Origin of the sequence: uncultured Draconibacterium sp., assembly GCF_913063105.1 — a bacterium.
Taxonomy (GTDB): Bacteria; Bacteroidota; Bacteroidia; order Bacteroidales; family Prolixibacteraceae; genus Draconibacterium.
Window position 1 is genome coordinate 1 of sequence record NZ_CAJXYQ010000017.1, and the last position, 57,671, is coordinate 57,671.

48 protein-coding genes (1 of these 48 running past the window's edge) are annotated in these 57,671 nt (G+C 41.9%); 32 read left to right on the top strand and 16 right to left on the bottom strand.

The window, feature by feature from the left end; all coding sequences use genetic code 11:
* Positions 1-317: 317 nt before the first annotated feature.
* The 3 genes from QZ574_RS15100 to QZ574_RS15110 all read right to left on the bottom strand — a co-directional run bounded on the left by QZ574_RS15100 (position 318) and on the right by QZ574_RS15110 (position 2,545).
* Complete coding sequence (locus QZ574_RS15100) at positions 318-1,298, bottom strand: hypothetical protein (protein WP_297091000.1); 981 nt, start codon at positions 1,296-1,298, stop codon at positions 318-320.
* Positions 1,299-1,441: 143 nt separating this feature from the next.
* Positions 1,442-1,972 carry a transposase gene (locus tag QZ574_RS15105; RefSeq protein ID WP_297091002.1) on the bottom strand — a complete coding sequence of 177 codons (531 nt, stop codon included), beginning with the start codon at positions 1,970-1,972 and terminating at the stop codon, positions 1,442-1,444.
* 402 nt (positions 1,973-2,374) lie between these two features.
* A complete protein-coding gene (locus QZ574_RS15110; protein WP_297091004.1) occupies positions 2,375-2,545 on the bottom strand; it encodes a hypothetical protein in 171 nt (56 codons plus the stop codon).
* Positions 2,546-2,989: 444 nt separating this feature from the next.
* On the opposite strand from QZ574_RS15110, the gene QZ574_RS15115 reads away from it, so the two are divergent.
* Positions 2,990-3,976 (top strand): AraC family transcriptional regulator, encoded by a 987-nt coding sequence (locus tag QZ574_RS15115; RefSeq protein WP_297091006.1) that lies wholly within the window; start codon positions 2,990-2,992, stop codon positions 3,974-3,976.
* A 32-nt stretch (positions 3,977-4,008) separates the two neighbouring features.
* On the opposite strand, the gene QZ574_RS15120 is transcribed toward QZ574_RS15115, so the two are convergent.
* Together QZ574_RS15120 and QZ574_RS15125 are read right to left on the bottom strand one after the other, a co-directional pair.
* Positions 4,009-4,518, bottom strand: coding sequence for a DUF3124 domain-containing protein (locus QZ574_RS15120; protein WP_297091009.1), 510 nt, complete (start codon positions 4,516-4,518; stop codon positions 4,009-4,011).
* A gap of 75 nt (positions 4,519-4,593) precedes the next feature.
* On the bottom strand, positions 4,594-6,954 hold the full coding sequence (locus QZ574_RS15125; RefSeq protein ID WP_297091011.1) for an ammonia-forming cytochrome c nitrite reductase subunit c552: 2,361 nt from the start codon (positions 6,952-6,954) through the stop codon (positions 4,594-4,596).
* Between the two features lie 282 nt (positions 6,955-7,236).
* Here QZ574_RS15125 and QZ574_RS15130 point away from each other — a divergent pair, with 282 nt between their 5' ends.
* Positions 7,237-8,445 carry an NAD(P)-dependent oxidoreductase gene (locus tag QZ574_RS15130; protein ID WP_297091013.1) on the top strand — a complete coding sequence of 403 codons (1,209 nt, stop codon included), beginning with the start codon at positions 7,237-7,239 and terminating at the stop codon, positions 8,443-8,445.
* A 251-nt stretch (positions 8,446-8,696) separates the two neighbouring features.
* Here the strand turns inward: QZ574_RS15130 and htpG are convergent, their stop codons facing one another.
* Positions 8,697-10,754, bottom strand: coding sequence for a molecular chaperone HtpG (gene htpG, locus QZ574_RS15135; RefSeq protein WP_297091015.1), 2,058 nt, complete (start codon positions 10,752-10,754; stop codon positions 8,697-8,699).
* A 176-nt stretch (positions 10,755-10,930) separates the two neighbouring features.
* Between htpG and QZ574_RS15140 the strand changes: the two genes are divergently transcribed.
* The 3 genes from QZ574_RS15140 (at position 10,931) to QZ574_RS15150 (ending at position 13,723) form a co-directional block, all read left to right on the top strand.
* Positions 10,931-11,299 (top strand): hypothetical protein, encoded by a 369-nt coding sequence (locus QZ574_RS15140; protein WP_297091017.1) that lies wholly within the window; start codon positions 10,931-10,933, stop codon positions 11,297-11,299.
* A 125-nt stretch (positions 11,300-11,424) separates the two neighbouring features.
* Positions 11,425-12,891, top strand: coding sequence for an aminotransferase class V-fold PLP-dependent enzyme (locus tag QZ574_RS15145; RefSeq protein ID WP_297091019.1), 1,467 nt, complete (start codon positions 11,425-11,427; stop codon positions 12,889-12,891).
* 82 nt (positions 12,892-12,973) lie between these two features.
* Positions 12,974-13,723 (top strand): patatin-like phospholipase family protein, encoded by a 750-nt coding sequence (locus QZ574_RS15150; protein WP_297091021.1) that lies wholly within the window; start codon positions 12,974-12,976, stop codon positions 13,721-13,723.
* Positions 13,724-13,778: 55 nt separating this feature from the next.
* On the opposite strand, the gene QZ574_RS15155 is transcribed toward QZ574_RS15150, so the two are convergent.
* A complete protein-coding gene (locus QZ574_RS15155; RefSeq protein ID WP_297091023.1) occupies positions 13,779-14,162 on the bottom strand; it encodes a co-chaperone GroES family protein in 384 nt (127 codons plus the stop codon).
* 453 nt (positions 14,163-14,615) lie between these two features.
* Between QZ574_RS15155 and QZ574_RS15160 the strand changes: the two genes are divergently transcribed.
* Entirely contained in the window at positions 14,616-15,152 is a 537-nt protein-coding gene (locus QZ574_RS15160; protein ID WP_297091025.1) for a hypothetical protein, read from the top strand.
* A gap of 88 nt (positions 15,153-15,240) precedes the next feature.
* Here QZ574_RS15160 and map read toward each other — a convergent pair whose 3' ends face one another.
* On the bottom strand, positions 15,241-16,020 hold the full coding sequence (map, locus tag QZ574_RS15165; protein WP_297091027.1) for a type I methionyl aminopeptidase: 780 nt from the start codon (positions 16,018-16,020) through the stop codon (positions 15,241-15,243).
* A gap of 126 nt (positions 16,021-16,146) precedes the next feature.
* Between map and QZ574_RS15170 the strand changes: the two genes are divergently transcribed.
* From QZ574_RS15170 to QZ574_RS15180, 3 genes are all read left to right on the top strand, one after another.
* The gene (locus tag QZ574_RS15170) at positions 16,147-16,878 is read left to right on the top strand and encodes an acyl-ACP thioesterase domain-containing protein (RefSeq protein ID WP_297091029.1); all 732 of its coding nucleotides are present in this window, start codon (positions 16,147-16,149) and stop codon (positions 16,876-16,878) included.
* Positions 16,879-17,082: 204 nt separating this feature from the next.
* Complete coding sequence (locus QZ574_RS15175; RefSeq protein ID WP_297091031.1) at positions 17,083-19,221, top strand: glycoside hydrolase family 97 protein; 2,139 nt, start codon at positions 17,083-17,085, stop codon at positions 19,219-19,221.
* A 271-nt stretch (positions 19,222-19,492) separates the two neighbouring features.
* Entirely contained in the window at positions 19,493-21,415 is a 1,923-nt protein-coding gene (locus tag QZ574_RS15180; protein WP_297091033.1) for an ATP-binding protein, read from the top strand.
* A 2-nt stretch (positions 21,416-21,417) separates the two neighbouring features.
* Here QZ574_RS15180 and QZ574_RS15185 read toward each other — a convergent pair whose 3' ends face one another.
* Entirely contained in the window at positions 21,418-21,597 is a 180-nt protein-coding gene (locus QZ574_RS15185; RefSeq protein ID WP_297091035.1) for a hypothetical protein, read from the bottom strand.
* Positions 21,598-21,632: 35 nt separating this feature from the next.
* Positions 21,633-22,550, bottom strand: a complete 918-nt coding sequence (gene miaA, locus QZ574_RS15190; RefSeq protein WP_297091037.1) for a tRNA (adenosine(37)-N6)-dimethylallyltransferase MiaA — start codon at positions 22,548-22,550, stop codon at positions 21,633-21,635.
* Between the two features lie 155 nt (positions 22,551-22,705).
* Between miaA and QZ574_RS15195 the strand changes: the two genes are divergently transcribed.
* The 3 genes from QZ574_RS15195 (at position 22,706) to QZ574_RS15205 (ending at position 27,045) form a co-directional block, all read left to right on the top strand.
* The gene (locus QZ574_RS15195; protein WP_297091038.1) at positions 22,706-23,329 is read left to right on the top strand and encodes a copper homeostasis protein CutC; all 624 of its coding nucleotides are present in this window, start codon (positions 22,706-22,708) and stop codon (positions 23,327-23,329) included.
* A gap of 40 nt (positions 23,330-23,369) precedes the next feature.
* On the top strand, positions 23,370-24,848 hold the full coding sequence (locus QZ574_RS15200) for an alpha-L-fucosidase (protein ID WP_297091040.1): 1,479 nt from the start codon (positions 23,370-23,372) through the stop codon (positions 24,846-24,848).
* A 598-nt stretch (positions 24,849-25,446) separates the two neighbouring features.
* Entirely contained in the window at positions 25,447-27,045 is a 1,599-nt protein-coding gene (locus tag QZ574_RS15205; protein ID WP_297091043.1) for a SulP family inorganic anion transporter, read from the top strand.
* 158 nt (positions 27,046-27,203) lie between these two features.
* Here the strand turns inward: QZ574_RS15205 and hydE are convergent, their stop codons facing one another.
* Positions 27,204-28,271 carry a [FeFe] hydrogenase H-cluster radical SAM maturase HydE gene (gene hydE, locus QZ574_RS15210; protein WP_297091045.1) on the bottom strand — a complete coding sequence of 356 codons (1,068 nt, stop codon included), beginning with the start codon at positions 28,269-28,271 and terminating at the stop codon, positions 27,204-27,206.
* 338 nt (positions 28,272-28,609) lie between these two features.
* Here hydE and QZ574_RS15215 point away from each other — a divergent pair, with 338 nt between their 5' ends.
* The 4 genes from QZ574_RS15215 (at position 28,610) to QZ574_RS15230 (ending at position 32,232) form a co-directional block, all read left to right on the top strand.
* Positions 28,610-28,855, top strand: a complete 246-nt coding sequence (locus tag QZ574_RS15215; RefSeq protein WP_297091047.1) for a TM1266 family iron-only hydrogenase system putative regulator — start codon at positions 28,610-28,612, stop codon at positions 28,853-28,855.
* Between the two features lie 30 nt (positions 28,856-28,885).
* Positions 28,886-30,277 (top strand): [FeFe] hydrogenase H-cluster radical SAM maturase HydG, encoded by a 1,392-nt coding sequence (hydG, locus tag QZ574_RS15220; RefSeq protein WP_297091049.1) that lies wholly within the window; start codon positions 28,886-28,888, stop codon positions 30,275-30,277.
* A gap of 69 nt (positions 30,278-30,346) precedes the next feature.
* Complete coding sequence (locus QZ574_RS15225) at positions 30,347-31,741, top strand: aspartate ammonia-lyase (protein ID WP_297091052.1); 1,395 nt, start codon at positions 30,347-30,349, stop codon at positions 31,739-31,741.
* A gap of 188 nt (positions 31,742-31,929) precedes the next feature.
* A complete protein-coding gene (locus tag QZ574_RS15230) occupies positions 31,930-32,232 on the top strand; it encodes a hypothetical protein (protein WP_297091054.1) in 303 nt (100 codons plus the stop codon).
* A gap of 60 nt (positions 32,233-32,292) precedes the next feature.
* Here QZ574_RS15230 and QZ574_RS15235 read toward each other — a convergent pair whose 3' ends face one another.
* Positions 32,293-32,985 (bottom strand): response regulator transcription factor, encoded by a 693-nt coding sequence (locus QZ574_RS15235; RefSeq protein ID WP_297091056.1) that lies wholly within the window; start codon positions 32,983-32,985, stop codon positions 32,293-32,295.
* A 2-nt stretch (positions 32,986-32,987) separates the two neighbouring features.
* The gene (locus QZ574_RS15240; RefSeq protein WP_297091058.1) at positions 32,988-34,253 is read right to left on the bottom strand and encodes a HAMP domain-containing sensor histidine kinase; all 1,266 of its coding nucleotides are present in this window, start codon (positions 34,251-34,253) and stop codon (positions 32,988-32,990) included.
* A gap of 213 nt (positions 34,254-34,466) precedes the next feature.
* Here QZ574_RS15240 and QZ574_RS15245 point away from each other — a divergent pair, with 213 nt between their 5' ends.
* From QZ574_RS15245 to kynU, 4 genes are all read left to right on the top strand, one after another.
* The gene (locus tag QZ574_RS15245; protein WP_297091060.1) at positions 34,467-34,787 is read left to right on the top strand and encodes a hypothetical protein; all 321 of its coding nucleotides are present in this window, start codon (positions 34,467-34,469) and stop codon (positions 34,785-34,787) included.
* 109 nt (positions 34,788-34,896) lie between these two features.
* On the top strand, positions 34,897-36,126 hold the full coding sequence (hydF, locus tag QZ574_RS15250; protein WP_297091061.1) for a [FeFe] hydrogenase H-cluster maturation GTPase HydF: 1,230 nt from the start codon (positions 34,897-34,899) through the stop codon (positions 36,124-36,126).
* Positions 36,127-36,240: 114 nt separating this feature from the next.
* Positions 36,241-36,972 carry an SGNH/GDSL hydrolase family protein gene (locus tag QZ574_RS15255; protein WP_297091063.1) on the top strand — a complete coding sequence of 244 codons (732 nt, stop codon included), beginning with the start codon at positions 36,241-36,243 and terminating at the stop codon, positions 36,970-36,972.
* On the top strand, positions 36,972-38,252 hold the full coding sequence (gene kynU / locus QZ574_RS15260; protein WP_297091064.1) for a kynureninase: 1,281 nt from the start codon (positions 36,972-36,974) through the stop codon (positions 38,250-38,252). The genes QZ574_RS15255 and kynU overlap by 1 nt, the downstream gene beginning before the upstream one ends.
* Here the strand turns inward: kynU and QZ574_RS15265 are convergent, their stop codons facing one another.
* On the bottom strand, positions 38,253-38,678 hold the full coding sequence (locus QZ574_RS15265) for a hypothetical protein (protein ID WP_297091065.1): 426 nt from the start codon (positions 38,676-38,678) through the stop codon (positions 38,253-38,255). It lies immediately after the preceding gene.
* Between the two features lie 503 nt (positions 38,679-39,181).
* Between QZ574_RS15265 and rpsO the strand changes: the two genes are divergently transcribed.
* The 8 genes from rpsO (at position 39,182) to QZ574_RS15305 (ending at position 50,776) form a co-directional block, all read left to right on the top strand.
* A complete protein-coding gene (gene rpsO / locus QZ574_RS15270; RefSeq protein ID WP_297091067.1) occupies positions 39,182-39,451 on the top strand; it encodes a 30S ribosomal protein S15 in 270 nt (89 codons plus the stop codon).
* A gap of 260 nt (positions 39,452-39,711) precedes the next feature.
* Positions 39,712-42,051: a polyribonucleotide nucleotidyltransferase gene (locus QZ574_RS15275; RefSeq protein ID WP_297091068.1), complete on the top strand. Its 2,340-nt coding sequence runs from the start codon at positions 39,712-39,714 to the stop codon at positions 42,049-42,051.
* 429 nt (positions 42,052-42,480) lie between these two features.
* Positions 42,481-42,963 carry a SoxR reducing system RseC family protein gene (locus tag QZ574_RS15280; protein WP_297091070.1) on the top strand — a complete coding sequence of 161 codons (483 nt, stop codon included), beginning with the start codon at positions 42,481-42,483 and terminating at the stop codon, positions 42,961-42,963.
* Positions 42,964-43,074: 111 nt separating this feature from the next.
* Positions 43,075-45,204 carry a prolyl oligopeptidase family serine peptidase gene (locus tag QZ574_RS15285; protein WP_297091072.1) on the top strand — a complete coding sequence of 710 codons (2,130 nt, stop codon included), beginning with the start codon at positions 43,075-43,077 and terminating at the stop codon, positions 45,202-45,204.
* 91 nt (positions 45,205-45,295) lie between these two features.
* Entirely contained in the window at positions 45,296-45,925 is a 630-nt protein-coding gene (locus tag QZ574_RS15290; RefSeq protein ID WP_297091074.1) for a deoxynucleoside kinase, read from the top strand.
* A 94-nt stretch (positions 45,926-46,019) separates the two neighbouring features.
* The gene (locus QZ574_RS15295) at positions 46,020-47,771 is read left to right on the top strand and encodes a hypothetical protein (protein ID WP_297091076.1); all 1,752 of its coding nucleotides are present in this window, start codon (positions 46,020-46,022) and stop codon (positions 47,769-47,771) included.
* A 142-nt stretch (positions 47,772-47,913) separates the two neighbouring features.
* Positions 47,914-49,284, top strand: coding sequence for a dipeptidase (locus tag QZ574_RS15300; protein WP_297091077.1), 1,371 nt, complete (start codon positions 47,914-47,916; stop codon positions 49,282-49,284).
* Between the two features lie 73 nt (positions 49,285-49,357).
* Positions 49,358-50,776, top strand: coding sequence for a sulfatase (locus tag QZ574_RS15305; protein WP_297091079.1), 1,419 nt, complete (start codon positions 49,358-49,360; stop codon positions 50,774-50,776).
* A gap of 70 nt (positions 50,777-50,846) precedes the next feature.
* Here QZ574_RS15305 and QZ574_RS15310 read toward each other — a convergent pair whose 3' ends face one another.
* A complete protein-coding gene (locus QZ574_RS15310; RefSeq protein ID WP_297091081.1) occupies positions 50,847-51,863 on the bottom strand; it encodes a hypothetical protein in 1,017 nt (338 codons plus the stop codon).
* A gap of 158 nt (positions 51,864-52,021) precedes the next feature.
* Complete coding sequence (locus QZ574_RS15315) at positions 52,022-53,776, bottom strand: alpha-L-fucosidase (protein ID WP_297091083.1); 1,755 nt, start codon at positions 53,774-53,776, stop codon at positions 52,022-52,024.
* Positions 53,777-54,030: 254 nt separating this feature from the next.
* Here QZ574_RS15315 and QZ574_RS15320 point away from each other — a divergent pair, with 254 nt between their 5' ends.
* The 4 genes in view from QZ574_RS15320 to QZ574_RS15335 are tightly spaced (each overlapping or abutting the next) and all read left to right on the top strand, a layout consistent with a single transcriptional unit that may run on beyond the window.
* Positions 54,031-54,813: a hypothetical protein gene (locus QZ574_RS15320; protein WP_297091084.1), complete on the top strand. Its 783-nt coding sequence runs from the start codon at positions 54,031-54,033 to the stop codon at positions 54,811-54,813.
* Positions 54,806-55,978 carry a radical SAM protein gene (locus tag QZ574_RS15325; protein ID WP_297091086.1) on the top strand — a complete coding sequence of 391 codons (1,173 nt, stop codon included), beginning with the start codon at positions 54,806-54,808 and terminating at the stop codon, positions 55,976-55,978. The genes QZ574_RS15320 and QZ574_RS15325 overlap by 8 nt, the downstream gene beginning before the upstream one ends.
* The gene (locus tag QZ574_RS15330) at positions 55,956-57,563 is read left to right on the top strand and encodes a polyprenyl synthetase family protein (protein ID WP_297091087.1); all 1,608 of its coding nucleotides are present in this window, start codon (positions 55,956-55,958) and stop codon (positions 57,561-57,563) included. The genes QZ574_RS15325 and QZ574_RS15330 overlap by 23 nt, the downstream gene beginning before the upstream one ends.
* On the top strand, positions 57,556-57,671 hold the 5' portion of the coding sequence (locus tag QZ574_RS15335) for a prenyltransferase/squalene oxidase repeat-containing protein (protein WP_297091089.1). The gene runs 745 nt beyond the window's last position; 116 of the gene's 861 nt are visible here — the first part of the coding sequence; it begins with the start codon at positions 57,556-57,558; its stop codon lies off the right edge, out of view. Before QZ574_RS15330 ends, QZ574_RS15335 begins: the two co-directional genes overlap by 8 nt.

Consider the following 57,671-nt stretch of genomic DNA (forward strand, 5'->3'; position numbering starts at 1 on the left):
TGCTGACAATATTTTAAATTCTCTACAAGCAGATTCTTGTATTCGTTTCGTGTAAAAACATCAACCCAGCCCATTGTGGCGAACGAAACAAAACAAACACCATCCGGATGATGAAACTTGTATTTCCTGCTCATGTTATGCTTGTTTTATTCTCGATTAGTTGCCATAGGGTTATATTCTTAATCATTTATTTCTGGTCTTATCGACCAGGGCACGGATTGCAAATCCGCGCCAGCAGGAGGGCAGTTGGCACACCACCAAACCCCGCCCTGCAATATGTACTTTGTTAACGCCTGATTTTTATTTTATTTTGAGTTTTAGTATGTCTCATACTCAACTGCATATAAGTCGAAACCACCTTTTCCACCTGACCTGTTTGATGAGAAAATCATTAAGTTATGTCCTAATACATCGAACGTTATTGGTCGAAATTCATCTTTACTTGAATTAATTTCACTCCCGAAATTTTCAGGTTCTGTCCATACTCCATTTATATAAAATGAATACCATAAATCATAACCTCCATAACCTCCTTCTCTGTTTGATGCAAATACCATCATATTATCTTCGCCAATAAACGGACATTTATCGTCACCAGTACCTGATAAAGTTTCTATTTTAGTTATTGAATTTATATCTCCACTGACTAATGCTTCACTTGTAATCTCAGAATTGAAGGAAGCATTAAATATATTGAATACTCCGTCATTCTTATTATTGCAAAAAATTAAATTCTTTTTATCTGCCGTTAAAGTTGGATAAAGGTCATCGGCATATTCATTGATTTTAGGGATTGATTTTGGTATTGAATCATAATTTTCCCATTGCTCATAATACCAACCTGTCATATCCATGAATTGGATGTCATAACCAGAGGAATTTTCTGTAGAATACATTAAGATTAAATTCCCTCCAGTGGCGGTAAAATATGGACCAAATTCATTTTTGTCGGAATTGATGTTACGAATGGCGACTTCAAAATCATAAGGAAGGTCAAAATTCAGTACCTCGCAAGTGAGATTACCGCTTGTTGAGTCTTCGATATAGTACAAATTTGCATAAACCAAGTCAAAATTTTCGCCTTGGCTATTTCTGTTTGATGAAAAAATAATCCAGCCACCTCGTTCTCCATCTGGTTCCCAATTTGAATTGTAATCATCATATTTTGTATTAAGAGCACCCAAACTGGTTGGAGTTTGAGTTATAATTGCAGATTTTTCAATAACGTCTTCATCGTCATTCCAAAAACATCCCGTAAGTGAGATGGTCACAATTAGTAGGAAAATAATTTTTTTCATTTTGGTTTTTTTTGGTTAAAACATTAATTTTTAAAATATCATCGTTTTGTATTTTTTAAACTTGGCTGTAACTGCTGTACATCATCATTATTGTTCCCCACGCTGGTGCGGATTTGTAATCCGTGCCATTGCTGAAAGCAATACTATTTTATTACAATTACATCCAGTAAACCGTTTTCTCCGGTGTAATCAACAGCACTGCTATAAACATAGTCCTCGGCTTTAAAAACCAAACCTTCTTCTACCGGGTTTTGGTGGATGTAGTCAATCTTTTGGTCAATCACGTCATTGCTCCATAATTCTATCGGTTGGTTATCTGTTCTCCAGAAACGAAAACCTTCTGGTGTTTCGAACTGTTTTAACAAGCATTCTTTACTACTTTCCCTAATATTCCCGGCTATAACCGTTCTTATCGTTTTACTGGTATGTTTCTTATAATCACGTAAAATTCCGGGCAAGTCGGCACCTTCTTTTGCCCGAACTACCAAATGCAAATGATTCGTCATTATGCACCAGGCAAATAACTCCAATCCTTTGTGCTGCTGACAATATTTTAAATTCTCTACAAGCAGATTCTTGTATTCGTTTCGTGTAAAAACATCAACCCAGCCCATTGTTGCGAACGAAACAAAATAAACACCATCCGGATTATGAAACTTGTATTTCCTGCTCATGTTATGCTTGTTTTATTCACGATTAGTTGCTATAGGGTTATATTCTTAATCATTTATTTCTGGTCTTATCGACCAGGGCACGGATTGCAAATCCGCGCCAGCAGGGATGAACGTATTGTCGTTTGCAACGACTTTAACAAAAGCATTAAAAATGCTTATGCTGCGAACCCCTCGTTCGGAAACGAGGGGCAGATGGGGAATTAGCATTAAAGGCTAAAGCCCTTTTAATACATTACAATTTAAACACCGGGCTGAAGCCTCGGTGCAAAATATAAAACCAATCCACCTTTTTATTCCACCTTTTCCAGGCCCGGCATACCAACATACAAAAAGCCCGGCATTAAATACCGGGCTTTTCATCAATCAATTGTTCAATCTAAATTCAAATGCTTTAATTACCTTTTAATAGCTGTAGGCTTCAGGACCGGGTTTGGTCGGATAATCCGTTTCGGGCAGCATCGGAATTTCCTTTTCCGGATCTTCGTAATATGCGTCGTCCGAACATGATGCCATTGTTACTCCAATACCTGCTACTAATACAAATGCTACTGCTAATCTTTTTAAATTTTTCATCGTTCTAATTTTTAATTGTTATTACTGTTTGTTTTAATGTTCGATACAAAGATGCAGGCTTTTGTCCCGGTATTTTGCTCCTGTACGGCCAGGTGAAATCCCAAAAAGTTCAATACCTAAAAAGTGCTTCCTCTATCCCTCGTTTGCAACGAGGGATGAACGTATTGTCGTTTGCAACGACTTTAATAAAAGCATTAAAAATGCTTATGCTGCGAACCCGTCGTTCGGAAACGAGGGGCAGATGGATTTTAATTTTTAGTGTTATTACTGCTACAAAAGCAGTTTGCTACCGCCTGCTCATTTAGCCCATAAAGTTCAAAGGGTAGTCTAAAAATCCGATACATCTGTAAGTCAAATCTTCGACTTTTTTGCACGCAATAGCCCGGAGATGGTTGTGAACATAAATCATTTACACTATTTTTAGTAGGCTAAATTATTATAAACATGAATAATCAGGAAAAAGTAGTTTTACGCTTAAAAGAAGGAAGAACGATCAATTATTTTGAATCGTTAAAACAAGCTCTTGGCGGCGAATACTCCGATAATTATTACGAGCTGATTCAAGGAAGGACCGATATTCGGTTTTATAACTTTCCGATCATTCCCGGATTTGATATTTTATTGAATTCGGCCAAACACTATCAAGCTGTTGAAATGATCAGGGAAGCCGATGACAATCCTGATTATTTTCATTTCTACCTGTTAAAAGAAGGACAAATCGATCAGCGTTTTGAAAATCAGGAACAGCTAATGGAAGCAGGAACCTCAACAGGCGTTTTTATTAATAACGGATTATTTCCGATGCGGGCCCAATTTCCGGCCAACACACCGCTAAAATCATTGGGTTTTAAAGTAACTAAAGAAGCCTTAAGCAAACTAATTCCAGAAGCTTGCGAAACACTTGAGACACTTTTCGATACTGACGCTCCTATTGCTTACCATACGCATTTACCCGAGGAGTTACGATCGATGATCGACGATATATTTTATTACAAAAAAAGCGAATTCGGACGCATTCCGCTGGTTATGGCAACCGGCCTCGAAATATTTACCGTGTTAATGCGATCGGTGCGCAAACTGGTTGACAAAGACGAGCTGCACGGCCTGCATATTGATGATTACCAGCGTTTGTTAAAGATAAAAGATCAGCTTTTATCGAGCTTCGACCAGCGCATTAGTGTTGAGGGACTGGCCGATGAGTTTGGCATTAGCGTATCGAAACTTAAACGCGATTTTAAAACACTATTTAATACCTCGGTGTACCAATTTTACACCCATGCCCGAATGGACGAAGCTTATCGCAGGTTAAAATCAGGGAACTTCTCGGTTATGGAAGTTGGCTACGATTTGGGCTACCAAAACCTATCGAAGTTCTCGTCGATGTTTAAAAAGGTAAAAGGTATTAACCCTAAAGATGTGATGCCGGTGTAAAACAAATGCGGCATAAAATCAGGAAGTCTGATTTATTTTATTCGCTTGTCCTGTGTTACAAACGACAAGCCCATTTGTCCGTAGGTAGAAATCATTACCGCCTCGAAAACAGGATCGCTGGCTGAGGTTTCTTTATACCATTGAAAAATCAGATTGGCCCCTGTTCCCCCCTCATTATCGGCATGGTCGATAATGATTTCAACCGTTTCCATAGGCCGGATAAAAACCGGGTGGCTGATATACTTACGAATACAATCGCCTTTGGTATTGTAGTAATCAATTTTATCGATATAAAGCGTAGCCCTTACATTCGGATTACGCATACTTACCGTAGTGGTTAAATTTACCAGGCGTTCCTCCGACTTGGTATAAATTTGTGGATAAACCGACAAGTAGCTCGTTCCCATTTCAAGCGTGTCGGGAACCGGCTTTGCTACTTCTCTTTTCTCCCAGTTTTGAACTTTATTTGGTACAACCTTAGCTTCCTGCTTACAGGAAAACAGCATGCTTGCCAGCAGTAATACACCGAACAAATACTTCATTGTTTTAACTTTTATGCTCAAATGTAATAAAAACCGGAACGGAAAAAAATGAGTGTTTCGTATAACCCCGGATTTCTACATACTTTGCTGCAACATGGTAATCGATTGCTGCAGTGCGGCACGGTCCTGGGCCGAAATACCTTCCACTTTCAGCGCATCTTTATATAATTTTAAGGCCATATTTTTGTTGCCCTCGCGCAGGTAAATGTCGGCTAAAAAGCTGGTTGCTGTTAAATAGCCCGGATTGCTTTTAATAATTTGCTGTAATGTTTTTTTGGCGGCGCTGGTTTGGCCGTTCTGCGATTGGTAATAAGCCAGCGTGTAGGCATAATCCGGGTCGTTGGGACGAGCCTTGTACGCCAGTGAAGCATATTTTACTGCCGCTGCCAAATCGCCACGTTGCGCCACAATTACACTCAGGTTTTTAGCTGCTACGGGTTGATTCCCGGGGTTGGCATTTACAGCAGCAGATAAAGCTTTTTCGGCTTCATCTAAACGGCCCTGCTCGGCTAATAGCAAGCCAAGGTTCAGGTTGGCAGCTTCGTTGTCTGCATCGTATTCCAGAACCCTTTTCAGATTTTCCTCGGCTTTTTGGTTGTTCCCTACATACGAATAAAGCACACTGCTGTTAATAAGCGGCATTAACGACTCGGGGTACAAACGTGCTGCTGTTTCGTACGAGTTTAGTGCGGCCTGTGCATCGCCTTTGTTTTGGTGATACAAGCCCAGGTTGTAATGGTTACTCCAGTTATCGGTACGGGCGGTCATCGAGGCCACATATTCCTGCTCAGCTTTATCAATAATCGTTTTTTGTTCGGCAGTAAAAGTATCTTCCGGAAACATTAGTATAGCATTGGCAGCCTGGATACGCACCAGCCTGATTTCATCCTGACAGGCTTGCAGCAAGGCATTTTTTGCATCGTCGGTAAAAATACCACTCAGCCCATAAGCTGCCGATGAACGTATCAGTTCCGATTGGTTATTTAAAGCTTCAATTAATACACCGGCTTTTGATGCATCGGGGTAGTTACCCAACAGGCGGATTAAAGAATTGGCCACTACATAATCCGTTTTCGGATTTCGAATGTAAGCAAACATTTTGTCCACATTTTTCCAGTCGTTGTCGCGGGCTTCTTTAATCAGCTGGGCCCATTTCAGGGTTTCATCCTGGTAATTGCCGTTGGGGCGTGCTTTTACAATTTCGTTGGCCCATTGCGGCGATTTATCAGAGTGGCACTGGTTGCAGGCATTTGGCGAACCAAATTTGATGGTAGCCTCGGGCATAGGTGGCCTAAACGAGTGGTCGCTACGCAGAAAACGGCCCACAAACTCTCGCTTGGGCATATGGCAACTCAGGCAAGTTAATCCTGCCTCGGCCGGATGACCGGTATGGGTTTCCAGGTCTTCGTTGCGGTTATTGTGGCACTGCAGGCACGATTGATCAGGATTATCCTTATTACGGTCGCGTCCGCTTGATGTATGACAAGTAACACAGTGCAGCTGACTTTCGTCCACGCAGGGGTTCATCATCCATTCGGTCATGGTATAATTTTCTCCCAACGATCTACCGTCGGCATAAAAGTCGCGGTCTTCAAGTGTGGTTATGTTGTAATTATCAAAATATTTATCGCCGGGCATGTAGCTGGGTGTAATGGGTGTCATTTTTGCATGGCAAGGGGCGCAGGCATCGTTGTGTTGCTCCTGGGTAAATACCGAGGTACTAATCAAGCCCAGTTCTTTGGCCTCCTCGCCTTCTTTCAGGTCTTTAAAAATGCGCACATGGTCTCCGCCCGGCCCATGGCAGGTTTCGCAGTTAATACCGGCCTCGCGCCAGGTAGTATGATAGGTTTCGCTTGCCAAATCAAAATTGGTACTCAACTGGCTAATGTGGCAGCTGTAACAACCGGTATTAAAAGCAAACATGGCATCCTTCCACGGTAGTGCTTCATCATCAGGGTATTCATCGCCAAAATGCCGGATACCGGCTTCAGGGTAGTTAAACCATTCCTTGCGGTTGGCATCGTAGGCCAACGGAATATTCTGGAGCTTTCCCTTTTCAAAAGGGGTAAGAAAACAATAAACATTATGCCCCCCCATGGCCCATAGAACGTCGTAAGTTTCAATTAAGCGGTCGCCATTGCGTTCGTACATAACCATTGTTGAATCTAAAAATTCAACAGTAAAAAGGTGTCCTTCCACATCAATTGGCTTACTGTTGGGTAATTGGTGTTTGGCAATAAAAGCAGCGTTAATTGGCATCATTGCCTGACCATGATAGGATGGTTCCCAGAGCTGGTAAAAATTTTCGTGACATTCGCGACAACTTTCCGAGCCGGCATAATCATTTTCTCCGTTTGTTTTTGTTCTTGTTTTGCACGAGAAAATCGATATTACCGCTATTGCAAACAAGGCCGGTTTTATAAATTTCCGAATCATGGTTTGTTCTTTTAAGTTGCTACAAATATTGCGATTATTTGAGAAAGAATGAGTCTAAATGCGCGTGTAACAGCTTATTTAGAATGGCATTGAAAGGGTACGACTCACGAAACAGGATGAAAAATTGCTATTCGGAAAATTCGGAAGATAGTTTAACTTTGCAGCGGATCCAAAAGGGCGTAAACGTTTGAGTTTTGAAGAAGAGCAAATCGATAAGCGTCTGCTTCAGTGAAGGTCTGTTAGTAAGATGAAGTTTAATTGAGGTATCTAAAAAATTTATTTATGAAAGTTGGAATACTTAGAGAGGGGAAAACACCTCCCGACAAACGCGTCCCGCTAACCCCGGAACAATGTATTGAAGTGCAGCAAAGTTTTCCTCATGTATCAATTGCTGTTCAACCCAGCTCTATTCGCAGCTATTCTGATGAAGCGTATTCCAAATTAGGTATTTCGTTGCAGGAAGACCTTTCGGATTGCGATGTGTTACTGGGCGTAAAAGAAGTTCGTATTGAGGATTTTATTCCGGGAAAGATTTACCTCTTTTTCTCGCACACCATAAAAAAGCAGGAATACAACCGCAGGCTTTTGCAAACTGTATTAGAAAAAAAGATACAGCTGGTTGATTACGAGGTACTGACTGACAAAGAAGGATTCAGAATAATTGGTTTTGGGCGTTTTGCCGGACTGGTAGGCGCCTACAATGGCTTACGTGCCTACGGACTGAAATATAAGTTATTTAACCTGAAGCCGGCGCACGAGTGCTACAACCTGGAAGAGATGCTGGAACACCTGGATGCCGTTACCCTGCCTCCGATAAAAATTACCGTTACCGGCGATGGCCGTGTGGCTGGTGGCGTGTTGGAAATTTTAAACCACATGCAGATTATGCGTGTTTCGCCCGAGGCTTTTTTAAACGAACAGGAACCCAAACAAGCCATTTATGTGCAACTGTTACCCGGCAACTATGTACAACGTAGCGATGGTGAAACGTTCAACCTGATGCACTTTTTTAATAACCCTACCATGTACGAAAACAGCTTTCAACCTTTTGCCGGCGCCAGCGATCTGTTAATTGCATCTGCATACTGGGACCCCAAGGCTCCGGTGCTGTTTACCGCCGACGAAATGCGGGAAGAGGCTTTTCGCATCAGTGTTATTTCAGATATCACCTGCGATATTGAAGGCTCTATCCCTTCTACAAAACGTGCCTCGAGCATTGCTGATCCGTTTTACGATTACAATCCGGAAACAGGCGAGCTGGAAGAAGCTTTTTCAAAACCTGAAAATATTTCGGTGCAGGCGGTGGATAACCTGCCTTGTGAATTACCAAAAGACGCTTCACTTGATTTTGGCCGCAACCTGATTGATAAAGTTTTTCCGAGTTTATTCGGAGCAGATACCGACGAAATTATCCACCGTGCATCTATTACAAAAAATGGTGCACTAACTGAGAAGTTCTCGTATTTACAGGATTTCGCCGACGGGGAATAACTTCTTGCAGATTGCGCTGATATAAAAAAAAAGCCTCGTTCTGTATATTTAATAAGAATACAGAACGGGGCTTTTACTTTCCTGTTTTCTCCTCCGCGTTATCAGCGCAATCTGCGAGAACCGAAAAAAACAAACGCCGATCCAAAATTCATGGACCGACGTTTTACTCACTCTCCCTACACTATGCCCCGCGGGTTACGCGGAACACTCACTCTATGTTTTATCGCTCAACAGTTTCCCGTATTGCGAGCTTATTTTATTAACTCTACGCTTCGTTTTACAAATTTATCAAGGTCGGCACCTTTAAGCAGGCCGTTGGCCAGCAAAGCCAGGTCAACCATTTGTTTGGCCAATTTATTGCCTTTGCCAAAACCTGTCAATTCTTCGCGTTTTGATGCTTCAAGTTTTGCCAGTTCGCCATTCAGGCTTTCCAGCTTTTCTTTATCAGCGCTCGGAATTTCTTCGTCTTTTTTACCTTCTTTGGCTTTTTCCAGGGTGGCAATTTCTTCTTTTTTACCGGCAATCGAGCCGCTCACTTCTTCCAGCTTTTTCCCCAGTTTTTTGTCTTTGGCCTCAATTACTTTTTTAACCAAAGGGTGCGAAATATTTACCACCAGGTTTAACGAATCGGGCATTTCGCCATAAAAATTCATTCCACCACCCTGAGTTGCCGCCATATCTTTCATTCGGCGCATAAACTCGCTACGGGTAATTACCATTGGCGAAGCAGCCTCTCCCAAATCCTGGAAATCAACAATAAACTGATAGTCTTTTGTTTCGGGGCAAACAGCCTGAAATACCGGAGATACTTCTTGTTTTTGCTCCATTGTCCATTCTTCTTTTGTGGTGTCTTCCTTTTTAATCAGGTTTTCAACCACATCCGAGTCAACACGAACAAAGCGCTTGTCGGTATATTTTTGCTCAAATTTGTTAATCAGGTGAGGTGCCAATACATCATCAAGTACCAATACATCGTAGCCTTTGTTTTTTGCTTCTTCAACAAAAGTAAACTGCTCCTCAACATTTGTGGTGTACAGGTAAATGGTATTTTTATCCTTATCCGTCTGGTTTTCTTTCACCAGCTTTTCATACTCTTCCCAGGTAAAATATTTGCCTTCGGTATTTTTTAGCATAAAGAAATTCATCGCACGATCGTTGAATTTCTCTTCGGTCAGCATTCCGTATTCGATAAAAATTTTCAGGTCGTCCCATTTGCTTTCAAAATCTTCGCGGTTGTCTTTAAAGATTTGGTGTAAACGGTCGGCTACTTTTTTGTTAATGTGACTGCTGATTTTCTTTACATTCGAATCGCTTTGCAGGTACGAGCGTGAAACATTTAACGGAATATCCGGCGAATCGATCACCCCGTGCAATAAAGTCAAAAACTCGGGCACAATTCCTTCAACCGAATCGGTAACAAAAACCTGGTTGCAATACAACTGAATTTTGTTTTTCTGAACTTCGAAGTTGTTTTTAATTTTTGGGAAGTACAAAATACCGGTAAGGTTAAACGGATAATCCACATTCAGGTGAATGTTAAACAAGGGCTCGTCGCCCATCGGATACAACTTTCGGTAAAAGTCTTTGTAATCCTCATCTTTTAAATCAGCAGGAGTTTTGGTCCATGCCGGTGCTACATCATTTACCTGGTTGTCTTCGTCGGTCTCAACCTGTTGTCCGTCTTTCCAGTCTTTTTTCTTGCCATAAATTACCGGCACCGGTAAGAATTTACAGTATTTATCCAAAATTTCCGACACTTTTGCATCATCAAGAAAACCTTTTTCTTCTTCGCTGATGTGCATTACAATATCGGTACCTACGTTTTCCTTTTCAACTTCTTCCAATTCGTACTCCGGGCTTCCGTTACAACTCCATTTAACGGCTTTTGCTCCTTCTTTATACGATTTTGTGATAACATCCACTTTTTCCGATACCATAAACGAACTGTAAAAACCCAGCCCGAAATGACCAATTATGGCGTTAGCATCGTCTTTATATTTATCAAGAAACTCGTTGGCACCCGAAAATGCAATTTGGTTAATGTACTTCTCCACCTCTTCGGCGGTCATGCCAATTCCGTTATCCGAAACCGTAATGGTTTTTGCTTCGGTATCTAATTTTACTACCACCTTGGCATCGGTAACTTCGCCTTTGTATTCGCCGCGCGATGCCAGTGTTCTTAGTTTTTGGGTTGCATCAACCGCATTTGATACAATTTCACGTAAAAAAATGTCGTGATCAGAATAGAGAAACTTTTTAATAATTGGAAAAAGGTTCTCGCTGGTTACTCCAATTTTTCCTGTTTGCATTTGTCTATATTTTAAGTTTTACTTTCGATTTTTATGCCGGCCGAAAATCAAACCCTATGCCATTTCAATTTTATGACGATATGTCAGCAAACTGTGTGAGTTAAAATGAAAAATGGTCATTATTTGTGTTTTGAATTCCGTTTTTGGCTGTATGTTTGTAAAAAAGTAAAACCAAAATGAGAGATACCTTAACGAGCTGGCTCAACGAAATTGAAAAAAACGATGGCATTCCGCCAAAAGAAGTGGTGGTTTTTAATTTTGGAATTTACCAAAGCGATGAAGGGTACGTGATGTACCTGGTAGGTGGTTTTGAATTTACTGAAACCAACGACAATTGGGCCCATTTGGAAATGCCGAAACAGGATTACCGCTATTTATTGCTTCCGGCAATGGTGCAGGATAAACCCTGGCAGTTGGTTGTTGAATATTGTAAAAACACATTGCTTGAAATGGAATCAGAAGGTTTATTGCGTAAAAACCTGCTTAAAAATGCCCAATTTCTCACCATTGCTTACGACGAAGGAGAACTTTACCGCATCAGGTAAAAATACCTGGAAACAATAGTTTTGAAGTAACTCACATCACTAATAAAACTATTTTTTCATGATATTTACCCTCCTTTAATTCACCCAAACCCCTTTTATTTGTGTCTTTAGTTAAAAAGTAATATATGGGCAGTCTGGAAAATTATTTTGGCCAATTCAGGGAAAACATTGTAGGAATCGATCAGGAATTTGAAACGCCATACGGTACAAAAAAAATTATTTATGGCGACTGGATTGCCAGTGGCCGTTTGTATCGTCCGATTGAATGTAAAATTACCGATGAGCTGGGCCCGTTTGTTGGCAACACCCATACCGAAACCAGCGAAACCGGTATGCGAATGACCCAGGCTTACCACAAATCGCACCAACTAATAAAAGCCCACGTTAATGCTGGGCCAAACGACAAAATTATTACTGCCGGTTTTGGCATGACCGCGGTAATTAACAAATTTCAGCGCATACTGGGTTTAAAATACTGCGGAAAAGTAGCCGGGAAAAGTTGTATTGCCGAACGCGAAAGACCTGTTGTATTTATTACGCACATGGAACACCACTCGAACCAAACCTCGTGGTACGAAACCAGTGCCGACGTAGTGGTTATTGAACCCGGAGATGGCCTTTTGGTTAACCCTCAGAATTTGCGAACGGCACTGGAAAAATATAAAGACCGCCCTTTTAAGATAGGCTCGTTTACCGCCTGCTCGAATGTTACAGGTGTGCGCACTCCGTACAATGAACTGGCAAAAATAATGCACGAATACGGTGGTGTGGTTTTTATCGACTTTGCAGCCTCGGCACCCTACGACGAAATTGACATGCACCCTGAAGACCCGATGGAGAAACTGGATGCGGTTATGTTTTCGCCACATAAATTTCTGGGAGGTCCCGGTTCTTCCGGCGTTATTGTTTTTGATGCATCGATGTATAAAAGCGAGGTGCCTGATAACCCGGGCGGCGGAACGGTTGACTGGACCAACCCCTGGGGAAGGTATAAATATGTTGACGACATTGAGGCACGTGAAGATGGTGGCACACCGGGATTTCTGCAATCAATACGAACTGCGCTGTGTTTCGATCTAAAAAATCAAATGGGTATCGAAAATATTCGAAAACGAGAAGAAGAATTGCTGGAACGTGCGTTTAATGGCCTCGACGAAATTCAGGGATTAAATATTTTGGCCGATAATGTACGAAAACGACTTGGAGTAATTTCATTTTATGTTGAAGGCATTCATTATAATTTGTTGGTTCGGCTGTTAAACGACAAATACGGTATTCAAACCAGGGGCGGATGCGCCTGTGCCGGCACCTACGGCCACTTCCTGCTTGAAGTGTCGTACGAACAATCACAGCAAATAACCGATAAAATTAACCATGGCGACCTTTCGGAAAAACCCGGTTGGGTGCGCTGGTCGTTACATCCCACAATGACCGATGCTGAGGTGGACACAATGATTACGGCCTTAAAAGATATTGTTGGCAATATTGAAAGCTACAAAAACGATTATGTATATGTGAATCGCACCAATGTATTTTGGCACAAAGACGAAAATAACGACGATACCCTGATGCAAAAGTGGTTTACGCTTTAATTTTATTCGGGCAAAACAAATAAATACAACTTTTGTTAGGCACCTTAACAATCCTCAATCTTCTTTTTTTACTTTTGTTTTTATGACAAAAAAATATGATACCGGCCTTGTTTTAAGTGGTGGTGGCACACGCGGCTTTGCCCATCTTGGTGTAATTGCGGCTTTAAATAAATTAGGTATTCAGCCCGATGTTATTTCGGGAGTTAGTGCCGGAGCCATTGTTGGTGCATTTATAGCGGCAGGAAAATCGCCCGAAGAGGTTCGGGATATTTTTAAACGTGGTTGGTTTTTTCAATACACAAAAATACATCTTCCGGTTGATGGCCTGCTTAAACTCGATGGTATAAAAGAAATTATCGGGAAGGAAATTGAGGTGATGAATATTGAAGAGTTGGCCATCCCCCTTCATATTTGTGTGTCGAATTTAAATAAAGGTACTGTAGAATATAAAAACAGTGGTCCGCTGGGCGATACCGTTTTGGCATCTGCCTCTATTCCGGTAATTTTTGCTCCTGTACAGCTTGGCAAATATTTGTATGTTGATGGTGGCTTGATGGATAATATTCCACTGGAACCCATAAAAAAAGAATGCGAGCAGGTAATTGCTTCAAATATAAGTCCGATTAACGCCAAAGCAAAAATGAAAAACATGATACAGATTGCTACCCGCACTGTGTACATGAGCGTTAACCAAAAACTGGAGGATTTAAAAAAGCAGGTAGATGTTTATATTGAGCCAAGTGGAATTGACGAATACGATGTATTCCAACGGAAACATGCCGATGAACTTTTCGATCTTGGATATAAAACAACGCTAAAGGTGTTAAAATAAAAAGCCATTCCTAAAATAGAAACGGCTAAAAGTTCCAAATGATAATCGTATATTTTTAATCAAATAAATTCTCGTCGCGTATAATCATTAAAATGGCTGAGTGTGGCAAAATAATATATTTTTCGTTGTTAAACTCAATTTCGTGCCCGCTTTTATTTAAGTAAACAGCCAAATCGCCAATGTGGGTTTGCAAGGGTACATATTTTACCTCTTCCTTTTTTTCTTTCCAAACCTCATCATCCTCGCTAACTGCCGGAATCGGATAACCGGGTCCTACTTTTACGATGTAGCCACTTTGTACTTTTTCGTTTTCCTGCACCGATGGAGGTAAATACAAACCCGATTTGGTTTTCCCCGTCGGATTTTTTGGCTTTACCAATACCCGGTCGCCAACCATAATAAACTTTTCCAGATCTTTTTCTTCAATTACCAACGACATAAGCTTTTCATTTTTCGTTCGGCAAAGATAAAATTTTCACTATTATTTTTAAAAATACAATCTCGATGAAAAAAATATTTTCCCCTTTTTTTAATAACCATTATCATAAATCAAGACCATTTTTTCGACTTAAAATCTATTTTATTCAATATTTCCATTTCAACAAAAACCCCTCTTTACCCTGTTTTTCAATATCTTACAAAATTTCTCAATTAATATTTTAAAAAAATATACTACTTTGTTTTGCATAGTACCATTTTTTAACCTTATATTTGCAATACAAAGTTCAAGTTAAAGAAAAGTACATTTTTAAAAAAAGTTCTAAAAAAACTGTAACGAATTAAAATTTAAAGCGTCTTAATATCGAAAACAGGAAAACAGAACGGGAAAACAAGAAACAAAAAGTCAAAACAAAAGAAAACAAGAAAACAAAAACAAGCAGGAGGAAAAGTCATGAAAACAACAAACAATGTTCAGAAAGCAATCACAAAATCATTAGCAGTTATTATTAGTTTGGTTTTAATAAGCATTACAGTTAATGCTCAGGATTTTTGGAGAACCGTATTGGAAAACAACAGCTTTAGCCAAATAGCCATGGCAATGGTTGACCAAAGCGAAGCTGGCTCACCATCAGCAGATGGTTATTACACCAATGAAATGAGTGCCTATGCAGAATATGCAAATGTTGAGGCAGAAGAATCATTAGACGTAGAAAACTGGATGACCAACGAAAACAGCTTTTTTACTACAATTACTATTGAAACAGCTACTGAAAGTGCTCTTGAAGTAGAAGCATGGATGACCGATGAAAACCGTTTTAACACAATGGCTACCTACTTAAGTGTTGAAACAGAGGATGCTCTTGAAGTGGAAGACTGGATGTATAATACCGATTTTTTTGGAGTAACAACTGTAGAAGTTGAAGAAGCTACCGAAACAAAACTTCAGGTAGAAGCTTGGATGACAAACGCAGAAATCTGGGAAATGTAATTACGAATAACTCATTGAAATAAAAAAAACCGCTGTTCTTTAATTAGAATGGCGGTTTTTTATTGAATTAATCCTGCCTTTTAAGAGCTTAGCTTACCGGATACTCATTGTGAATATCAGTTAAAACCTCGCACCCTGTTTGCGTAATCAAAACCGTATGTTCAAACTGTGCCGACAGTTTATTGTCCATTGTTCTGGCTGTCCAGCCATCGTTTTTATCGATAACGGCTTTGGCTTTCCCCTGGTTAATCATAGGTTCAATAGTAAAAATCATCCCGGGTTTCATCTCTGGTCCGGTATTCCGGCGCGAGGCATGGTCAACCTGCGGCTCTTCATGAAATTCAATACCCACACCATGGCCACAAAACTCGTAAACTACACTGTATCCTCTTGCCTTTGCATAACGCTGAATAACAAAACCAATATTCCCAAAGCGATTGCCGGGTTTTACCTGTTCAATCCCTAAATCAAGGCAGTGCCAGGTGGTGTCAATCAGCTCTTCAGCTTCTTTGCTTACCTCTCCCACTGTAAACATTCGCGAGGTATCGCCGTAGTAGCCATTCAAAATTGTGGTAATATCAATATTCAATATATCGCCGGGTTTTAAAATGGTTTCTTTCGACGGAATGCCATGGCAAATAATATTATTGGGCGATATACAACTCGATTTTGGGTAACCATTGTATCCTTTGGTAGCAGGAATTGCTCCATGAGATCGAATAAATTCTTCTACCTTATCGTCGATAAACTCCGTGTTCATTCCCTCTTTTACAAATTGCTCGGCAAAGTCCAGCGTTTTGGCAGCCAGTCTGGCACTCTGTCTGATGCCTTCTATCTGTTCCGGAGTTTTTATAATTATTTTTCCCATAAAGCTTTTTTATTTGCCGCAAAATTGAACATTTGTAGTTGATTTTCAAAAACCGAACAATAAATTTGCAAAAAAGTTTACATCTTTTCTTTTCACAAGATGAAAACACCTTCACAAAAACAAGAAATGAAATATAAACAACAATTATCCACCAAATCATACTTTGTTAACCGATTTAAAAAACTCTCCACCTCCTTTCTTTTTTGGCAAATACAAGACATTGCCTGGGAACATGCCGAGCAACTGGGTTTTGGATTTGACAACTTGAAAAAAGACAAGCAGTTTTGGGTGCTCTCGCGATTACTGGTGAAAATTAAACGACGCCCCAGCTGGGGAGAAAAATTTACAGTAGAAACATGGCCCGTTGGCCTTGAAGGTCTGCTGGCTTTGCGCGATATCGAATTTATTGACGAAAAAGGAGAAAGTATCATTCAGGCCACCACCAGCTGGTTGGTACTAGACCAGCAAACAAAACGTATTATTCGTTTAGAAGATCTTTACGAAATACCATCGAACACCGAGCGGGTTTTAAACCAGAATGCGGGAAAAGTACGACCACCAAAATCCGCTGAAGAGCTCATATTCTCGCCGGCCTTGTTTAACGAAATTGATGTAAACCAACATTTTAACAGCGGACGCTACCTGGAACGAATAATCGACAGTTACGATTTTGACTTTCATGAAACAAACGAATTGACCGAATTTGAAGTAAATTTTGTGAAAGAAGGTATTCCGAGCGACCAGCTGGCGGTTAAGAAGCAAATAATTGATAAAAATAACCATATTTGTAGTGTAGTTCGCCAAAGCGACGGAGCCGATTTAATACGTGCCCGACTGGTTTGGAGCCTGCGGCAATAGAGTTTACAACCAAACACCACATAAACATATTAGCGCTCTTTTTCTTTTTAAGAATAAGTAAGCCGGATTAAACAAAAAAAAATCAGGCAATTTCAAACGTTTGCATTGATTTTTAGCTGCTTAATAAGAATTACTTATACTAACAAAAGCCAATAATTTAAAGATTATTTAAAACTTTAAACGGGCAATAAAAACTTAAAAAAGATGAAGAGATTACTATTGATTTTTACACTGGCTATTAGTAGCCTGTTTGCTATGGCACACGAACTGAGTTCCCCCAACGGCAAAATGAAATTATTGGTTGAATTACTCAACGGAACACCGACCTACCAACTACATCTAAATGAAAAAGCCATTATTAAACAAAGTAAGCTTGGGTTGGAACTTGCCAATAACCAATCGTTAATGAACGGATTTACAATTACCGATGTACAAACATCAAGCGTAAACGATACATGGAAACCGGTTTGGGGCGAGCAAAGCGAGATTAAAAATAATTACAACGAACTGGCACTTACTCTGCAACAAAAAAGTACCAACATAAAAATCCTTCTGCGTTTTCGTGTTTTTGATGATGGTTTAGGTTTTCGCTACGAGTTTCCGGAGCAGGAAAACCTGGTGTATTTTGTTGTTAAAGAAGAATGCACTGAGTTTGCCATGGCCGGCGACCACAAAGCCTGGTGGATTCCCGGAGACTACGACACGCAAGAGTACGACTATACTACATCAAAACTTTCGGAAATAAGAGGCCTGATGGAGAAAGCTGTAACTCCCAATGCGTCGCAAACGCCAATTTCGGCAACAGCCGTTCAAACCGCGTTAATGATGAAAACCGATGATGGCTACTACATCAACCTACACGAAGCCGCTTTGCAGGACTACTCGTGCATGCATCTCGAACTGGATGATAAGAACATGGTATTTAAATCGGTTTTAACTCCCGATGCGGTAGGCAATATGGCGTATATGCAAACGCCATGCACCACTCCCTGGCGAACCGTTATTGCCAGCAAAAATGCCGGCGACATTTTATTGTCGAACATAACGCTTAACCTAAACGAACCATGCGCATACGAAACAACCGACTGGATAAAACCGGTGAAATACATTGGCGTTTGGTGGGAAATGATTACAGGCAAAAGCTCGTGGGCTTATACCGACGAGGTTTTGAGCGTAAAACTGGGCGAAACTGATTTTACACAAACCACGACCAACGGCCGGCATGCAGCTAACACCCAACATGTAAAAGACTACATTGATTTTGCCTCGGCACACGATTTTGATGCCGTTTTGGTTGAAGGCTGGAACGAAGGCTGGGAAGACTGGTTTGGCAAATCGAAAGACTTTGTTTTTGATTTTGTGACCCCCTACCCCGATTTTGATGTTGAACTGCTGCGCGATTACGCCAAAAGCAAAAATGTTAAACTAATGATGCACCACGAAACATCGGGTTCGGTGCGCAATTACGAACGCCATATGGATACCGCCTACCAGTTTATGGCTGAGAATAACTACAACTCGGTAAAAAGCGGCTATGTGGGCGACATTATTCCGCGCGGCGAGTACCACTACGGACAGTGGATGGTTAACCACTATCTGCACGCTATTAAAAAAGCAGCCGACTATAAAATAATGGTGAATGCACACGAAGCGGTTCGGCCAACTGGTTTGAGCAGAACCTATCCAAATTTAATAGGAAACGAATCGGCACGCGGAACTGAATACGAAGCCTTTGGAGGAAACAATGTAGACCACACCACAATTCTGCCATTTACCAGGCTTGTGGGCGGCCCCATGGATTACACACCGGGTATTTTTGAAACAAAGGTAAGTGCGTACAATCCGGATAACAATTCACAGGTGCGTACAACCATTGCACGCCAGCTGGCCTTGTATGTAACCATGTACAGCCCGCTACAAATGGCTGCCGACCTGCCTGAAACCTACAAGAAACACCTTGATGCCTTTCAGTTTATTAAAGATGTGGCTATTGATTGGGATAAAAGTCTGGTTTTGGAAGCCGAACCCGGCGATTTTATCACCTATGCACGTAAAGCTAAAAACAGCGAAAACTGGTTTATCGGCCGCACCAACGACGACCAGGAACGCACGTCTGAAATTAGTTTTGATTTTCTTTTGACGGATAAAAAATACATTGCCACCGTTTATGCCGATGCTAAAGATGCCCATTGGGAAACAAATCCGAAAGCCTATGAAATAAAAAAATATGTGGTAACCAACAAGTCTCAGTTAAAACAGGCGTGCGTGCCCGGTGGTGGTTACGCAATCAGTCTTGTTCCTGTGGAAGATAAAGTTGAATTGAAAGGCCTTAAAAAGTTGTAGAAACCGAGAAAACGAATAAAGCACACCTGGCAACACACTTAATTTTTCAATGAGAAAGGATTCTATCTGTATAAAAGATGGAATCCTTTTTTTGTAAAATTTGGCAACAAAATACCACAAAAATAACCCCAATGCGAAAAAGCTCTTGCACAACATAATTGAAATTAAATAAGGATTCTTTTCAATAAATGAACAATTGTGTATATTCAAGCGTATTTAGATTAATCAGAAGAGGTAGTTATGGACTTACTCATAAACACATTCTTTTTAAATGACAAAAGGAAAAAACAAACGCTTTGAGGAACTGGGCATAAATCGCTGGTCTTTATTCTTCAATGATGAAAGGACAGAATCGAAATACCGGGAAGAGTATTTCAATAATTCCATTTATTCGTTTCGCCTGGCCTTTGTTATTGCCATTTTACTTTATGCCTTATTTGGTGTTTTAGATGTATACACCTCTGAACGGTTTATTAAAGAATTTTTTACCATACGTTATCTGGTAGTTATTCCTTTTCTGATTCTTGTTCTGGCCGTATCGTACTTTCAGCTCTTCAAGAAAATATGGCAAGGTTTTACACTATTAGCGTATATTGTAGGAGGTAGCGGCATTGCCATCATGCTCTTACTAAACCCATCGAATTTATATTATTACGGCGGGTTGTTTCTGATATTTATTGCAGGTTACTTCTTTATTCATTTGCATTATTTGTTTGCTATTTCTGCCGGGTTATTGGTTATATTTTGTTACAACATTGCTCCTTTTTTCTCAGCGTCATTACAACACCTCAGTATTGAACATCAACTTATTAGCAATACATTTTTTATTTCAGCCAACCTTATTGCTGCCATTGCACTGTATAATAATCAGCTAGTTGCGCGTACAGAATTCTATCAGCGTATGCTTTTATCGTTGCAGCAAATACGCATAAAAAATATAAATGAGAACCTTGAAAAGAAAGTTGCTGAACGAACCGAACTTCTCAATAACAATAACAAAGCCCTTAAACAGGAAATAGACTACCGGAAAAGCATTGAAGAGAAATTATTGGTAGCAAAAGAACAAGCCGAAGAGAGCGACAGATTAAAAACAGCATTTCTGGCAAATATGAGTCATGAAATCCGAACACCAATGAATGGTATCATCGGTTTTTTGGATATGATTGCAGACCCCCAGATAAGCCAGAACGAACGTGAACAATACCTTGATATTGTAAAGCAAAGTGGAAACCGACTGCTCCAAACCATTAATGATATAGTTGAGATTTCAAAAATAGAAGCCGGGGAATTGCAGGAAAATATAGCACCGGTAAATATTGGCGATACTTTTAGTTATCTCAACGATTTTTTTGCCCCGAAAGCACAATTGAAATACTTAGCTATTAAATTCAAAAACGGCTTTGGCGATACTACAATAATGACCGACAGCAATAAACTGGAATCGATTTTAACGAACCTGATAAATAACGCTATTAAATTTACCGAATACGGAAGCATCGAAATAGGAGTTACTCCACAAAATGATGTTCTGGAGTTTTATGTAAAAGATAGCGGGCAAGGTATTCCGGCTGATCGCCAAAAAGCTATTTTTGACCGCTTTGTACAAGCTGATTTAAGCTTAACCCGGGGGCACGAAGGAACCGGTTTGGGACTGTCGATAGCAAAAGCCTATACCGAAGCGCTGGGCGGCAAAATTCGCCTAAAATCGTTACCCGGCAAAGGCACCACCTTCTTTTTTACAATAGCGTTAGTCTTTGGTGACCATCAAACCAATGTAACAAGACCAGAATTAAAAAACAGCCCAAATGCTATACCTCAGGAAAATATAAGAATACTGGTAGCAGAAGACGATGCCGTTAGCTTTAACCTGATCAGGTCAATTCTGAGCCCCAGGAAATACGAGATAATACATGCGAAGAACGGCCATGAAGCCGTGCAATTATTTACCGAAAAACACGACGAGATTGCATTGATACTTATGGATTTAAAAATGCCAAAAATGGATGGAATTGAAGCAACACGCCGAATCCGGGAATTAAATAATACCATCCCGATTATTGCCCAAACAGCTTTTGCACTATCCGGCGATAAAGAACTGGCACTTGAGGCAGGGTGTAATGATTATTTGGCAAAGCCCATCAAAAGAAATGAATTGCAAAATAAAATCAGTCAATTTTTCACCCGAAAAAAATAAATCTATTTTAATTGGTATTCTTTTTTTATTACCCTGCGTTCGTTTTCGCTCAACGACTTCATGTATCCTTTCCAGCCCGGACACCAGTTAATGTGCCACCTCCAAAACCTTCCGGCAAACGATTTTGGTTTTGCATCGTATTTGGCACGCATTTTACAGTTTTCACAATTTGATTTGGCCATAGTTACTGGGTTTAAATAGTTGATTTGCTGATCATTTAAATTTTTAATAATGCATTAATCTGCTCTACCTTTTCTTCCATAGGCAAATGCCCGTTTATCCAGTGGATTTTTGTTCCCCGCTTTTCCATTCCTCGAAACCAGGTCATCTGGCGTTTGGCAAACTGATGAATCGCAATCTCAAGCTTACGGAACATTTCATCAAAACTCAATTCACCAATTAAATGGAGGGTAAGAAATTTGTATTCAAGTCCGTAATAAATTAATTGCTCCGGGCTTAAACCCGAGTCGAGCAAGGTTTGCACCTCATCAAGCATCCCCTCATCAAGGCGCTGTTTTAGGCGGGTAGTAATGCGTTGGCGACGCATCTCACGGTCAAAATCAATACCAACATTTAAGCTGCTAATTTCGGGCATAGCCGAATCTTCTATCGGATTTTCGGCATAATATTTTTCAATTTCAATTGCCCGAATGGCTCTTCGATCGGTTTCCACATCAGTATCGTTGTGCAAATCGGGTTTTAACTTTTTCAAAATATCGGTGAGTTCTTCCAGCGTTTTGCCTTCAAGCTCTTTGCGTAATTTCTTATTCGGAGGCACCTCAATTAAACGGTAATTCTTTAACACTGCCTCCAGGTACAAACCACTTCCTCCGCACAATACCGGAAACTTCTTCCGTGACACAATGTCATTAAAAACATCAATAAAATCGGTTTGAAAGCGGTACACATTGTAGTGTTCTCCGGCATTTTCGATATCAACCAAATGCGAAGGAACTTCCCGGCCGTTCACAAAATAATCTTCCAGGTCTTTGCCGGTGCCTAAATCCATACCGCGGTACACCTGCCGCGAATCTGCTGAAATTACTTCACCATTGTATTGTGCTGCAAAATGTGCAGCAAGTCCTGTTTTTCCGGTGGCCGTTGGCCCTAATATGCTTACTAAATTGTAGGTCAAAACATAAAATATTTAGGTGCAAATTAACGAAATATTAGTGGCTTAACCATTTTTAATTTACTTTCTAAATATTTTAATAATTATTGTCGATTTAATTAAATTAATTGAGAATTTAATTAATTTTGAAACCTTTCGCGACTAAAAAAAAGAAGACAGTGATAAAAGAAGCTTGTGTTGAATCGTTTGAAGAAGCAAAGCGGGCGCAGGAACAAGGTGCCAATAGAGTAGAGCTGTGCTCCGACCTGGCCAATGATGGACTAACACCAACAATGCGAGACCTGCAAAAAGCATGTTCGCTCCTTGCTATTCCGGTAATGGTTATGGTGAGGCCCCGAAAAGGGAACTTTGTGTATTCACCGCATGAAATAAGCGAAATGAAGCAGGCGATTGACAAGGCAAAAAATGCCGGCGCCCATGGTGTTGTTTTGGGTATGCTCAGGCCTGACAATAAAATCGATGCCAAAAACACCCGCATGCTGGCAGAATATGCGCTGCCACTTCCGGTTACCTTTCATAAAGCAATTGATGAAATGGATGACCCCGTTGAAGGCGTAAGGGTATTAAAAACCATTCCGAATGTAAAACGAATACTTACATCGGGCGGGAAACCAACAGCCCTGAAAGGACTGGAAACCATCAGACAAATGATCGCTGAAGCTGAAGGAAAAATAATCATGCTTGTTGCGGGGAAAGTACTGGACACGAATGTAAGCAAGATACAGAAACTCACCGGAACGAACGAATTACATGGACGCCGAATTGTTGGCGAACTGCTGTAAAAAGATAACATCAACATATAACTTATTAGGATTTTTAAAAATGAAGAAATTAATTTTGTTTATACCCGTTTTTCTGGCATTTATGGCAAATGCCCAGTTAGAACATGAAATTACCGACTATGTGTGGCAAACCGACGAAGCCGTTTTGGAAAAACTAGAAGATTGGCAGGATTTAAAATTTGGACTGCTGATGCACTGGGGCAGTTACAGCCAGTGGGGAATTGTTGAATCGTGGAGTATTTGCCCCGAAGATTACGGCTGGTGTGAACGAAAAAAAGGCAGCAACCCGGAGGATTATTTTACCTATAAAAAAGAATACGAAAACCTCAAATTATCATTCAACCCAACGGGTTTTAATCCTGACAGATGGGCTAAAGCAGCCGCCGGCGCCGGAATGAAATATGTGGTATTTACCACCAAACACCACGATGGGTTTTGTATGTTCGATTCGAAATATACCGATTACAAAGTTACCAGCACCGAGTGCCCTTTTAGTGCAAATCCAAAAGCAAATATTACCAAAGAAGTTTTTGATGCTTTTCGCGAAGAAGGATTATGGGCTGGAGCCTATTTTTCGAAACCCGACTGGAACAGCCCCTATTACTGGGACCCCAAATTCCCGCCTTTCGACAGAAACGTAAACTACGACCCGGCATTATACCCGGAGCAATGGGAAAAATTTGTGGAATTTACCCAAAACCAGATTATGGAATTAATGAGCGATTACGGAAAAATAGACATCCTTTGGTTAGACGGTGGCTGGGTTTCGAAAAAATCGCCCGAGCAAGTGGAAGCCTACTACAAACACGTGGCTGAAAACGAGAAATCGGGGTTTCCGAAATCGCGTGCCGTAAACCAGGACATCCGCATGGACGAAATTGCAGCCAAAGCCCGCGAAAAACAACCCGGATTAATTGTGGTTGACCGCGCAGTTAAAGGCCCTAACCAAAATTACCTTACACCCGAAAACAAGGTGCCCGAAACACAATTGCCCTACCCCTGGGAAAGCTGTATTATTGCAGGAGGTGGCTGGTCGTGGGTACCCGATGCAAAATTTATGACCCCAAAACAAGCCATACACATGCTGATTGACATTGTAGCCAAAGGCGGAAACTTGCTGTACAACATTGCCCCGGGCCCCGATGGCAAATGGCCTGAAGGTGCCTACGCCTTGCTGGAAGAAATGGGCGAATGGATTGATGTAAACAGCGAAGCCATTTATGCTACCCGCGCTATAGCCCCTTATAAAACCGACAATATTTGTCTCAGCCAGCAAAAAGATACAAAAGCAGTTTATGCCATTTATTTAGAGCAAGAAGACGGTAGTGGTTTACCCGCATCGTTTACCGTAAAAGGAGTTAAAGCAGCTGAAAATGCCAAACTTAGCCTGCTGGGTGCAAAAGGCAACTTAAAATGGCAAAATACCGGCGAGGGTGTAAAAGTTTTCGTGCCGGCTGGCCTACGCAAAAACCTGCCTTGCCAATTGGCATGGGCAGTAAAAATATCAGCGGTAGAATAACCTGCCTCTATTCGAATGTTTCGGAGTTAGGCCTTCAAGGTTTTTGAAACCCGGAAGGTTTTAAACAAACTGCATCGAAACGGAAAAAACGGGGGCGAAATGCAATCATACATGGTTATGTCGCATTTCGCCCTGGTTTTTTCTAGCCCGCAGTAGTTTTTTCCGTTCCGCCATCGTTATACCTCATTCCGCTGCAGTTTTTTCCATTTCGCCATAGTTATACTTCATTCCGCCGTGGTTTTTTCCATTTCTCCGGGGTTTGCGCAAAAATGCAATATGGCAAACTTATTTCTGGTGGCCTTTCACAAATAATTCACTGAAATTAACAAGGTACCAACACCACAACATAAAAAGCCGCTAAAAAACGCCGGCACTTTACCCCAACATTAACAATCTGCACGAACAATATGCTCTACAACATGTTTATAGGAAATTGACCTATTTTCGCGCGCTGTAATTGAAAACAGAGCAGTGAATAATCTTTTTTTGAATTTTAATTAATAATCCTCCGGAATGAGACTCAAGGCAATTACCAATAAAAATTGTCTTTTCCAGCGAAATGCTGGAGTCTCCACCTTTCCGGTTTTCAATCCATTGTATGAAATTTGAATTTAAATTTATAGATAAGAAGCAGGGTAGTATAAAAGACGATCTACTTTCTGGTCTTACCGTATCCTTAGCCCTTGTTCCGGAGGCAGTAGCTTTTGCTTTTGTGGCCGGGGTTTCGCCCATTGTTGGCCTTTACGGTGCCTTTATGATGGGGCTGATTACCTCAATTTTTGGTGGCCGCCCGGGAATGATTTCCGGAGCTACCGGTGCCATGGCCGTTGTTATGGTTAGCCTGGTGCAAAAGGGAAATGCTATGGGCGACGGACAAGGCCTGCAGTACCTTTTTGCCACCTTAATTTTAGCAGGAACCATTCAGGGGCTTTTTGGTATTTTCAAATTAGGAAAGTTTATCCGCCTGGTGCCGCACTCGGTAATGATGGGCTTTGTTAACGGGCTAGCCATCGTTATTTTCCTGTCGCAGTTAGGCATGTTTAAAACCGGTGACGAATGGTTAACCGGCGCTCCATTGTTTACCATGCTTGGTCTGGTGGCTTTAACCATGGTGATAATGATTGTGCTGCCGAAATTAAGTAAAGCCATTCCGGCTGCACTGGTAGGAATTTTGGTTGTTTCGGCCATTGTTATCTTCGGAAATATTGAAACAGAAACGGTTAAAAGTTTTATTCAAAACGGCGGTGGCGATAGCATAAAAGCAGGTTTGCCAACTTTTAATGTGCCGCTAATTCCGTTTAACCTTCACACGCTTGAACTAATTTTTCCGTATGCCCTGATTTTGGCAGCTGTTGGTTTAATCGAATCGTTAATGACCCTGAATCTGGTTGACGAATTAACCGAAACCAGGGGAAGCGGCAACCGCGAATGTGCCGCACAAGGTATGGCCAATATCGTTAACGGATTTTTTGGAGGAATGGGTGGTTGCGCCATGATTGGACAAAGTATCATCAACATTAAATCGGGTGGACGTGGTCGCCTGTCAGGCATTTTTGCAGCCATTATGCTGCTTATGTTTATCTTGTTTGCCTCAAGCTATATTGAAATGATACCCATTGCTGCTTTGGTTGGCGTAATGTTCATGGTAGTAATTGGGACCTTTGCCTGGAGTACATTTAAAATCATCGATAAAATACCGGTTTCAGACCTGATTGTGATTGTGCTGGTTACCGGCTTAACGGTTATTTTCGATCTTGCAATTGCAGTGTTGGCAGGTGTTATCGTTTCGGCACTCGTGTTTTCGTGGGAGAATGCCAAACGTATTCGTGCCCGCAAAAAAACCGACGAGCACGGCATTAAACACTACGAAATTTTTGGCCCGCTGTTTTTTGGGTCAACAACACTTTTTCAGAGCAAATTTGATGTGCAAAATGACCCCAACGAGGTAATTGTTGATTTTAAAGAATCGCGCATAATGGACCAGTCGGCAATTGAAGCCATAAATAAACTGGCCGAACGCTACCAAAAAGCGGGGAAAACGCTTCACCTGCGCCACCTTAGCCGCGACTGCATAAAACTGGTGAAAAAAGCTGAAGCTATTTGCGATGTAAATGTGCTGGAAGATCCGAATTACTTTGTGGCTATTGATAATTATAACCGGGTTATAAAAAATACAAAAACTCCGTTTAACAGTTAAACAGGATTGTCTGCAAAAAGAAAAAGACCCTTGCTCTGGTTTATAAAATTTGAGCACGGGTCTTTTTTTCTGAATGCAACGCTAAACAAAAAGTTTTGTCTTTATTAAAAAGCTTTTACGGATTAGCTTTAAAAGCGGCCTGAAACCATAAACAATGTTCAACTTTTTGTTTTAGGCTGCTTTTTATTGCGTTTGTAAAAATGTTTTGAATCTCCCCACTCGCCAAAACCAATTTCCGAGCCCGCCATATGTATTCGGGCCTCCAGGCAATTTCTGCACAGCTCGGCATCTTCATCCAAACAGGGTTTATCCTCGTACAATTGATACTCTTCGCGGTAAGCCGTTGGGGTTAAATTGGGCATTATTACATTGGCGCCAATAGCCAATGCTTTTTCCCTTCCGGCAGGGTCGATGGCCTGCAAAGCTGTAGCCGCCGCAATATTAATATCGGGCATTAGCAAGCGCAAAACGGCAATCATATTCAGGGCTAAATCAAAACGCTCCTGTTTGGTTTTCAGCAAATGCCGGTATTGGTACAAGGGCGTATCTTCATGCTCAATGTAGGGACCCATTCCGCACATATCAATGTCCAGCTTCTTAAAAAAAAGCAGGTCGTCAGCCAGGTGTTCATACGTTTGAAAAGGCAAGCCAATCATCACTCCTGTTCCCACCTGGTAGCCCGCGTTTTTTAAACTACCAAGTGCTTCAATTCTTCGTTCAAACGAATGCGTTTCATTTTCAGGATGAATTTTATAGTACAATTCGCGATTCGACGACTCGATGCGTAGTAAATAACGGTGTGCCCCACTCCCGAACCAACGGCGGTAGGTATCCTCGCTTTGTTCACCACAACTAAGTGTTATGCCCAGCTCTCCGTTCGAGAGTTGTTTAATCTTCTTCAGCAAACCATCTACCCGCTTAATAAAAGCCGGTGACGATAATTCACCCGATTGCAATACCACTGATGCAAAACGGTTTTCCCACGCAAACCTGCACGATTCCAGAATCTCCTCATCGCTCACATCGTAACGAATAACTTTGTTGTTTCCTTTCCGAATACCGCAGTACAAACAGTCTTTCGCACAAATATTCGAAAACTCTACTAAGCCCCGAAAATATACTTTATTCCCGGTTTCTTTTACCTTCACCTCCTGCGCCCGTTTTAGTAAAGCGGTACGTTCTTCGCCGGTGGTTTTAAGCAGCTGTATTATTTCTTCTTTCTTCAATCGCAGTTATTTCTTCGGCAAAAATAGTTTTTTCCGTCGCTAAACAAGATAACAAAATTCAGGAACTCCATGTTTTATGCTTAAGTTTAACAACATACTCATTTGCAACATTTCTCATGTTAAGCTATTGAAATTAAACCTATTTTTGTACCACAATCCTGCGGGAAGGCCACGGCTGACTTTAGGGAGAACAAGGCAAAAGAATCAAGTAGGAAGGCAAAAGTCTTTCTATTCCTTTATCTCCAATTTTCCCGCAAAATATATTTGTAGAACTTAAGTTGATGTTTTTGGCAGAAATGAATTTCTGTTTTCCAACTTTCAACTGCTAACTTTTTTATATGAGACGACTGGGATTTGTAGGAATAATTATTGAGGACCGGGAGCAATCATCGGGAGCGGTTAACGAGGTGTTGAGCCAGTTTTCTGAACTTGTTTTGGCGAGAACCGGACTGCCCAATGCCAAAGAAAATTATTCGGTAATTACCCTGGTTATTGATGCAACTACTGATGAACTGGGAATGTTAACCGGAAAACTGGGAAATATACAGGGCGTTTCTGTAAAATCAGGTCTTGCAAAAAAATAGAAAGTAACAACTGATCTAAAAACTCAAAATATGTACAATGTTCCTGCCGATTTTATAAACGAAGCAAAAATTTGGGAAGCACTGGAAGCCAACAAAAACCCGGAGCCATCGCGAATTAAGGAAGTACTGCAAAAAGCAGCCGAAATGAAAGGTCTGAATGCCGATGATGTTGCTGTGCTCACATGCATTAGCGACCCGGAAATGCTGGCCGAACTTTTTACTACCGCCAACACGGTTAAAGAAACCATTTATGGCAAACGTCTGGTTTTGTTTGCGCCTTTATACATATCAAACCTCTGCGCCAACGAGTGCCTTTATTGTGCATTCAGAGCTACCAACAAGGATATCGACCGCCATGCACTTTCGCAGGAGCACATTGCCCGCGAAGTTGAAGTGTTAATCAACCAGGGACACAAACGCGTTTTACTGGTTGCCGGCGAATCGTACCCTAATCAAGGCTTTCAGTATGTTCTCGACTCCATCCGAACCATTTACGGTGTTAAAAACAAGCACGGCGAAATACGCCGGGTAAACGTAAATGTGGCACCACTTTCAACCGATGAGTTTAAGCAACTAAAAGCTGAAGGAATTGGCACCTACCAGATTTTTCAGGAAACCTACCACCACGAAACCTACCACAAAGTTCACCTTGGGGGTAAAAAACGCGACTACAACTGGCGGGCATGGTCGCTGCACCGCGCCATGGAAGCGGGCATTGATGACGTTGGCATTGGTGTACTTTTTGGCTTGTTCGATTACCGTTTCGAAATATTAGCTATGATGCAACACATACGCGAACTGGAAGATAAATTTGGTGTTGGACCGCATACCATTAGTGTTCCGCGACTGGAACCAGCCACCAACAGCGATCTGGCGTCGCATCCGCCATTTCCGGTTTCCGATATCGATTTCAGAAAAATAGTAGCCATTTTACGACTGGCAGTTCCGTATACCGGCATAATTATGTCGACGCGCGAAACGGCTAAAATGCGCCGCGAAACATTTGCATTGGGTGTCAGTCAGATTTCGGCAGGAAGTAAAACCAATCCGGGAGGGTACGAAGAAGAAGACGAAATTTCAAGTCAGTTTAGCCTGGGCGACCACCGACCACTCGATGAAGTTATTCGTGATGTGGCATCAATGGGCTACATCCCTTCGTTTTGTACAGCCTGTTACCGTTTAGGAAGAACAGGGCAGGATTTTATGGATCTGGCTAAGCCCGGCGATATCCGCTTGCACTGTGCTCCCAATGGCTTAAGCTCGTTTAAAGAATACCTGCAAAACTATGCCGCACCCGAAACCAAAGAAATAGGAGAAAAGCTGATTCGCGATACCATTGCCGGAATGAGCGGTATTGCCAGGCAACGCGCCGAGAAGCTGGTAAAACGCGTTGAAGCGGGTCGGGACGACGTTTACTGTTAAACAACAAATTTTTAAGCACCGAACAAAACAGATAGAGGTAGATATTTTTTTCAAATCAAAGCAAAAACTATGGTACAGTTAAGAACAGAAAACGACTTACTTGGCCAAAAACAACTACCTGCCGACGCGCTGTGGGGCATTCACACTGCCCGTGCTATTGAAAATTTTCCAATCATGAAACAAACTGTGCATCAGGAATTGGTTAAAGCTTATGGCGAGGTAAAACTGGCCTGCGCACAAACCAACAATGCACTTGGTTTTTGGAAAAACAAAGAAAAAGGCGCAGCAATAGAGCAAGCTGCATTTGAAATGAGCCAGGGACTGCTGAATGAACATATTGTGGTAGATTCCTTGCAGGGAGGGGCCGGAACGTCAACCAACATGAATGTTAACGAGGTACTTGCCAACCGTGCTTTGTTGTTACTTAACCAACAACCCGGTAATTACAATTTGGTTTCGCCACTTAACGATATTAACCTTCACCAAAGCACTAACGACACCTACCCAACAGCTTTAAAAGTTGCAGCTATTCGTTTGTTACGCCTGTTGGAGCAAAATGTACTCGCGCTTCAAGAGGCGTTTCAGCAAAAGGAAAAAGAATTTGCACCTATCGTAAAAATTGGCAGAACCCAGTTGCAGGACGCTGTATTAACCACATTGGGGCGCGAAATGGGTGCCTATGCCGAAGCCTTTAACCGCGACCGCTGGCGGATTTACAAATGCGAAGAACGTTTGCGTGTTGTAAACCTCGGAGGAACAGCTATTGGAACCGGACTGGGAGCTCCAAAACAATTTATTTTCAGGGTGCTTGACAAACTGCGCGATAATACAAATATTGGCCTGGCACGTAGCGAAAACCTGGTTGATGGTACCCTAAACACCGATGTATTTGTTGAAGTTTCAGGAATTTTAAAAGCATGCGCATCAAACTTATTAAAAATCAGCAACGACCTTCGGCTGATGTCCAGTGGTCCGCATGCCGGTTTCGGGGAGATTAATTTGCCTGAACTTCAGGCCGGATCATCAATAATGCCCGGAAAAGTTAACCCCGTAATACCCGAAGCAGTAGCCCAGGCAGCTATTAAAGTAATGGGGAACGACCAAATAATTACGCAGGCAAGTAGCTCTGGCAACCTGGAATTGAACCAGTTTCTTCCGTTAATTGCACACAGTTTACTCGAATCTGTCGACCTGTTAAAGGAGGCCTGTAATCTTTTTACCGAAAAGTGTGTATCCGGAATAACAGCCAATGAAAAAAAATGTCGGGCTCAGGTAAATAACTCCACCGCCACGGTTACTGCTCTTATGCCTGCTATTGGGTACAACAAGTGCGATGAAATTTTAAAAATCGCTCGCCAACACGAATTATCCATTAAAGAGGCAAGTTTAAAATCAGGCTTTTTAAACGAAGAAGAATTTGAACAGCTGATAACTCCGGAAGCCGTTTGCCGACTGGGACATTAAATCCCACTAATTTTAACAATGCATTAACACACAGATAACTTCCTCTTTATCTGCCTCTTAGTGTGCTTTAAATATTTTAAGACACATTTATCTTCTTTTTCGCTTGCAAATGTTTTTAATAGTTATTAATATTGAGTCTAAATTAATATTGAGACAAAGAATTATTTTATAACTAAAAAAAGTGAATCATGAAAAAAGTATTATTTCTATTAGCGTTTGTAGCAGTTTACGGAGTATCATTAGCAATGACAGAAGCTACTGTAGTTGCCGCAGACGAAACAGTACAAGTTGTTACTGATTTTGATCAGGTAGAAAAAGAAAAAAAGGAAAGCAAGAAAGCCGCAAAGGGTGAAGCAAAAGCTGAAGGATGTTCAGGAACAAAGGCTAAAGCCGATGGTTGCTCAGGTAGCAAAGCAAAAGCAGACGGATGTGCCGGTGAAAAATCAGCCAAGAAAAGCGACTGCAGCAAATCTTGTGACGGAAAAAAATAAGGGAAACTTATTTGAATATAAAGAAAGTCGTTCAATAAAATTGAACGACTTTTTTTGCGTTTAACAATTCAGAATGTAACCCACTTTCACCACATTTTCAATCGAAACTGATGAATCATCGGCAAAATACTTTCTCAATTTCGATATAAAAACATCCAGACTCCTACCCGCAAAATAATCGTTTTCGCCCCAAATAGCGGTTAATATCTGCTCGCGTCTGATCACATTATTTTTGGCTTTACAAAGCATGCGCAACACCTCGGCCTCGCGTATGGTTAAGCGCCGCACCTTATTGTTTATGGTTAACGATTGATTTTCAAAATCAAACTCATAAGCGCCCACCTGATAAATATTATCCGGCTCTGCCTGAACGAAATCACTACGATTACTTATGGCAACAATTTTACACCACAGCTCATCTTCATCAAAAGGTTTGGTAATATAATCATCGGCGCCAATAGTGTAACCTTTCATTTTATCCTCTTTCATGGCCCGGGCAGTCAGAAAAACAATAGGAATTTTAGGCTGTATGGCTTTTACTTTTTCCGCCAGCGAAAAACCATCCAGTTTTGGAAGCATCACATCAAAAATGCAAAAATTAAAGCTTTCGTTTTTCCTGAATCCTTCAAGTCCTTCTTCGCCATCGCGGTATAAGGTAACTTGTACTCCACGGCTTAATAAAAAATCTTCAAGTAAGTAACCAAGGTTGGTGTCGTCTTCTACTAAAATTATATTCAGTTTCTTTTCATCCATAGCTACTTTTTAATTTCAGGCAGTTGAATAATAAAAGTGGTTCCATTTTCTGTCTCGCTTTCAACAGAAATTGTTCCGTTATGAGCTTCAACAATTTGTTTAACGTAAGCCAATCCAATGCCAAATCCTTTTGTGTTGTGCACATCACCTGTTGGTACCCGGTAGTATTTATTAAAAATATACTTCTGAAACTTCAGAGGTATTCCAATTCCATTATCGGTCACCTCAATTCTAAGCTTATCGTTTTGCTTAATGGTTTCGATTTTTATCTGTGGTTCGTTTTTCGAGTATTTTATGGCATTGGAAAGCAAATTTACAAATACGTTTATAAAATGCAGGCGATCAACACAAACATACAATTCGTCAGGATTTGGCTGATACAAAATACTGCCTTGTTTCTCATCCAGCAACATTTCGCAGCTTGAGATTGCTTCCTGTATCACGTCACTTATTGCCACGTCTTCTTTAGAATAGTCGAAAGCATTCCGTTCAACAGCTTCTAATCGCAACAAACTTTCCACCAGGTTTTGAAGTTTTCGGTTCTCTTTAAATATCAGTTCTGCATAGTTTTCAAGCTTTTGCTCGTTAGTTCCGTAGCGCCTTTTCCTAATCATGTTTGACGCCAGCGCTATCGACGAAAGCGGGGTTTTAAACTCGTGACTAACATTATTGAGCAGTTCTTTAGTGTGTTGTGCAATTCGTATTTCCCTGTTGTAAATTCTAAAAATATTGTAAAGACTCACAATTAACAGGAAAATTAGCACAACAGAACCTAAAAACATAAGGCCGGCTTTAGCAAAAAAGAACCGGGTTCGCGAAGGGAATTCCACCACCAGTTGGTATCCCGCATGTCCCAAAATACCGCCCATACAACGCGAGTAATACAGGCCGTTATCAAATTCTTTTTGTAAGGTTATTAGTTCTTCAGATTTATTTTCAAGAATATACATCTCGTATTCCAGGTCGATATCGTACGAGCGAAGTTCTGCCTCAATTGCATCGTGAATTTTTTCCCAAACGCCTGCGGTGGTAAGTTGGGTTTTTAGCCTGGCGGTATCACAATCAACACAGGCTTTTACCATGTTGCAAAAGGGTTTATCAGCGGTTAATGTAGTCATTGTTTCGCTTAAGGCCAGCTCAACGCTTTTTTCAAACACCTTGTCCTGAAAACGAATGGAATAGATAATCCATTTTATTTGTGTTGCCAGCAGTGCCAAAATAATAAACAATGCCAACACAAACGTATATTTTCTGAATCCCGTTTTCACTTGTCTGTTTTCCTTCTCTCTTCTTTTTAAAACGATTGTTTATCATCCAAACCCACTTCGGAATCAAATGTTTAACCGCTGTATCGAATTTCAAAAATAACTATTAAAATTACAAACCTGTTTTCCTGAATTTACATTAACCTCGTGTTAACGCTTTTATAGCAAACGAAACCATATATTTGTGTTTCAATCATCAACTAAAAAATAAAAATTATGAAAAAGATCCTTATTGTTTTTGCACTTGTATTCGTTTATGGCTTAACAATGGCTAACACTTCTGCAGTTGTTGTAAACGCACAAAAAGCAGATGTTACAGTTGTTGCCGACGATGACAACATAATGGCTAGTGTTGAAGAGGAAAAAGACAAAAAGAAAAAAACAGAGAAAAAAGAATGCTGCAGTTCAAAAACAGCCGAAAAAAAGACAACAGGTTGTACTGATGCACAAAAGAAGAGCTGTGCAGCTTCGGGCAAAACCTGTGGTGGCGAAAAAGCTGCTGCGGAGAAAAAAAGCTGCTGCGGAGAAAAAAAGTAAAAAACAACTTTTAATAGTTTCCAAAAGGGTGCACGCGCACCCTTTTTTTTGTTTTCCGATTGCGAGTGAAGGATTGAATTTGTACTTTCAGTCGCGAAAAAACAGTTGTATGAGATCACCAAAATCGTTTCGTTTACATATTGGAATTTTTGGCCGCAGGAATGCAGGCAAATCAAGCATTTTGAATGCGCTTACCCAGCAAGATGTTTCTATTGTTTCGGAAGTTGCCGGAACCACTACCGATCCGGTTGAGAAACCAATGGAACTGCTTCCGCTTGGACCGGTTCTTTTTATCGACACGGCCGGTATTGATGATGTTGGCGCGCTGGGTAAAAAACGAATTGCCAAAACACTTGCCGTTTTTGATCGCACCGATCTGGGGATTATCGTTTCCAACTTTTCAGAATGGGGCGAATACGAAGAATCGCTGGTGGACGAATTTAACCAGCGTGAAATTCCATTTCTTGTTGTTTTTAACAAGAGCGATTTATACCCGGAAGATTTTGAACTGATTACCGCACTCGATGGAAAAAAGATAAAACTTACGCAAACTTCGGCAACAGAACAAACAGGAATTGCCGGGTTGCGACAGTTGCTGTTAAAATCGGCACCGGCAGATTTTATTAACCGCCCCAGCATCCTGGCTGATTTGGTTGGCCCCGGCGAAGCCGCTGTGCTGGTGGTTCCTATCGATAAAGAAGCACCAAAAGGCAGATTGATTTTACCACAAGTACAGAGCATTCGCGACTTGCTCGATAACGATGCCTTTTGTATGGTTGTTAAAGAACGTGAATTACGTGAAGCACTTTCGTGTTTGAACAAACCGCCCAAGCTGGTGGTGACAGACTCGCAGGCTTTTTTAAAAGTAGCGGCCGACACGCCTGCTGATATCCCACTAACCTCGTTTTCCATTTTATTTGCACGCTTTCAGGGCGATTTAAACGAAATGGTACGGGGCGCAATGGCTATCGACCAACTAAAAACCGGAGACAAAGTATTGATCGCCGAAGCTTGTTCGCACCACCCTATCGGTGAAGATATTGGCACGGTAAAAATACCTCGCTGGCTGACACAGTATGTTGGCGGCAAACTGCAAATTGAAAGCACGCGTGGTCACGATTTTCCTCCAAATCTATCAGAATACAAACTGATTATTCATTGCGGTGCCTGCATGTGGAACCGACGCGAAATGCTTAGCCGGATTATGAAAGCCAGGCAAGCCGGCGTACCTCTTACCAACTACGGACTCACCATTGCCTATTCGCTGGGCATTTTTGAACGGGCACTGCAACCCTTCCCGGCCGCATTGGAAATTTACAAAAATGGAATTGAATTATAATCCTTTAGCTTTCGGGCAAAAAAACAACTTAAAACAAAGCAGACAATTGCTGTTCGATACTTATTTTAAAACCTAACAATTAGTTAAGTTGTTGTGGTTTAAAAAGGAAATAATATGAACCGGATAGTTTTTATATTTTTAATAGTAGCAGGCCTGTCGTGCACCGATAAAGAGAGCCCTGAAAATATGATTTTACAGAACGAAATACCTGAAAATAACCAGGAACCCGGGAACACCGAAATCTATTACCTGGCGCTGGGCGACTCTTATACCATTGGCGAGAGCGTTGCCCAAAATGAAAGATTCCCGGTACAATTGGAAGAACAATTAAAAAATGAAGGGTTTGCAATTCAACCGGTAAAAATAATAGCACAAACCGGCTGGACTACCGATGAATTAGCTAATGCCATTAAAAGCGAAACACTCAAAAACGCCTATAACGTGGTTACTTTGCTAATTGGCGTAAACAACCAATACCGTGGAAGAAGCGCTGATGAATACCGCACTCAATTTAAAGAGCTTTTACAAACCGCCATTGCTCTGGCCGGCTACGATGCTAAAAATGTAATTGTAATTTCGATACCGGATTATGGTGTTACTCCCTTTGGAGAAACGCGCAATCCCGATCAGATTGCCAAAGAAATTGACGAGTTTAATTCCATTAACCAGCAAGAAACTCAAAGGCTTAATGCACGGTATGTAAATATTACCGGCATATCGCGCGAAGCAAAAAACGACCAAACTTTAGTGGCATCCGATGGACTGCACCCCTCAGCAGAAATGTACCGGCGTTGGGTTGAAAAAATACTTCCTGAAGCCAAAGCAATACTCGAAAAACAAAAATAATGACAACAAACCCGGATAAAAACGACGCTGAAAGATTAGACAACGAAGACCCATTAAAAGCATTCAGAAAACGCTTTTTTATTGATTCCGAACAAACCATATATCTTGACGGGAACTCGCTCGGGCGCCTTCCGTTAGCAACCAAAAGCTTACTTTCTGAAGTAGTTGAAAAACAATGGGGAACAGATTTAATTGAGAGCTGGAATAAAAACTGGTACCATAAGTCGGCTGTATTGGGGGATAAAATTGCAACAATAATTGGAGCCTCGCCGGGCGAAGTTATTGTCTCCGACAGCACATCAATTAATTTATACAAGCTGGCATTTGCTGCATTAAAACACCAAAAAGGAAAAACTACTGTTGTTAGCGACGAGCTTAATTTTCCTACCGACCTTTATATTTTGCAGGGCCTGGTTAATGAATTTGGCCCGGAATACAGCCTGGATCTTGCCCGTTCAAACAACGGCATATCAATTAATATGGACGAGCTTAAGTCTAAAATCACAAAAAACACGGCATTGGTAGTGCTTTCACTGGTTGCTTTTAAAAGTGCCTTTATGTACAACCTAAAAGAAATAAGCGATTATGCCCACCGGATGGGAGCGTTGGTGCTATGGGACCTCAGTCATGCTGCAGGAGCGGTAGAAATTGAACTTAATGAGAGTTATGCCGATATGGCCGTTGGCTGCACATACAAATACCTAAACGGCGGTCCGGGCTCACCGGCTTTCTTATACCTTCGTTCAGACCTGCAGGAACAATTCCTGTCGCCGGTGCAAGGCTGGTTTGGCGATGCCCGGCCTTTTGATTTCGACCTGAACTACCGGCCGGCAAAAGGTATCTGCAGGTTTTTAACCGGTACTCCTCCGGTATTAAACTTAATGGCTATTGAAACCGGTCTGGATCTACTTATTGAAGCGGGGATAAAAAACATTCACAAAAAAAGTATCGGTCTGTCCGGTTATTTTCTTTCGCTGGTTAAATCAAAACTTAAAGCTTATGGCTTTCAACTCGGATCTCCAATCGGGGCTTCCTGCCGCGGATCGCATATTGCATTAAAACACCCCGAGGCCTACCGGATTTGTCAGGCCTTAATTCATCCCAAAACCACAACGCTCAAAATTATTCCCGATTTTCGTGATCCGGATAATATCCGTTTTGGATTTACGCCACTATACACCACCTATTCTGAATTATGGGAAACAGTGCAACGACTGCAGGAGATTGTGGAAAAAAAGGAGTATCGCCAATTTACGAGCCAGCGACTAACGGTAACCTGATTAAGGCTGTTTTACTAAACGAAAAAATCCGAAAAACTCAATCTTCCCCATCGCATCTTTTTTTAGTAGCTTTAAGTTACCCTTCTCAAAAGCAAACTGAAACTCAATATTATTCCTAAAATCCTTTGGGTGGATACAACTTATATAATTTCGTGCTACACTCCATTTTCCTTCACTAAAGGGCTGAAAAAGTTTTACCGGAGGGTTTCCGGCAACTATAAATTCGCGGTTTTCTAAAAAAGAAATAACAAAAAGGATGTTGTTCGCTTTTAAATACTCCAATTCAAAATGTAGTAATTCGTTGTCAACATCTACATAATATTCGTACAACTCCCATTTGCCGGGTAATAACTGTATTTTGCGGCCAAATACTGCAGGAGATTTTAACCAGGCAAGAAGTTTTAAATAAGCAGTTTTTTGTTTCATTGCGCAACAGTAACTTCTGATATGACCCAACAGCGGTTTAAAAGTTTAATTAAACCCATTACTTTCTTTTGCTATAAACCTCGATTTATTGTTCTGAAAAAGAAAAAGGGTAGCCTCTACAAGCCACCCCCCACATTCAATAATGTATAATGATAAAAAATAAGGGTACTGCAAGTTTATGCAATACATATCGGAATATTAAACCATCACAACGCTACTTATCAACAACTTACCGTGCATAGCCTTGGTTTTTCTCCTTTCTGCCAGCCCCAAAACTTCCTTTACACACAAAACACGAGTGGTTATTAACTTTTGAAGCAGTTGTTAAAAACAAGGTAGAAGCTTGCGCATAAGTAACAGGCTTTAATTTTAATTACGGGAAAAACAAGCAACACTTTGTCAATCAAAATCTTTTAGCTACTTTTGCGCCGATAATTTTAAGCCGTTTCTATTGAAAGCGATGTTGCGGCGTAAATATTGTAAAACAAAAAAGTTCTTTAAAAATGTATTTATCAGGAGAAAAAAAACAAGAGTTATTTGCACAACATGGCAAATCAGCTCAAGACACAGGTAGTGCAGAAGGTCAGATTGCATTGTTCACATTCAGAATTAACCATTTGACTGAACACCTGAAACAAAACAAAAAAGACCACAGCACTCGTCGTGCATTGATTAAATTAGTTGGTAAGCGTCGTAGCTTACTCGATTACTTAAAAAGAAAAGATATCGAACGCTACCGTGCGATATTGAAAGAATTGAACTTACGTAAGTAAATTATATTGAAAGGCAATGCATTGGTATTGCCTTTCTTTTTTTGTAAATTGCAAAACCTCACCACCCATTGTAATTAACAAAGGCCTGTTTTTTGAAAAAATGCAGATTGGAAAGTCTAAACATGTTAATCATGAAGTCTCACCCTGATTTTATCTACGATTAAATCGTCCCTCTCTACAGGTAGAGAGGGAATGAGGGAGAGTTAAACAGACTCCATTTTACAGAAGCAACAGGCCATAAAAAACAACATTTTAAAATTATGGTAAACGCTACAGTTAAAACAATCGAACTTGCCGATGGCAGAACGATTACCATTGAAACCGGCAAACTGGCAAAACAAGCCGATGGTTCGGTAGTGGTCCGAATGGGTGACACCATGTTGCTGGCTACAGTAGTTTCAGCAAAAGAAGCAAAAGAAGATGTAGATTTTATGCCGGTATCGGTTGATTACCGCGAAAAATTCGCCGCTGCAGGACGCTTTCCGGGTGGTTTCCTGAAAAGAGAAGCCCGTCCGAGCGACGATGAAATTTTGGTTGCACGCCTTGTTGACCGTGCCCTCCGTCCGCTTTTCCCGGATGATTACCACGCCGAAACAGCCGTGATGATCTCTCTTATCTCAGCAGGAAAAGATGAAATGCCGGATTGTTTGGCCGGACTGGCAGCATCAGCAGCCATTTCTGTTTCCGACATTCCGTTTGAAACACCAATTTCAGAAGTGCGTGTAGCACGTGTGAATGACGAATTTGTGATCAACCCAACTTACTCGCAGTTGGCTGAAGCCGACCTTGACATTATGGTTGGCGCCTCGTTCGACAACATTATGATGGTGGAAGGCGAAATGGATGAGGTATCGGAAGAAGATATGCTCGCTGCTATTAAAGTTGCCCACGAAGAAATTAAAAAGCACTGTAAAGTTCAGGAAGAACTGGCTGCAGAATTGGGTGTGGTTAAACGTGAATACTGCCACGAAAACAACAACGAAGAGCTGCGCGAAAAAGTAAAAGCTGAAACCTACGACGCTTGTTATGAAGTTGCTAAAAAGCAATTAACAAACAAAGCCGAGCGTATGGATTCGTTTATGGTGATTCGCGACGAGTTTATTGAAAAATATACGGAAGAAAATGCCGGAAACGAAGAAATTGACTTAGACCAGCACATTGGTTTAATTAAAAGGTACTACCACGACGTTGAAAAAGAAGCCATGCGCCGTATGATTCTCGACGAATCAATTCGTTTAGACGGCCGTGCTACCAACGAAATCCGCCCAATTTGGGGAGAGGTTGATTACCTGCCCGGAGCACACGGATCTTCAATTTTTACCCGTGGCGAAACCCAGTCATTAACTTCGGTTACCCTGGGTACCAAGATGGACGAAAAAATTGTTGACCAGGTAACGGTTCAGGGAAAAGAAAAATTCCTGTTACACTATAACTTCCCTCCATTCTGTGTGGGCGATCCAAAAACCCCTCGCGGAACAAGCCGTCGCGAAATCGGTCACGGAAACCTGGCTTTCCGCGCACTAAAACGCATGATTCCGAAAGATACTCCTTATGTTATTCGTATTGTTTCTGATATTCTGGAATCAAATGGTTCGTCGTCGATGGCAACCGTTTGCGCCGGAACAATGGGAATGATGGACACCGGGTTAAAAATTAAAAAACCGGTATCGGGTATTGCAATGGGCTTAATTACCGATAAAGGTGCTTCAAAATACGCCGTACTTTCTGATATTTTAGGCGATGAAGACCACCTGGGCGATATGGACTTTAAAGTAACCGGTACTGCCGATGGTATTACCGCTACCCAAATGGATATTAAAGTTGACGGACTGCCATACGAAGTGCTTGCAGAAGCATTGCAACAGGCAAAAGAAGGCCGTTTGCATATTTTAGGCGAAATGATGAAAGTGATTCCTGAGCCACGCGAAGACTATAAACCAAACGTTCCGCGTATTGAAACCTTAAGTATCCCGAAAGATATGATTGGTGCAGTAATCGGACCCGGAGGAAAAGTAATTCAGGCGATTCAGGAAGAAACAGAAACCGTTATTGTTATTGAAGAAATTGATGATGCGGGTGTTGTTCAGATTTCAGGAGCCGGACTGGAGCCAATTGAAGCGGCAAAAGCTAAAATTAAGGCAATCACCGCACTTCCTGAAGTAGGCGAAGTATACCAGGGTAAAGTAAAATCGGTAGTTTCTTTCGGAGCTTTTATCGAAATTATTCCTGGAAAAGAAGGACTGTTGCACGTATCGGAAATGGCCTGGGAGCGCGTTGAAAACGCAGAAGACTTTGCAAAAGAAGGCGAAATTGTTGAAGTAAAACTGATTGGTGTTGACGAAAAAACCGGCAAACTGAAACTTTCGCGCAAAGTATTGCTTCCAAAACCTGAAGGTTATGTGGAGCGCCCACCAAGAGAAAATCGTGGCCGTCGTGATGACCGCAGAGGTGGTGATCGCCGTGGAGGAGACCGCAGAGACTTCAGAGGTGGTGATCGCCGTCGTGATGATCGCAGAAGAGACGACCGAAGAGGTGGTGATAATCGCGATTTCCGTCCACGACGTGACGAAAATAACGACGCACCAAAATCAGAAGAATAAAATTTTGATTGAAATATTTTCAAGAACGCTCCGCCGCAAGGTGGGGCGTTTTTTATAATAAAATCTGGTAGCAGACAACCTTTCTCTGCTGTCTGATAATCCTTCTCTCCCATCAGCGAATAATTCGCTGACAGACAATAGCCTCCATCTTATATAAGATCAACGATATCATATAAGAGAGAATCCTTCTCTTATTATCCGTTATATTCATCTTATTGCAGATCATACTTATCTTCCGGCAGAGACTTATTCGCTGACATAAGATGGTCATTATCTTATGCCTTCAATTATCAGGGATAAAATGCATCACCATTCTATTTAACTCTTCTACTTCGTGCCGTTGCTAAACTAACTCGAAACTATTAGCTCGTAACTCGAAACACTGAACTTCCGATTCCTTTCATTAACTTCGCCACAAATATTGTAAATATGGGTAACTGGTCAGAAGAACTTCACGGTAAAATAGACGAACAATTAAGAGATGCACGCGAGAAAGACCTTCGCTTTTTCCGTATCGACGAGTTTAAACGCAACATCGCGCGTATCGATGATTTTTCAAATTCATGCCCGGTATGTAAAAAAGCCCAAATTGATGTTACAGAAACTGTAAACACCATCGACAAGGCCGTAAACCACCTTGGCAAACAGCGCCGCGACTACGACCGGCTGATTACCCGCCTCTCGAAACACATGCAAAAAGAACATGGCTTTTATGCCCCCTACTATTTCACCTACCTCATCTCGTTTTTTGGCATTGTTGGCGGATCGCTACTGGGTTACGGACTAATGCAGTTAAATGCCAAAATTAAACTCGAGCTTTTCCTGGTTGGTTTTGCCCTTGGCCTGCTGCCCACCTATGTTTGGGGCCACTTAAAAGACAAAAAAATCAGGAAAGAAAAAAGGCTGATGTAGTTTTTTCTCAACAAAAATCCGTGCAGGACTGTTACCTTTCCGATTTATGTATGACTGATATCAAAAAAATTCTGCTCAGGAATTTGTTATTTAGCAAAAAACAACTGCATTATGAAGAACACTGTATTACTTGTACTGGCAACAATGGTTTTGTTTGCCTGTACCCAAAAACAAACAAAATTGGAATATCCGGTAACTAAAAAAGGAGCTGTAAGCGACAGCTATTTTGGTGTTGAAGTGGCCGACCCTTACCGTTGGCTGGAAGACGACCACTCGGAAGAAACTGCCGAATGGGTTAAAGCACAAAACAAAGTAACTTTTGGCTACCTGAGCCAGGTACCATACCGCGAAGAGCTCAAAGAAAGACTTTCGGCATTGTGGAATTATGAAAAAATTGGAGCACCTTTTAAAGAGGGCGACTGGACCTATTTTTATAAAAACAACGGGCTACAAAACCAATACGTGGTTTACCGTTTTAAAACCGGTGAAGACCCGACAAGCGCCGAAGTTTTTCTCGATCCGAATACCTTTGCCGAAGACGGAACAACCTCGCTGAGCACCCTTAGCTTTTCCGACAACGGAAAAATTGCTGCTTATGCCATATCGGAAGGGGGCAGCGACTGGCGCAAGGTGATTGTTATGGATACCGACAGCAAAACACAAATGGGCGATACCCTGGTTGATGTAAAATTCAGTGGTATTTCGTGGAAAGGCAACGATGGCTTTTTCTATTCGAGCTACGACAAACCCGAAGGCAGCGAACTTTCGGCAAAAACCGATCAGCACAAACTGTATTACCACCAACTGGGAACCAGCCAAAAAGACGACCAGTTAATATTTGGTGGCACTCCCGCAGAAAAACACCGTTACGTAATGGGATACGTAACCGACGATAACCGCTACCTGGTTATTACGGCCAGTGTTTCAACCTCGGGAAACAAGCTGTTTATAAAAGACCTGGAACAGCCCAACAGTAAACTTTTTACCATTTTGGCCGACGGTAGCAGCGACACTCAGGTAATTGATAACGTTGGCACCAAACTGTACCTGCTCACCAACTTAAATGCACCCAACCAAAAAATTGTAACCACCGATGTAAATCAGCCTACCCCTGAAAATTGGGTGGATTTTATTCCTGAAACAGAAAATGTGCTCAGCCCGTCAACCGGTTGTGGTTACTTTTTTGCCGAGTATATGATTGATGCCGTTTCAAAAGTGTTTCAGTACGACTATGATGGCAACCTCATTCGCGAAGTAGAATTGCCCGGAGTTGGAACCGTTTCGGGCTTTGGCGCCAAAAAGAAAGATACCGAAATTTACTACACGTTTACCAACTATACCACTCCCGGAAGTATTTACCAGTACAATTTTGAAACCGGCGAATCGGAATTATACCGCAAACCGGATATCGATTTTAACCCGGCAGATTTTGAAAGCAAACAGGTATTTTACACCTCGAAAGACGGCACAAAAGTACCGATGATAATTACCTACAAAAAAGGCATGGAACTAAATGGCCAAAACCCCACAATACTTTACGGTTACGGAGGTTTTAATATCAGTTTAACACCCACCTTTGCGGTTACCAATGCGGTGTGGCTCGAGCAGGGCGGCGTGTATGCTGTGGCCAACCTGCGTGGTGGCGGCGAGTACGGTAAAAAGTGGCACATTGCCGGTACCAAACTGCAAAAGCAAAATGTTTTCGACGACTTTATTGCCGCAGCCGAATTCCTGATTGCCGAAAATTACACCTCAAGCGATTACCTGGCCATACGTGGCGGATCAAACGGAGGTCTGCTGGTTGGTGCAGTAATGACCCAACGCCCCGAGTTGATGAAAGTGGCGCTTCCGGCAGTGGGAGTGCTCGATATGTTGCGTTACCACACCTTTACAGCCGGTGCAGGCTGGGCCTACGATTACGGCACGGCAGAAGACAACCGCGAAATGTTTGACTACCTGAAAGGCTACTCGCCAGTGCACAACGTAAAACCAGGTGTGGCTTACCCCGCAACCATGGTAACTACCGGCGACCACGACGATCGTGTGGTGCCGGCACACAGTTTTAAATTTGCTGCCGAATTGCAAGACAAACAGGCTGGAAATAATCCTGTGCTTATCCGTATTGAAACCGATGCAGGCCACGGTGCCGGCACTCCGGTAAGCAAAACCATTGAGCAATACGCCGATTTGTTTGGCTTTACACTTTGGAACATGGGCATCCAATCGCTTAATGAAAATTAAGCGCGTTTTCGCTAAGCATTTGGCATAAAAAATACTACTTTTGAATTCCCGGTAGCAAACAGCGTTACCGGGAATTTTTATATAAAAAAGTATGCAGTTTCTGGTTATTGAAGGAAATATTGGAGCCGGCAAAACAACGCTTTCAAAAATGATTGCCGACGATTTTAACGCAAAACTGGTGTTAGAGCAGTTTGCCGACAACCCTTTTCTACCCAAATTTTACAAAGATCAGGAACGCTATTCTTTTCCCCTCGAACTATCGTTTCTGGCCGACCGTTACACCCAAATAAAAAAAGAAGTGCTTAACCTCGACCTCTTCCACGCGTTTATGGTAGCCGACTACTATTTTGCCAAAACCGCTATTTTTGCCGAAAACACCCTAAAAAAAGACGAATACCACCTGTTCCGGCAAATTTTCAACATCATTTTTGAATCGATGCCCAAACCCGATTTATATGTTTACCTGCACTCGGATGTTAACCGGCTAATGAAAAACATAAAAATGCGCGGCCGCGATTACGAGCAAAATATGAATCCTGAATACCTCGAAAAAATACGAAACGGCTACTTTAACTTTTTTAAACAAATTTCCTCTTTCCCCATACTGATTATCGACATTAATGGCATCGATTTTGTGAAAAATCCTGACCATTATCAACAATTAAAATCAGCTATTTTTAATAGTGATTATAAATTAGGGATAAACCGTTTGATATTGTGATAAAAACTTGGCAGACAGCTTTTATATAATGAAAAGCTTTTTATTTTTGTCTGCTCGATTGTAAATTTTTAATAAAGTATAAATAATGTCTGTTATGAGAAGAATCAACTTTAAACCTTTTGCGCTTTTTTTAGGTGTTGCAGTTTTACTGTCAGGATGTTCCGGCCTAAACAAAATGAAAAAAAATGCCGATCAAATTAATTTTAAAGTTACTCCACAGGTGCTTGAAGCGCACGCCAGTGAGGTAGACTTAGCGATCGACACCCGTTTCCCTGCCAAATACTTCAACAAAAAAGTAACGCTTACCGCTACGCCTGTTCTTAAATACGAAAGCGGTGAAACAAAATACCAACCGGTATCCGTTCAGGGCGAAAGCGTTGAAGCCAACAACAAAGTTATTAGCTACAACGGCGGAAGCGTAAACTACAAAGATGCAGTGGCTTACGACAAAGCAATGGCAAAATCAGAATTGTATGTAAACATCACAGCTACACAAGGTGCAAAGTCGGTAGATTTTGAACCCATTAAAGTTGCCGATGGTGTTATCGCTACCAGCGAGAAAGTGATTATGATCCCTAAAGCTATTTTGGGTGTGCAGCGTGAAGCCAACAACAGCGGAAAATACGATCCAAACATCGACGCTTTCCAACGTATTGTTCCTGATGAAATGACAGCCGACATTAAATACCTGATCAATCGTTCGAACCTTCGCCGCGAAGAAACTTCAAAAGATGAAGTTAGCGCTTTGGAAGCTTACACTAAAAAAGCCAACGAAGAAGAACGTATCGACCTGAAAGATGTTGAAGTATCTGCTTATGCTTCTCCTGACGGAACAATCGATTTAAACACTGATCTTGCTGCAAAACGTAAAGAAACTTCTTCAGCATTTTTGGCAAAAAAATTAAAAGAAGCCGGTGTTGATGTGCAGTTGAAAACAAAATACACTCCTGAAGACTGGGACGGTTTTAAAGCTTTGATGGAGCAATCAAACATCAAAGACAAAGAATTGATTCTTCGTGTACTTTCGATGTACAACGACCCTGAGGTTCGCGAGCGTGAAATCCGTAACTTAAGTGTAACCTTTACCGAAGTTGCCGATGAAATTTTACCAGAATTACGCCGTGCCAAAATGACTACCAGCGTTGACCTGATTGGTAAAACCGACGAAGAATTGAAAGCAGCTGCCAAAGCCGATCCGGCTTCATTAAACCCTGCAGAATTACTCTACGCTGCTACTTTGTTCGAAGATCTTAACGAACAGCTTTCAGTTTACAACGCATTTATGAAAGCCTATCCAAACGACTGGAGAGGGCCTAACAATGCCGGTTACGTAATGGTTCAGCAATACAAATATGCCGATGCCAAGCCATTGTTTGAAAAAGCAGAGAAACTGGCTAACAACGAGCCTATCGTTAAAAACAATGTTGGTGCAACTACTTTAACTTCGGGCGATGTTGCAGGAGCTGAAGCTCTTTTCGGAGCTGCTGCAGGTGCCGGCGATGCTGTAAACTACAACATGGGAATTGTAAGTGTTAAAAAAGCAGAGTACGACAAAGCTGTTCAGTATTTCAACCGTTTTGCTGATGTAAACTCTGGTTTAGCAAAATTACTGGCCGGAAACAACAACGGTGCCGTAAAAGATTTCGACGCCTGTACGATTGAAGGTTGTTACATGACAGAATATTTCAAAGCTATTGTTGGTGCACGTACTGCAAAAGAAGGTTTATTGTTCGACAGCCTGAAAGCTGCTGTTGAGATGAACGCGAAATTGAAAGAAGTGGCCAAAACAGATATGGAATTCGCAAAATATTTCGACAATGCTAAATTTAAAGCTATTGTTGACTAATTAAGTTGTGATAAACTTACCAAAAGGGCGGTCGTTTGACCGCCCTTTTTTTGTGCCAGTTCATGATAAAACCTCTTTTTTAATCCCATTGAAAACCTTATTTTTCAGGTTTTGTTATAAATGTGAAATTCATTAAAAAGTTATGGAATACATTAATAAATACATTGAAGAAAACAAAGACCGGTTTCTGGAAGAATTGTTTGGATTAATCCGCATTCCGTCGATTAGTTCGATAGCTGACCACAAACCAGACATGCTTAAAGCAGCCGAGTACTGGAAAAAGACCTTACTGGAAGCAGGTGCCGACAAAGCCGAAATTTTTGAAACTGCCGGAAACCCAGTTACCTATGCTGAAAAAATTATCGATCGTGCCCTGCCAACCGTTTTGGTGTACGGACACATGGATGTTATGCCGGTTGATCCCATTGAGTTATGGGACTCGCCACCCTTTGAGCCGGAAATCCGCGATGGAAAAATATGGGCACGTGGTGCCGACGACGATAAAGGCCAGGGAATGATGCATGCTAAAGCTTTCGAACTGATGGTTAAAACCAATACCCTGCCCTGCAACGTAAAATTTATGATTGAAGGTGAAGAGGAAATCGGATCGCCAAACCTCGGACAGTGGTGCGAACAAAACAAAGAGATGCTGAAAGCGGACATTATTCTCGTGTCTGACACATCAATGATTGCTGCCGACATTCCGTCGATAACCACCGGTTTGCGTGGTTTGGCCTACTGGCAGGTAGAAGTTACCGGCCCCAACCGCGACCTGCACTCGGGCTTGTTTGGCGGGGCTGTTGCCAACCCAATTAACACCCTTTGCTCCATGATTGACCAAATGGTGGATGCAGATGGCAAAATTACCATTCCCGGATTTTACGATACGGTGCAGGAAGTTTCTGCCGAAGAACGTGCCCTGCTGGCCGAAGCCCCTTTTGATGTGGAAGCCTACAAAAAAGCCATTGCCGTTGACGAACTAAAAGGTGAAAAAGGCTTTACGCCAGGCGAACACACCGGTATTCGCCCATCGTTTGATGTATGTGGCATTTGGGGCGGTTACACCGGCGAAGGAGCCAAAACCGTGTTGCCATCAAAGGCTTTTGCAAAAATATCATCGCGTTTGGTTCCCGATCAGGAACACGAAAAAATAGCTGTACTTTTTAAAGAACATTTTGAAAGCATTGCACCAAAATCGGTAAAAGTTGAGGTTACCTATTTGCACGGAGGCCCTGCCTATGTTTGCCCCATTGATATTCCGGCCTACAAAGCAGCCGAAAAAGCTTACACCGACACCTTTGGCAAACGCCCGGTGCCGGTTCGCTCAGGAGGTAGTATTCCTATCATCTCTACTTTCGAGAAAGTGCTTGGAATTAAGTCGGTATTAATGGGCTTTGGACTGGAGTCTGATGCCATTCACTCGCCCAACGAAAATTACCCATTGGCACAGTTTTACAAAGGAATTGAAACCATTCCGTTGTTTTATAAGCATTACGTGGAACTAATGAAATAAGCAAAATAACTTAAGCGGGTGCTGTTTGATGCAGCGCCCGCTTTTTTATTCCTTTATTCCCAAACAAAAAACCATGCAAAAACTAATTCTTGTTTTTTTTGCGGCCCTGCTCCTGTTCTCGTGTTCAAAAACAGACCAACCCAACTTTGTTTTTATTTTGGTTGACGACCTTGGCTGGGCCGATGTGCAATGCAATTACCCTGAAAGTTTTTACCACACACCAAACATCAACCAGCTTGCCAAAAATGGGGTACGCTTTACCAATGCCTACTCGGCCAACCCGGTTTGCAGTCCAACACGGGCTGCCATACTTACCGGCAAGCATCCCAACCGCGTAAATATTACCGACTGGATTCCGGGGCTCGACCCAAAGATGAAGCCTTTACGCGGCCCGCAGGACGGAACAGAACTGGCCCTGGAGGAACTAACCATTGCCGAAAAGCTAAAAGAAAAAGGATACCATACCTGTTTTGTGGGGAAATGGCATTTAGGCGATGACGGATTTTTCCCGGAAGACCAGGGCTTCGACATCAATATTGGCGGACACCACAAAGGAAGTCCGCCGGGAGGTTATTATTCGCCTTACAAAAATCCCAAACTAAAAGACGGCCCTGAGGGGGAGTACCTTCCTGAACGATTAACCACCGAGGGCATTAATTTTATTAAAAAGAACAAACGGAAACCTTTTTTCCTGTACCTTTCGTTTTATACGGTTCATACACCTATCCAGGCAGCCAATAGCTACATTAAAAAATACAACGCGCAACGAGAGCAGCTCCAATCGGATGAAATTCCCTATAAGAAAGAAGGCGATGGCTGGACAAAGCTGGTACAGGAAAATGCGGCTTATGCCTCGATGGTAGCTGCCATGGACGTGAATGTTGGGCGCCTTTTAAAAACACTGGAAGAACAGGAATTATCAGACAATACCTGGGTAATTTTTACCAGCGATAATGGCGGGCTTTCTACCCTGACACGAAAAAATGCGCCTACCAACAATGGCCCGCTTAGGGCAGGTAAAGGCTGGTGTTACGAGGGCGGCATACGCGTGCCGCTAATTATTGCCGGCCCGGAACTGGCTTCTCCCGGCAGGAAAGAAGATAAGCCGGTAATCAGCATGGACTATTTTACAACTATTTTAAATCTTGCAGAAGTAACACATGAAGCTAATGATGGCCAAAATCTGGTACCGTTACTTACAGCAAACAGTACTTTTGAACGCGATGAATTATTTTGGCACTACCCCCACTACCACGGGAGTGCATGGAAACCCGGTTCGGCTTTGCGCAAAGGCAACTGGAAACTGGTGGTACATTACGAAGATGAAAGAACAGAGCTGTTTAACCTTGCCGAAGATCCGGGTGAAACAACCAATTTAGCAGCTGAATTCCCGGAAAAAACGCAAACATTAAAAAGTTTACTTGATGCAAAACTACACGCCTCAAATGCAAGGTTTCCTGTTCGCAATCCCGATTACGATCCAAGGGACTAATTAACGGGGAGTTCAAAAAAAGCCTCCATCTTCTCAGAGATGAAGGCTTTTTTATTTGAGGCTTTTGACTTTATATCTCGATGATAACCGATACCGGATGATGATCGGAAGCATGTTTATACTTACTCCATATTTTTCCGTTTTCCATATCCGTGTGTACCTGTGCATCTTTCACCCAGTTTTCAATTTGGCGCGAATACAAAACATGGTCGATCCACACCTTGCGATAGGTGCCAAAAAGCGGGTCTTTAAACGTTGTTGTAAACATTGACGAAAAATCCAGTTCGTCCTGATCTTTTTCTTTTAGCACATCAAACAAGGCATTCCCCAGGGCAAACTGTGGCCTCCAAATAGTTCCCATCAGTTTTTCGATAGCACTGCCCAGCAATTTACGTTCTGCCGCATCAAAACCCGGTCCGTCGTTAATATCGCCACATACCACCAAAGGAATATTTTTGGTATCTGCCGACTTAAAATATGGTGTTATAAAAGCATCGCGGAGGTGTACAGCCTGAGCGATGAGTTTTTTCCGGTTGGCCACCGATTTGTCCCACCAGGCGCCCCACTCCAAAGCCTGAAAAATACCTTTGCTTTTCAAATGCAAACCCAGCATCCTGAACTGTTTCCCATTGGCCAGGTTTAGTTGTACATAACTTGGAATACGTTCAAATTTGTATTTCTCCACAATACCGTCGTCTTCAGTATCAAACTCAAAAGGCAGAAACGATTCGATGGCATTCCCCTCGAAAAAGGTAAAGGGTTCAGCCGCAAATTTGCCGGTATCAATACGAACGGCTCCTCCGTTATTTTGCGAGCTGCCTTTTGTTTTTTGCAAAAAAGCTTTCCATTCGCCTTCCACATCGGTATCAAAAAACAGTTGCAACTCCTCTACGTCCGAGGGGCCTTCAATAACGGACACCACATCCGGCTGTATTTCGTTAATCACTCCGGAAAGGTCGTTTCTGCGTTGTTTTACTGTTGACGATTTTGTGTGAAAAGGTTTAACATCATCTGCTTTATAAACATGCTCAGCTGTGAATAAATCGTTCATCCACTCCATGTTCCAGTTTAATAATTTAATTTCCATTGTTTTTGGGATTTAAGAATTTATTTAATGGTTCTACAAGTTAGAACCTTGGCCGGAGAAAAACAATGGTTTAAAGCTTTTTATGTTGGCTGAAAATGGAGCAAATCTTTAAGCAATGGCATTGGCGTCGCTGTACATTTGGCTTCTTTAATCTTAAACTACAATTTTATCAACTCCAAATACATTAACTGTTTATTGCCCGCCGTATTACCTGCTGACTGCAATGAAATTGATTTTTCGCCACTTTCCCCAATTTCGATTTGGCCCAAATTAACCAGTTCATAATCTTCTCCTGTAGAGTCAATTTCAATATCCACTTTCTGCTCACCCAGCTTAACGGCTAATTCAGCTTTTTCGGCGCTCCACATCAGGGCTTCCATGCGGTATTTTCCCGGTTCAGCATCAAATATCCACTCCAGCCGCGCACGTTTATCCACCCAATTGGCAATTACCGATTCTGATCCGCTACCTTTTAAAACGGCATGCTCGCCGTACCCAGGATTGTAAATGTCGGCAAAATCGGCCGGCAATAATATGCTGCCTTCTTTTAATCGGGGTTTATTGCTTACCACATTAATATCGCCTCTGATTTTCACCACAATAACCGTGTTTATTTCATCAAAAATTACCGAGGGTGCATGCACATGCAAGTCGCCTTCTTCAAATTTCCAGGCAAAATGTTGTTTTGGGTTAGCTAGTAAATAAATATCGCGCACTTTGCCTTCCAGTCCGGGTACTTTTAACAGGCCATCTTTGGGCCAGTCGAACACATGCAGATACAATTTGGTAATACCTTTTTCTTTTTTTGTGGTGCAACGCCCCCAGGGCAATTTAAAAAACGGGCTGGCACTTGTTCCATAAATCGATTCACCGTTTTGTTGCATCCAGTGCCCCATTTCCTTTAACCGCTCGATGCTGGCTTTCGGGAATTCACCTGTGGCAGTTGGTCCAACATTCAACAAAAGGTTTCCGCCCTTGCTGGCAATATCTACCAACATTTTAATCAGCTCTTCGGTCGATTTCCAGTTTTCGTCGTACCACTTGTAGCCCCAGCTGGTGTTCATAGTCATACACACCTCCCAGTCGTAATCGAGCCCGGTTGGCGGCACATGCTGCTCGGGTGTTTGAAAATCGCCGGGCCACGGACGATACAAACGGTTATTGGTAATCAGGTTTGGATAATCGTTGGTAACTGCTTGCAATGCTTTGGCTGCTTCTTCGGTCATTCCACGTGGTGTATCCCACCACAAAATATCAAGTCCTCCATAGTTTTCCAGAATTTCTTTTACCTGCGGAACAGCTTTTCCGTTAATATAATTCATCAGCGGTTCGCGTTTCAAATCCGGGTCCCAATGCGGTTTTCCCTGTTCAATGTTCCAGTAGGTTCCGCCCGGCTCGTGCCAGTCTTGCGCCTGCGAATAATAAAACCCAAGCCGAATTCCCTGCTTTTTACATTCTTCAGCCAGCTCTTTCAGTGGGTCACGATTAAAAGGTGTAGCATCTACAATATTGTACTTACTGGCTTTTGAATGAAACATCGCAAAACCATCGTGATGTTTCGAGGTAATAACAATGTATTTCATCCCGGCATATTTAGCCAGTTTCACCCAGGCCTCGGCATCGTATTTTTCAGGATTAAAGTTTTTGGCCAGTTTTTCATATTCCTTTACCGGAATTTCGGCACGGGCCATTATCCATTCGCTAATCCCGTTCACGCGTTCGCCTTTCCACTCGCCAGCCGGATCGGCATACAATCCCCAGTGGATAAACATTCCGAAACGGGCTTCGCGCCACCATTCCATTTTCTCATCTTGTGCCAATTGTTCAGCACTTTTTTCAGGTTGTTGCGCTGGTTTTGGTTGGCACGAAACAAACAGCAAGGCGGCTAAGAAAATTACGAATAATCGATTCATGATCATAAGTTTATCGTTTTATCTACTGGTATAAAGTTCGAAATAATTATTACAAAAACAGACCATTCGGACCGCTTTGTTCAAATTATTTCAATGTAGGTATGGCTTTACAATACAAGTTAGCTTCACTCATCTGCAAAACGTAATTATTTATCCCCTCAAAAAGCCCGTCTGTCTTAATAGCTTGTTAATGCCCGTCAGGTATTTTTAAGTTGAACAGAAATTTAGTTAATTAGCTTTTCATTTAAAAGAAAATGACAAACAGAACTTGCCTTATTTTTTGCAACTGCGGCGCCGGTATTATTTCAGATGAAAAGAAAAAAGAACTGGCTGCAGCTTTTCAGCAACTTCCGCTTGATGTTTACGAGCTGCACGACCTGTGTGCTTTTTCGTTAAACGAAACAGATTTTTTACACGACCTTGAAAAAAAATACGATAAAAAGCTGATTGCCGCCTGCTACCCGCGAGCCATAAAAAATATGTTTGTTCAAAACCAGGTAAATCTCAGCAATTTCGAGGTAATTAATTTTCGTGAAGCTGATGCAGCTCTACTTACTGCCGAGATAGTTGAAAAAATAGAAAGCAGTCAAAAAGAAAACCGTTACGAAATAAAAAAAACAGGGCTTGATGTTCCGGCCTGGTACCCCATCATCGACCAATCGCGGTGTACACTGTGCGGACAATGCGCGCGTTTTTGCGTTTTTGGTGTTTATTCGTACAACAAAAAAAGCCTCGAGGTGGTGAATCCTTTATCGTGCAAAAACAACTGCCCGGCCTGCGGACGCACCTGCCCGGCATCGGCCATCATTTTTCCGCGGCTACCTGAGAACTCCACCTTATCGGGAGCCGAACCTGCAGAAAGCAATACAAGCACCAGCAACAATAAAAACAACAGCTTGTTTGTTATGCTAAACGAACGCAACAATGCCCGTAGAAATATTTTCAGGCAAGGAGCTTTTCAACAAGCCGAACAAGAAAAAAAACAAGCCCTTGAGGAACTAAAAAACAGCTTAAAAAACAAAAAAGGGAATGCTTAAACAGATTTTGAGAACAGATAAAAAATGCCTGTATAAATTTGCCTGGAATATGGGATTTAAGGGCGCTCGTGGCATTCAGCGTTTTCAGAAACGTTTGAAAAAGGGGGATTTTTTTCCTGCCTTTCATTTTATTTCAGTTACCGACGACTGTAACCTGAATTGCCAGGGCTGCTGGGTAACGCACAAAAAACAGAATGCCCGTATGTCGCCCGAAATGTTGGATTCCATCATCACCCAATCAAAAGCCAAAGGATCGTACTTTTTTGGCATACTGGGTGGCGAACCCCTGCTATACAAACCTCTCTTCGATGTTTTTGAGAAACACTCCGACTGCTATTTTCAGCTGTTTACCAACGGAACGTTACTGACAAAAGATATTGCCGGGCAATTGCGCAAACTGGCCAATGTATCGCCACTTATAAGTTTTGAGGGAGATGTGGAAATTGCCGATGTGCGCCGTGGCGGAAAAAATGTGTACAAAAAAGCCCAGGCCGCTATCGATCACTCAACCCAGGCAGGACTGGTAACCGGCGTAGCGATGAGTGTGTGCAAATCGAACCTCGAACTGGCTTTTTCTGATGAATTTATTCATTCGCTTATTAGTCGCGGGGTGTTGTATTTGTGGTACTACATATACCGTCCCGCCGGGCAAGATGCTAATGTTGAGCTCTGCCTTTCGGCTGAAGAAATTCAGGAACTTCGCCAGTTTATTGTTGACGCCCGCCGCAAATACAACATTGCCATTATTGATGCCTACTGGGACGAGAACGGCAAAGGTCTGTGTCCGGCAGCATCGGGCTTAAGTCACCACATCAATGCATCGGGCGATATTGAACCTTGTCCGGTAATTCAGTTTGCCACTAACAATGTTGCCGATGGCGATTTGGAAAGCATTTATCGCAATTCAACCTTTTTAGCAGGCTTTAAAACAGAAATTCCAAAACTTACAACGGGCTGTGTTGTTATGGACAATCCGCAGTGGCTGGTTAATTATACACAACAAAATGCAGCAAAAGATACATCGGGAAGAGGAAACGAAGCCGAACGCCTGAGCCGCATGGCAGAAGTTTCCAGTCATGGCTCGGCCAAAGAAATCAGGGAAAAAAGCTGGATGTATCGTTTTGCAAAAAAAAGGGCCTTTTTTGGATTTGGCGCCTATGGATAATATGGAAAAAACAAATGGCCTTTTAAAAGTTCCGGAAGAATCGTTTGTGCGCAATAAAATGCGTACAGCAGCGGTAGCGATGGTTGAAAAGTACCAGCTGCTGCCACCGGCAAAAATAGGAAAGCTTGAGCAGTTGGCCCTGAAGCTGGTGCGCGATTTGGAGCTTTCAGAACATTACATTCCGTTTGCCATGGTATTGCTTGGAAACGAATCGTGGCGAAAAACGATAAAAGCCACGCCTACCAACCGCCGACTCTTGTTGTTGCCCCAATGCCTGAACAACAAGGAGAAATGCCAGGGTATGTTCGACGAGTTGGGGTTGAACTGTGCCGGCTGCAAAGCCTGCCCCATCGACGATGTACTGGTGGAAGCTGAGGCCATGGGCTATGCCAACCTGGTGGCCGAAGGAACCACTGTTGCTGTTGGTCTGGTTGAAGAGGGATCGATTGATGCCGTAATTGGCGTAAGCTGTATGCCGGTTTTACAACGATCATTCGATCCGGTTTCAAATGCTGCAGTGCCTGTAATTGGTATTCCCCTGCTTTATGATGGTTGCGAAAATACCCGCGCCGACATAAAATGGATATTGGACGAATTACGCTCGTTTGAAACCAACGAGCAACACCAACCAATTTCGGTGTCGTTGCTAAAAAACAGAATACAAGAGTTTTTTACAGAAGAACACCTCCGAAAATTCATTCCCGGCCGCGACCAAACAGAACAGGTAGCATTGGAATACATGTTGATAGACGGACAACGAATAAGGCCTTTGCTTACAGCGCTCAGTTTCGTGGCCTACACCGGAATTGAGAAAGCTACCCACCTGCTGCCTCTCACCATAATAATCGAATGTTTTCATAAGGCTTCGCTTATTCACGACGATATTGAAGACAATGCTCAACACCGTTACAATGCTAAAACTGCACATGCAAAATACGGTATTGCCCAGGCAATAAATGTAGGCGATTACCTGATTGGAAAAGGCTACGAGATTCTAAGTGATTTAAGTGTTCCGGATGAAACTCTGAAAAGAAGCCTGCGCTTTATTGCCCGCTCGCACATCAAACTTACACGTGGGCAGGGAAATGATATTCTTTTTAACAGTGGGCAACTGAACCTGCGCACGCCGGAAATGATTGAGGTGTTTAAGAACAAAACCGGCGAAGCCATAAAAGTGGCTTTATTACTGGGAGCCATTGTTGGCAATGCGCCGGAACAGGATCAGCAAACGCTGGAAAAATTTGCGGATTTTATGGGCATTGCCTACCAAATTCGCGACGATCTGAATGAATACGAGGAGAAACACAAGGAGGAAAAAACCGGCGATTACCCGTTTTTACTGGCATTGCTTAACGAGCATTTGGCCAAACAAAACCAAGAGACTCCAATCCACCTGACAGAGCAGGTTGTTGCTTTCAGAAAAATGATTGAAGAGCATAAACTTAAAGTTAAAGCAGAGAAAATGTTGCAAGACTTTGTTGGCAATTGTTACGCAGAGCTGGACAAACTGAACAATGCCAAACTTCGGCTGAGCCTTTATGGTGTAATGGGAAAAATTTTTAAGTCTGAAACCTCTAATGAGTAACTCAAATAAAATTGCGATTTATAAAAAGCTGGTTCGGCGACTTTCTTATGGATTTAAAACATTATCGCCCGAAATACAAGAGGAAATTATAGGATTTATTCGAAGTCA

What these genes read in the sequence shown, in the direction of transcription:
- QZ574_RS15120 (WP_297091009.1), bottom strand. Translation starts at nt 4,518, where the DNA reads ATGAAGTATTTGTTCGGTGTATTACTGCTGGCAAGCATGCTGTTTTCC.
- QZ574_RS15170 (WP_297091029.1), top strand. Translation starts at nt 16,147, where the DNA reads ATGAAATATAAACAACAATTATCCACCAAATCATACTTTGTTAACCGA.
- QZ574_RS15205 (WP_297091043.1), top strand. Translation starts at nt 25,447, where the DNA reads ATGAAATTTGAATTTAAATTTATAGATAAGAAGCAGGGTAGTATAAAA.
- QZ574_RS15130 (WP_297091013.1), top strand. Translation starts at nt 7,237, where the DNA reads ATGAAAGTTGGAATACTTAGAGAGGGGAAAACACCTCCCGACAAACGC.
- map (WP_297091027.1), bottom strand. Translation starts at nt 16,020, where the DNA reads ATGGGAAAAATAATTATAAAAACTCCGGAACAGATAGAAGGCATCAGA.
- QZ574_RS15140 (WP_297091017.1), top strand. Translation starts at nt 10,931, where the DNA reads ATGAGAGATACCTTAACGAGCTGGCTCAACGAAATTGAAAAAAACGAT.
- QZ574_RS15235 (WP_297091056.1), bottom strand. Translation starts at nt 32,985, where the DNA reads ATGGATGAAAAGAAACTGAATATAATTTTAGTAGAAGACGACACCAAC.
- hydF (WP_297091061.1), top strand. Translation starts at nt 34,897, where the DNA reads ATGAGATCACCAAAATCGTTTCGTTTACATATTGGAATTTTTGGCCGC.
- QZ574_RS15275 (WP_297091068.1), top strand. Translation starts at nt 39,712, where the DNA reads ATGGTAAACGCTACAGTTAAAACAATCGAACTTGCCGATGGCAGAACG.
- QZ574_RS15115 (WP_297091006.1), top strand. Translation starts at nt 2,990, where the DNA reads ATGAATAATCAGGAAAAAGTAGTTTTACGCTTAAAAGAAGGAAGAACG.
- QZ574_RS15160 (WP_297091025.1), top strand. Translation starts at nt 14,616, where the DNA reads ATGAAAACAACAAACAATGTTCAGAAAGCAATCACAAAATCATTAGCA.
- QZ574_RS15155 (WP_297091023.1), bottom strand. Translation starts at nt 14,162, where the DNA reads ATGTCGTTGGTAATTGAAGAAAAAGATCTGGAAAAGTTTATTATGGTT.
- QZ574_RS15295 (WP_297091076.1), top strand. Translation starts at nt 46,020, where the DNA reads ATGAGAAGAATCAACTTTAAACCTTTTGCGCTTTTTTTAGGTGTTGCA.
- QZ574_RS15230 (WP_297091054.1), top strand. Translation starts at nt 31,930, where the DNA reads ATGAAAAAAGTATTATTTCTATTAGCGTTTGTAGCAGTTTACGGAGTA.
- QZ574_RS15325 (WP_297091086.1), top strand. Translation starts at nt 54,806, where the DNA reads ATGCTTAAACAGATTTTGAGAACAGATAAAAAATGCCTGTATAAATTT.
- QZ574_RS15245 (WP_297091060.1), top strand. Translation starts at nt 34,467, where the DNA reads ATGAAAAAGATCCTTATTGTTTTTGCACTTGTATTCGTTTATGGCTTA.
- QZ574_RS15185 (WP_297091035.1), bottom strand. Translation starts at nt 21,597, where the DNA reads ATGGCCAAATCAAATTGTGAAAACTGTAAAATGCGTGCCAAATACGAT.
- QZ574_RS15105 (WP_297091002.1), bottom strand. Translation starts at nt 1,972, where the DNA reads ATGAGCAGGAAATACAAGTTTCATAATCCGGATGGTGTTTATTTTGTT.
- QZ574_RS15150 (WP_297091021.1), top strand. Translation starts at nt 12,974, where the DNA reads ATGACAAAAAAATATGATACCGGCCTTGTTTTAAGTGGTGGTGGCACA.
- QZ574_RS15320 (WP_297091084.1), top strand. Translation starts at nt 54,031, where the DNA reads ATGACAAACAGAACTTGCCTTATTTTTTGCAACTGCGGCGCCGGTATT.
- QZ574_RS15200 (WP_297091040.1), top strand. Translation starts at nt 23,370, where the DNA reads ATGAAGAAATTAATTTTGTTTATACCCGTTTTTCTGGCATTTATGGCA.
- QZ574_RS15180 (WP_297091033.1), top strand. Translation starts at nt 19,493, where the DNA reads ATGACAAAAGGAAAAAACAAACGCTTTGAGGAACTGGGCATAAATCGC.
- QZ574_RS15215 (WP_297091047.1), top strand. Translation starts at nt 28,610, where the DNA reads ATGAGACGACTGGGATTTGTAGGAATAATTATTGAGGACCGGGAGCAA.
- QZ574_RS15145 (WP_297091019.1), top strand. Translation starts at nt 11,425, where the DNA reads ATGGGCAGTCTGGAAAATTATTTTGGCCAATTCAGGGAAAACATTGTA.
- QZ574_RS15300 (WP_297091077.1), top strand. Translation starts at nt 47,914, where the DNA reads ATGGAATACATTAATAAATACATTGAAGAAAACAAAGACCGGTTTCTG.
- QZ574_RS15110 (WP_297091004.1), bottom strand. Translation starts at nt 2,545, where the DNA reads ATGAAAAATTTAAAAAGATTAGCAGTAGCATTTGTATTAGTAGCAGGT.
- QZ574_RS15290 (WP_297091074.1), top strand. Translation starts at nt 45,296, where the DNA reads ATGCAGTTTCTGGTTATTGAAGGAAATATTGGAGCCGGCAAAACAACG.
- htpG (WP_297091015.1), bottom strand. Translation starts at nt 10,754, where the DNA reads ATGCAAACAGGAAAAATTGGAGTAACCAGCGAGAACCTTTTTCCAATT.
- QZ574_RS15125 (WP_297091011.1), bottom strand. Translation starts at nt 6,954, where the DNA reads ATGATTCGGAAATTTATAAAACCGGCCTTGTTTGCAATAGCGGTAATA.
- QZ574_RS15280 (WP_297091070.1), top strand. Translation starts at nt 42,481, where the DNA reads ATGGGTAACTGGTCAGAAGAACTTCACGGTAAAATAGACGAACAATTA.
- QZ574_RS15100 (WP_297091000.1), bottom strand. Translation starts at nt 1,298, where the DNA reads ATGAAAAAAATTATTTTCCTACTAATTGTGACCATCTCACTTACGGGA.
- kynU (WP_297091064.1), top strand. Translation starts at nt 36,972, where the DNA reads ATGACAACAAACCCGGATAAAAACGACGCTGAAAGATTAGACAACGAA.
- QZ574_RS15305 (WP_297091079.1), top strand. Translation starts at nt 49,358, where the DNA reads ATGCAAAAACTAATTCTTGTTTTTTTTGCGGCCCTGCTCCTGTTCTCG.
- QZ574_RS15315 (WP_297091083.1), bottom strand. Translation starts at nt 53,776, where the DNA reads ATGAATCGATTATTCGTAATTTTCTTAGCCGCCTTGCTGTTTGTTTCG.
- QZ574_RS15310 (WP_297091081.1), bottom strand. Translation starts at nt 51,863, where the DNA reads ATGGAAATTAAATTATTAAACTGGAACATGGAGTGGATGAACGATTTA.
- QZ574_RS15225 (WP_297091052.1), top strand. Translation starts at nt 30,347, where the DNA reads ATGGTACAGTTAAGAACAGAAAACGACTTACTTGGCCAAAAACAACTA.
- rpsO (WP_297091067.1), top strand. Translation starts at nt 39,182, where the DNA reads ATGTATTTATCAGGAGAAAAAAAACAAGAGTTATTTGCACAACATGGC.
- QZ574_RS15255 (WP_297091063.1), top strand. Translation starts at nt 36,241, where the DNA reads ATGAACCGGATAGTTTTTATATTTTTAATAGTAGCAGGCCTGTCGTGC.
- QZ574_RS15175 (WP_297091031.1), top strand. Translation starts at nt 17,083, where the DNA reads ATGAAGAGATTACTATTGATTTTTACACTGGCTATTAGTAGCCTGTTT.
- QZ574_RS15285 (WP_297091072.1), top strand. Translation starts at nt 43,075, where the DNA reads ATGAAGAACACTGTATTACTTGTACTGGCAACAATGGTTTTGTTTGCC.
- hydG (WP_297091049.1), top strand. Translation starts at nt 28,886, where the DNA reads ATGTACAATGTTCCTGCCGATTTTATAAACGAAGCAAAAATTTGGGAA.
- QZ574_RS15265 (WP_297091065.1), bottom strand. Translation starts at nt 38,678, where the DNA reads ATGAAACAAAAAACTGCTTATTTAAAACTTCTTGCCTGGTTAAAATCT.